Annotated in this window: 42 protein-coding genes (1 of these 42 cut by a window edge); 19 read left to right on the top strand and 23 right to left on the bottom strand. The window is 46.0% G+C overall.

Going from position 1 to position 57,671, the window contains the following annotated elements; genetic code table 11:
* Window positions 1–72: 72 nt before the first annotated feature.
* Complete coding sequence (locus BM358_RS22040) at window positions 73–3,822, top strand: alpha-L-arabinofuranosidase C-terminal domain-containing protein (RefSeq protein ID WP_028541888.1); 3,750 nt, start codon at window positions 73–75, stop codon at window positions 3,820–3,822.
* A 102-nt stretch (window positions 3,823–3,924) separates the two neighbouring features.
* Here BM358_RS22040 and BM358_RS22035 read toward each other — a convergent pair whose 3' ends face one another.
* The gene (locus BM358_RS22035) at window positions 3,925–5,322 is read right to left on the bottom strand and encodes a phytase (RefSeq protein WP_028541889.1); all 1,398 of its coding nucleotides are present in this window, start codon (window positions 5,320–5,322) and stop codon (window positions 3,925–3,927) included.
* A gap of 110 nt (window positions 5,323–5,432) precedes the next feature.
* Window positions 5,433–6,308 (bottom strand): helix-turn-helix transcriptional regulator, encoded by an 876-nt coding sequence (locus BM358_RS22030; protein ID WP_023986520.1) that lies wholly within the window; start codon window positions 6,306–6,308, stop codon window positions 5,433–5,435.
* Between the two features lie 192 nt (window positions 6,309–6,500).
* Between BM358_RS22030 and BM358_RS22025 the strand changes: the two genes are divergently transcribed.
* The 3 genes from BM358_RS22025 to BM358_RS22015 all read left to right on the top strand — a co-directional run bounded on the left by BM358_RS22025 (window position 6,501) and on the right by BM358_RS22015 (window position 11,509).
* Complete coding sequence (locus BM358_RS22025; RefSeq protein WP_028541890.1) at window positions 6,501–8,444, top strand: glycoside hydrolase family 127 protein; 1,944 nt, start codon at window positions 6,501–6,503, stop codon at window positions 8,442–8,444.
* A gap of 27 nt (window positions 8,445–8,471) precedes the next feature.
* Entirely contained in the window at window positions 8,472–9,842 is a 1,371-nt protein-coding gene (locus tag BM358_RS22020; protein ID WP_023986522.1) for a glycoside-pentoside-hexuronide (GPH):cation symporter, read from the top strand.
* Window positions 9,843–10,117: 275 nt separating this feature from the next.
* A complete protein-coding gene (locus BM358_RS22015) occupies window positions 10,118–11,509 on the top strand; it encodes an MATE family efflux transporter (RefSeq protein ID WP_028541891.1) in 1,392 nt (463 codons plus the stop codon).
* Between the two features lie 88 nt (window positions 11,510–11,597).
* Here BM358_RS22015 and BM358_RS22010 read toward each other — a convergent pair whose 3' ends face one another.
* Window positions 11,598–12,587 carry a zinc-binding dehydrogenase gene (locus BM358_RS22010; RefSeq protein WP_028541892.1) on the bottom strand — a complete coding sequence of 330 codons (990 nt, stop codon included), beginning with the start codon at window positions 12,585–12,587 and terminating at the stop codon, window positions 11,598–11,600.
* A gap of 135 nt (window positions 12,588–12,722) precedes the next feature.
* Here BM358_RS22010 and BM358_RS22005 point away from each other — a divergent pair, with 135 nt between their 5' ends.
* Window positions 12,723–13,595, top strand: coding sequence for a LysR family transcriptional regulator (locus tag BM358_RS22005; RefSeq protein ID WP_028541980.1), 873 nt, complete (start codon window positions 12,723–12,725; stop codon window positions 13,593–13,595).
* Complete coding sequence (locus BM358_RS22000; protein WP_028541893.1) at window positions 13,573–14,721, top strand: RDD family protein; 1,149 nt, start codon at window positions 13,573–13,575, stop codon at window positions 14,719–14,721. Before BM358_RS22005 ends, BM358_RS22000 begins: the two co-directional genes overlap by 23 nt.
* A 160-nt stretch (window positions 14,722–14,881) precedes the next feature.
* On the opposite strand, the gene BM358_RS21995 is transcribed toward BM358_RS22000, so the two are convergent.
* A complete protein-coding gene (locus BM358_RS21995; RefSeq protein WP_028541894.1) occupies window positions 14,882–17,140 on the bottom strand; it encodes a glycoside hydrolase family 127 protein in 2,259 nt (752 codons plus the stop codon).
* 129 nt (window positions 17,141–17,269) lie between these two features.
* On the opposite strand from BM358_RS21995, the gene BM358_RS21990 reads away from it, so the two are divergent.
* From BM358_RS21990 to BM358_RS21965, 6 genes are all read left to right on the top strand, one after another.
* Window positions 17,270–18,163 (top strand): AraC family transcriptional regulator, encoded by an 894-nt coding sequence (locus BM358_RS21990; RefSeq protein ID WP_028541895.1) that lies wholly within the window; start codon window positions 17,270–17,272, stop codon window positions 18,161–18,163.
* A gap of 112 nt (window positions 18,164–18,275) precedes the next feature.
* A complete protein-coding gene (locus tag BM358_RS21985; protein ID WP_025718799.1) occupies window positions 18,276–18,731 on the top strand; it encodes a PTS sugar transporter subunit IIA in 456 nt (151 codons plus the stop codon).
* On the top strand, window positions 18,731–19,048 hold the full coding sequence (locus BM358_RS21980; RefSeq protein WP_023986530.1) for a PTS fructose transporter subunit IIB: 318 nt from the start codon (window positions 18,731–18,733) through the stop codon (window positions 19,046–19,048). Before BM358_RS21985 ends, BM358_RS21980 begins: the two co-directional genes overlap by 1 nt.
* Before the next feature lie 99 nt (window positions 19,049–19,147).
* Window positions 19,148–20,263, top strand: coding sequence for a PTS fructose transporter subunit IIC (locus tag BM358_RS21975; protein WP_023986531.1), 1,116 nt, complete (start codon window positions 19,148–19,150; stop codon window positions 20,261–20,263).
* 44 nt (window positions 20,264–20,307) lie between these two features.
* Window positions 20,308–22,983, top strand: a complete 2,676-nt coding sequence (gene mngB, locus BM358_RS21970; RefSeq protein ID WP_028541896.1) for a mannosylglycerate hydrolase — start codon at window positions 20,308–20,310, stop codon at window positions 22,981–22,983.
* 46 nt (window positions 22,984–23,029) lie between these two features.
* A complete protein-coding gene (locus BM358_RS21965) occupies window positions 23,030–24,997 on the top strand; it encodes a BglG family transcription antiterminator (protein WP_028541897.1) in 1,968 nt (655 codons plus the stop codon).
* A 38-nt stretch (window positions 24,998–25,035) separates the two neighbouring features.
* Here the strand turns inward: BM358_RS21965 and BM358_RS21960 are convergent, their stop codons facing one another.
* The gene (locus tag BM358_RS21960; RefSeq protein ID WP_023986534.1) at window positions 25,036–25,440 is read right to left on the bottom strand and encodes a type II toxin-antitoxin system death-on-curing family toxin; all 405 of its coding nucleotides are present in this window, start codon (window positions 25,438–25,440) and stop codon (window positions 25,036–25,038) included.
* The gene (locus tag BM358_RS21955; protein ID WP_013308294.1) at window positions 25,437–25,700 is read right to left on the bottom strand and encodes an AbrB/MazE/SpoVT family DNA-binding domain-containing protein; all 264 of its coding nucleotides are present in this window, start codon (window positions 25,698–25,700) and stop codon (window positions 25,437–25,439) included. Before BM358_RS21955 ends, BM358_RS21960 begins: the two co-directional genes overlap by 4 nt.
* Window positions 25,701–25,894: 194 nt before the next feature.
* Here BM358_RS21955 and BM358_RS21950 point away from each other — a divergent pair, with 194 nt between their 5' ends.
* The 3 genes from BM358_RS21950 (at window position 25,895) to BM358_RS21940 (ending at window position 29,162) form a co-directional block, all read left to right on the top strand.
* Window positions 25,895–26,833, top strand: coding sequence for a YwqG family protein (locus BM358_RS21950; RefSeq protein WP_028541898.1), 939 nt, complete (start codon window positions 25,895–25,897; stop codon window positions 26,831–26,833).
* 210 nt (window positions 26,834–27,043) lie between these two features.
* On the top strand, window positions 27,044–27,562 hold the full coding sequence (locus BM358_RS21945) for an RNA polymerase sigma factor (protein ID WP_028541899.1): 519 nt from the start codon (window positions 27,044–27,046) through the stop codon (window positions 27,560–27,562).
* Window positions 27,546–29,162, top strand: coding sequence for an RNA polymerase sigma factor (locus tag BM358_RS21940; protein WP_028541900.1), 1,617 nt, complete (start codon window positions 27,546–27,548; stop codon window positions 29,160–29,162). The genes BM358_RS21945 and BM358_RS21940 overlap by 17 nt, the downstream gene beginning before the upstream one ends.
* 127 nt (window positions 29,163–29,289) lie before the next feature.
* Here the strand turns inward: BM358_RS21940 and BM358_RS21935 are convergent, their stop codons facing one another.
* From BM358_RS21935 to BM358_RS21900, 8 genes are all read right to left on the bottom strand, one after another.
* Window positions 29,290–32,334: a beta-galactosidase, LacZ type gene (locus tag BM358_RS21935; RefSeq protein ID WP_028541901.1), complete on the bottom strand. Its 3,045-nt coding sequence runs from the start codon at window positions 32,332–32,334 to the stop codon at window positions 29,290–29,292.
* Window positions 32,335–32,386: 52 nt separating this feature from the next.
* On the bottom strand, window positions 32,387–33,211 hold the full coding sequence (locus tag BM358_RS21930) for a carbohydrate ABC transporter permease (protein ID WP_028541902.1): 825 nt from the start codon (window positions 33,209–33,211) through the stop codon (window positions 32,387–32,389).
* Window positions 33,208–34,104, bottom strand: a complete 897-nt coding sequence (locus BM358_RS21925) for a carbohydrate ABC transporter permease (RefSeq protein WP_013308301.1) — start codon at window positions 34,102–34,104, stop codon at window positions 33,208–33,210. The genes BM358_RS21930 and BM358_RS21925 overlap by 4 nt, the downstream gene beginning before the upstream one ends.
* Before the next feature lie 101 nt (window positions 34,105–34,205).
* A complete protein-coding gene (locus BM358_RS21920) occupies window positions 34,206–35,495 on the bottom strand; it encodes an ABC transporter substrate-binding protein (protein WP_023986539.1) in 1,290 nt (429 codons plus the stop codon).
* 231 nt (window positions 35,496–35,726) lie between these two features.
* Window positions 35,727–37,547 (bottom strand): cache domain-containing sensor histidine kinase, encoded by a 1,821-nt coding sequence (locus BM358_RS21915; protein WP_028541903.1) that lies wholly within the window; start codon window positions 37,545–37,547, stop codon window positions 35,727–35,729.
* Between the two features lie 38 nt (window positions 37,548–37,585).
* Complete coding sequence (locus BM358_RS21910; protein WP_028541904.1) at window positions 37,586–39,145, bottom strand: response regulator transcription factor; 1,560 nt, start codon at window positions 39,143–39,145, stop codon at window positions 37,586–37,588.
* Between the two features lie 260 nt (window positions 39,146–39,405).
* Entirely contained in the window at window positions 39,406–40,041 is a 636-nt protein-coding gene (gene udk / locus BM358_RS21905) for a uridine kinase (protein WP_013308305.1), read from the bottom strand.
* A 75-nt stretch (window positions 40,042–40,116) separates the two neighbouring features.
* Complete coding sequence (locus BM358_RS21900) at window positions 40,117–40,638, bottom strand: ClbS/DfsB family four-helix bundle protein (RefSeq protein ID WP_028541905.1); 522 nt, start codon at window positions 40,636–40,638, stop codon at window positions 40,117–40,119.
* A 375-nt stretch (window positions 40,639–41,013) separates the two neighbouring features.
* Here BM358_RS21900 and BM358_RS21895 point away from each other — a divergent pair, with 375 nt between their 5' ends.
* The gene (locus BM358_RS21895) at window positions 41,014–43,107 is read left to right on the top strand and encodes a pectate lyase family protein (RefSeq protein WP_028541906.1); all 2,094 of its coding nucleotides are present in this window, start codon (window positions 41,014–41,016) and stop codon (window positions 43,105–43,107) included.
* A 91-nt stretch (window positions 43,108–43,198) separates the two neighbouring features.
* Here the strand turns inward: BM358_RS21895 and BM358_RS21890 are convergent, their stop codons facing one another.
* From BM358_RS21890 to BM358_RS21880, 3 genes are all read right to left on the bottom strand, one after another.
* Window positions 43,199–43,543, bottom strand: coding sequence for a hypothetical protein (locus tag BM358_RS21890; RefSeq protein WP_023986544.1), 345 nt, complete (start codon window positions 43,541–43,543; stop codon window positions 43,199–43,201).
* Window positions 43,544–43,690: 147 nt separating this feature from the next.
* On the bottom strand, window positions 43,691–46,651 hold the full coding sequence (locus BM358_RS21885; protein WP_028541907.1) for a DEAD/DEAH box helicase: 2,961 nt from the start codon (window positions 46,649–46,651) through the stop codon (window positions 43,691–43,693).
* Complete coding sequence (locus BM358_RS21880) at window positions 46,648–48,312, bottom strand: SWIM zinc finger family protein (protein WP_028541908.1); 1,665 nt, start codon at window positions 48,310–48,312, stop codon at window positions 46,648–46,650. The genes BM358_RS21885 and BM358_RS21880 overlap by 4 nt, the downstream gene beginning before the upstream one ends.
* 270 nt (window positions 48,313–48,582) lie before the next feature.
* On the opposite strand from BM358_RS21880, the gene BM358_RS21875 reads away from it, so the two are divergent.
* Window positions 48,583–49,239 carry an alpha/beta hydrolase gene (locus BM358_RS21875; RefSeq protein ID WP_028541909.1) on the top strand — a complete coding sequence of 219 codons (657 nt, stop codon included), beginning with the start codon at window positions 48,583–48,585 and terminating at the stop codon, window positions 49,237–49,239.
* 151 nt (window positions 49,240–49,390) lie between these two features.
* Here BM358_RS21875 and BM358_RS21870 read toward each other — a convergent pair whose 3' ends face one another.
* The 3 genes from BM358_RS21870 to BM358_RS21860 all read right to left on the bottom strand — a co-directional run bounded on the left by BM358_RS21870 (window position 49,391) and on the right by BM358_RS21860 (window position 51,491).
* Window positions 49,391–50,041 (bottom strand): nitroreductase family protein, encoded by a 651-nt coding sequence (locus tag BM358_RS21870; protein WP_023986548.1) that lies wholly within the window; start codon window positions 50,039–50,041, stop codon window positions 49,391–49,393.
* Between the two features lie 54 nt (window positions 50,042–50,095).
* Window positions 50,096–50,476, bottom strand: coding sequence for a nuclear transport factor 2 family protein (locus tag BM358_RS21865; protein WP_028541911.1), 381 nt, complete (start codon window positions 50,474–50,476; stop codon window positions 50,096–50,098).
* A gap of 64 nt (window positions 50,477–50,540) precedes the next feature.
* Window positions 50,541–51,491, bottom strand: a complete 951-nt coding sequence (locus BM358_RS21860; RefSeq protein WP_028541912.1) for a helix-turn-helix transcriptional regulator — start codon at window positions 51,489–51,491, stop codon at window positions 50,541–50,543.
* 373 nt (window positions 51,492–51,864) lie between these two features.
* Between BM358_RS21860 and BM358_RS21855 the strand changes: the two genes are divergently transcribed.
* The gene (locus BM358_RS21855) at window positions 51,865–52,653 is read left to right on the top strand and encodes a DNA/RNA nuclease SfsA (RefSeq protein ID WP_023986550.1); all 789 of its coding nucleotides are present in this window, start codon (window positions 51,865–51,867) and stop codon (window positions 52,651–52,653) included.
* 236 nt (window positions 52,654–52,889) lie between these two features.
* On the opposite strand, the gene pgmB is transcribed toward BM358_RS21855, so the two are convergent.
* The 3 genes from pgmB to BM358_RS21840 form a co-directional block, all read right to left on the bottom strand.
* Window positions 52,890–53,549: a beta-phosphoglucomutase gene (pgmB, locus tag BM358_RS21850; protein WP_028541913.1), complete on the bottom strand. Its 660-nt coding sequence runs from the start codon at window positions 53,547–53,549 to the stop codon at window positions 52,890–52,892.
* A gap of 24 nt (window positions 53,550–53,573) precedes the next feature.
* Entirely contained in the window at window positions 53,574–55,856 is a 2,283-nt protein-coding gene (locus tag BM358_RS21845) for a glycoside hydrolase family 65 protein (protein ID WP_028541914.1), read from the bottom strand.
* Between the two features lie 154 nt (window positions 55,857–56,010).
* Window positions 56,011–57,018 (bottom strand): LacI family DNA-binding transcriptional regulator, encoded by a 1,008-nt coding sequence (locus tag BM358_RS21840; RefSeq protein ID WP_028541915.1) that lies wholly within the window; start codon window positions 57,016–57,018, stop codon window positions 56,011–56,013.
* A gap of 242 nt (window positions 57,019–57,260) precedes the next feature.
* On the opposite strand from BM358_RS21840, the gene BM358_RS21835 reads away from it, so the two are divergent.
* Window positions 57,261–57,671 carry the 5' portion of a PTS transporter subunit IIBC gene (locus tag BM358_RS21835; protein WP_028541916.1) on the top strand. 1,254 nt of this gene lie beyond the right edge of the window, so 411 of the gene's 1,665 nt are visible here — the first part of the coding sequence; its start codon is at window positions 57,261–57,263; its stop codon lies off the right edge, out of view.

Genomic DNA, 57,671 nt, shown 5'->3' with positions numbered 1-57,671 from the left:
GCTATATAGTATGTATTTATATTAACTAATTAGTTATTACATTAATAAACTATGGGTATAGGAGCAACGAAGATGACCAAATTCCAAGATCAAATCATTGCGCGTTACAAGTTTGATGATGCAGAGAACGTCGGCAAAGATAGCTCAGGGCAAGGTAACGATGGGGTTGCTTCAGGCACAGTAACACCTACGATTTCCCATGCTACCGGTAGAGCAGCTTTGACGCTTGAGGGTGGCCCCAACGGTACATCGTATATCCAGCTTCCTTCCGATCTATTCAAAGATGTAAGCGATAACACCGGTGTGACGGTTACTGCTTGGGTCAACTTCGGCAGATTCACAGATATGTGGGAACGTGTCTTTGACTTTGGTAAAGCCCATACAGGACCCTATATGTTCATGACACGGAATCTGCGCGGAACCCTTTTCACCGAGGCGGATTTGTCCGTAGACCCGGGAAGAGGCTTTGTCAGGGATGAGTGGATGCACATAGCCCTGTCTGTGATCGGCACGGAAGGCGGCACATTAAGCAGTGCCGGTCCGGTGATATATGTCAATGGTGAAGTGGTAGCGGATGGTTCCATCAGCCAAACTTCCAGCGGTAACTATGCCAAGCTGCGTAAATGGTTCGAAACGTTTACAGACTCGTCCAACTACAGCAACAATTTTATCGGTCGCTCCCAGCATGCGGCGGATGTAGACTTTGCCGGCTCCGTTTCAGACTTTAGAATTTATAAAGCAGGCTTGTCGGCAGATGAAGTCATTGAGGTCATGTGCGATTCGTTGACAGATGAAGAGATCGTGAAGCTTGCTAGAGATAAATATTTGTCCTTTCCAACGACGATTGTGACCAAGGACTTATCTCTGCCAACCGTTCTGATGGGCGGTAGAGTAGAAGTGACCTGGAAATCCAGCCAACCTAGTATACTCTCTGACAATGGGCAGGTGCAGGCGATTACCTCCGCACAAGGGGTTACCGTCACAGCTTTATTAACGAAGGGCTTAAGCCAGATTGAAGAAAGCTTTGAAGTATCCGTTCTTCCTGAACAGCTGCCTCCGTACACGCTGACCATTCATGGAAATAAGGAAGTACTGGATGTCAGCGAAGTGATGTACGGCTTGTTCTATGAAGATATCAATAACGCGGCAGATGGCGGGATTTATGCAGAACTCGTTCAGAATCGCTCCTTTGAATCTTTCGAGTTTGATACGTATTCCCATGCTTCCGGTGAATGCGGCTGCTCTACAGGACGGAACCGCAACCCGTTGTTTGCCTGGTCTGGTGATACGGACAAGATGACTCCACAACATAGCGGTGGATTAAATGAGTTTTTAGGCGCAAAAGACAAAGAAGTGAACTCTTATTATGTGACGGTAGCGGATGGTGCAACGATTCGGAACAAGGGCTTTTCCGATTCTAACCAGAATTGTGCCATGTCCATCCAAGAGGGTGCCAAGTATGAGTTTACCATCTGGGCGAAGGCCGATTCAGCTGGCGCAATCACACTGCAACTGCAAGACTCGAATGAAAAGGCTATTAGTGATTCGGTTACGATACAGGTGGAAGGTGGCAACACGTGGAAGAAGTACGGCATCGATTCCAAACTTGTGCTGACAGGCTCAGCTACGGTTCTCGGGCAGCTGGCGCTTACATTTGAAGGGGACATTTCGGTTGATATGGTTTCTTTATTCCCACAAGATGTATGGGGCGCAGGAGAGGAAGCGCAATCCCCATCGGCACATGCTAACTTCCAGGGAAATCCTAACTACCGACTGAGAAAAGATTTGGTGAACGCACTGGTTGGCATGCATCCGAAGTTTTTGCGGTTTCCAGGTGGTTGTATTTCCGAGGGTTCGTTTATATGGGAAAACGTATACGATTGGAAGGAATCGATTGGGGATATCGAGCTGCGCAAGGAAAACTTTAATGTATGGGGCTATATGATGACCATGGGCCTTGGTTATATGGAGTATTTCCAGTTGGCAGAAGACCTGAATGCAGCTCCGCTTCCGGTTATGGCCTGTGGCGTTCTCTGCCAAGCCCGTTCCGATTACGCTCATCCGGCTGGAGGCGCATTAAGAGAATACTATATTAAGAACTTTACAGATCTGATCGACTTTGCGATCAGTGTGGATTTTGAACATAATGAATGGGCTGCTATGCGTAAAAAAATGGGCCATGAAGCTCCGTTCGATCTGCGTTATTTGGGTGTGGGTAACGAGAACTGGGGCACAGAATTCTTTGCCAACTTTGAAGTGTTCAAAACGTCGATTGATGAGTATATGGAGAAAAACTATCCGGGTTATGAGCTGCATATCATCTCCACGGTTGGCGCTCAAGCAGACGACGATGCATATCAACAGGGCTGGAAGTTCTTAAGCGGTAATATGACCGGTTCGGCTAAGGTTGCTTTTGCAGATGGTGACCAGGTGACGGAAGAAACGGTAACCTGGTATGAGAAGCAAAAGGACTATATGGATACCATTGCAGACGAGCACTACTATCGTTCTAACGAGTACCTGCTGAATAACGTGGACCGCTATAACTACTACTACAGAGCTTATAACGTGGACGGCAGTATAAATTGGAAAGCGACATCAAAGGTTTTTGTCGGAGAGTACGCCTCAACGGATAAAAATACATTAGCAGGCGCTGTAGCAGAGGCAGCGGTGATGACGGGCTTCGAAAATAATGCCGATGTCGTTCGGTTGGCTGCCTATGCACCGCTGTTTAACAAGGTGCTGACAGATGGAACCTACAGATGGACACCAGACTGCATCTGGTTCGATGACGAAACGGTGTGGTTTACGCCGAACTACTATGTACAGCAAATGTATGCTAAATATTTGGGGAATAAAGTATTGAGCACTTCTTTCTCTACTTACAAAAACGGCAAGCCAACGGATCTCATTCCTCAGGGTGGAATTGAAATCGCGACAGGCAACGCCGAAGTTATGATTAAGCGTGTGACTGTTACTTCCAACCAGGACGGCAGTGTTTTGCTGGATCAAGACTTTACCCAGGAATTGAATTCGGCCTGGCAGGTCATTCCCGGTTCCGTGGGCTCTACAGTGGAGGAAGGCAAGGGGCTTGTCCTCAAAGCTCAGGATAGCGGTTTGAATGGTCTGTACATCTTGAACGACAGCTGGAGCAATTACAAGGTAGAGGTGGTCGCTTCCCGTATTTCCGGCACGGACGGTTTTTATGTGGGTGCGGGTCTCACGGATATTTCTGCGGAGAAAAAGGACGTTGTCGAATACGCGATCGGTTATGGCGGCAAGGCTACCGGCGTGAAGGTTTACAAGCAAGGCATAGAAGGCTACACATTGGGTGACTACTCTTCCAGTACAGCGGCAGGTAACTTGAGAGCAGCTAGCTATGAAGAGTTGGCTGACAACACGGACTACACCATAACAGTGAACTACGGCGGTGAAACGGGCAGTAATCTGATTTGCTCATACACCGACGGCGAGACGACCAGCAAAGTGCTGGACTACAAGCTGGAGGCTTACAACAGAGACGTGTTCAACTCGGTAACCCAAGATGCTGAGCATGTATATGTGAAGCTGGTGAATGCCGACAACGTGGATAAGGTAACCCAGCTGAATCTACAAGATTTGAGTGTTGAGTCCATCGCTAAGCTGATTACACTAACCGGCGATTCCTCGCTTGTTCATGTACCTAACGTGAACAAGAAGAATGATGAGAAGGTAATGCCTACCGAACAACAGATTACGCTTCATACCGATTCTGTCCTCTTAGACTTACCGGCCAACTCGGTAAATGTGCTAGTGCTGGATCTTAAACCTTTTCCTGCTTAAAAGCAACAAGGGGTGTCCCAAGCAGCCGTTTTATGGCTTTTGGAACACCCCTTTTTTTCTATGAATAGAGTCGGAATGTTGAGTTGATTTCCCCGACGGGCATTACTGCGTGCTTCTGTTTACCAATTCACGCGGGTTGATGCCATCGTCTATCGTTAGCGGAGTAGGGGCTCCCGTAGCGATTCGCTCCCAAGGCACCATTTTAAAGTTCTGATTTAACTTTTTGCCGTTTTGAAGATTTTCGTCATCTTGTGCAACGAAGATACCATGAGGGAAATTATTGCCTAATCCGTAGCCAAGAACATCAATACCGTCTGTGACAGACGTACCGTCAACGGTAGGGCTCGCGCTGATCGTAAAGTTGCTTATATATGCATTGTCGCCTTGTCGTTCATAGATCGCATAGCTGCTGTTTCCTTGACTGGAGGCCATGAGATACCCCTTGCCATCTTTACCGTAATACAATGTAAGTCCTTCTATGTCATCGTGGAGTCTACGCCCATCTGCAATATCAACACGTCGCAGCGGCTCGGATGAACCGTCTGGCTCGGCACTATACTTCCAAATGGCGTAATCCTCTTCAGCGATGTAGATCGTACCATATTCATCATCAGCAACCATGCCCTCAGATTGCGTATCTAGCTTGAACTGGCGGACAAGCTTACCTGCAATTTTGCCACTTCCGTCATCAGTCAGCTCATATTGTTCAAATTCACCCTCTTTGCCCAACACGAGCGCGTAAAATTTATCTGTCTTGAGGCTATGGTATAAGCTGAATCCGTACACTTCTTTCATAGATGCTTTAATAGGTTTGCCAACCACGTTGGTCAGCTTTCCTGATGCACCGTCAATAGCAAAGATATCAATCGTGTTGTTGGTTCGATTGGTTGCCCCTGCGATATCAATTTTTTTGCCGCCCAATGTGAAACCGTAACGAAGGTCCACGTTATTCATTTTTCCGACCTTCATGTTTTGCAGTTGTTTGCCTTCCAGATCATAGACTAAAATCCCGCCGCCTTTATTGGTTGCTAAAATTCTACTTTTCTCTGGCTCGGCCGGGTTGAGCCAGATTGCAGGGTCGTCGGCTGCGTCTTCTCCATCCTCCACAGCTTCTGTTTCGGCAGAGGGGATTACTTTATAGGTGGGGACTGCATCCTTTGGATCTGCATATTTGCTGTTCTCTGCTTCAAGCGCTGTAAGAAGTTTTGTAGGAAGATATACATTTCCATTCATCATCTTAATTTCCCGGTCCGCTTTTCCGCTTAGTCCAGCTAGACGATATTGCTTCTCACCCACTGTAAAGGTCCCGACAATGCCATTTTTCAGTTTGACCAAAACAGAGTGGTCATCACTGTCCCATGTAATTGTCGCCCCCATTTTATCTGCCTGTGTTCGTAGTGATGCATACCCGGATGGCTGAATGTCTGCCGCATGGGTCAGTTCTGGTGATACCAGAACCCCCGTTAAAATGGCTAATAATGCGAGTTTAGTTGACTTCATATGTATGCCCCTTTTCTGAAGTGAAAATGATATAACCGACTCAGTATAAAGCGAGAATATCAAAAGGATACAATGAAAATGTAAAAGGAATGTAAAGGAGATGTAAGCATTCAATGGACTGGCTTCCAGTATTGTTGTCTGTAATTCTTTGGAGACATTCCGAACTTTTCTTTAAAGCATTTGGAGAAATAGCTTGCTTGGGAGAATCCTGTTTCCTCGGTAATTTGTTGGACAGACCAGTCAGTTTGCAGCAAAAGACTGCGTCCTTGATCCAGGCGATAATCCATTAAATACTCAAGTGGTGTGCGCTGGAAGGCGACCTTCATACATCTGGCGAGATAGTTCTGATGTACGTGAAAATGGGTCTCCAAATCTTTATTAGTGATTGTATTTTTGTAATTCTGTTTTAGGTATATTTCGATCTGTTCCGCCAACTTAGAGGAGCTGTCTTTATTATTCTGATCATACTCCAAACTCTGAAAAACATTCACAAACGTCTGTTGGGCCTCCCATAGTGCCAGCTTTCTAGGTTTTAAAGTAGAGGCTAGTAAATAGTCTAATTTCGAAAATAGCTCATGCGGATTCACCACTTTTTGAATTTTGGGCAAATGAATGGTCGTATGTTCTGAATGAAAATGCAGCTCGGGAATGGGGGTGCTGGGTATAATAGGATTGGGCGAGGATTGTGCGCACCACATGCTATTGGTTTGAAAATGGAACCAGTAAAAGGAGGTTTGTTCTGTACATGCCTCAATGGGAAAATGATGTTTATCCGGTTCAAGAATGAGAGCGTAATTTTCAGTTACCTTCCACACTTCGTCCTCTTCGCCAATGTGCAGCAATCCTTCTTTAATGATTATTACGTCAAAATAACCCAGATTATACCTATTCGGGTGCCAATCCCCTTTTTGATATGTAGTAAAATTCCCCTCAATGAAATAAGGCAGCGGAGGGACAAGGAATGATAGAAAGTCTGTTTTGCTCATGGAAGCCAGCTCCTTTGTGTGTGAAATCGTATAAGTTTTAGTTAAAGATCGCGATTTTTTTTATAAATTCAGGTTGATAAAATAAGGACGTAGCAAGGGGAGCTCAGGTTAGCTTGTACGATATTATCATTACTTTATCCTTATTTTTTCAAAAATGAAAGCGTTCTATTTCCAGGAAGGGATGTTTATCCAATGAAAACGGCAAAGCCAGTTAAGCATGTCATCATTGATGATTTATTTTGGAAAAAGTATAAGCAGGTTGTGGCGGAAGAGGTTATTCCTTATCAGTGGAAAGCATTAAATGATGAATTACCAGATACAGAACCCAGTCATGCGATTGAAAACTTTAGGATTGCAGCCGGGGAATCCAGTGGGGAGTATTATGGAACCGTTTTCCAGGACAGTGACATTGCCAAATGGCTGGAGACAGTTGCCTTTAGCTTAAGGGATCATCCGAATCCTGCGCTTGAAGAGCGGGCTGATGAAGTAATTGAATTGTTGGGAAGAGCTCAAGCTGAGGATGGGTATCTGAATACGTACTATCTGCTGAAGGAACCCAATAATCGCTGGACGAACCTAAGAGATAATCATGAGCTGTATTGTGCAGGGCATTTTATAGAAGCGGCTGTTGCTTATTATGAAACGACGGGAAAAACGAAGTTTCTTCACATTATGGAGAAATACGTAGACCTGATTCAGCAGATTTTTGGTACGGAAGAAGGGAAACGGAAAGGCTACCCGGGACATGAAGAAATTGAGTTGGCCTTGATCAAATTATACGACGTAACTGCAAAGGATCAATATCTCAAATTAGCGCAATATTTTATTGAACAGCGGGGACAGCATCCTATTTACTTTGCAGAGGAACAAGAAAAGAGAAAACATATTCAAACAGAGCCCACCTGGAATGATGATAACAACATTAATTTCGGCTTAGGCTTCGAATACCAGCAAGCACACCAACCTGTGCGGGAACAAAAAGAGGCAGTCGGCCATGCGGTGAGAGCGGTGTATCTGTATATTGCGATGGCGGACTTGGCCTCGAAAACAGGGGATGCTTCCCTGTTACAAGCCTGTGAAACGCTGTGGGATGATGTAACGAATCATAAAATGTACATCACCGCAGGGATCGGTTCTACTGTAAACGCGGAAGCGTTCACTTGCCATCACGATCTTCCCAATGACAGCATGTACTGTGAGACCTGCGCCTCTGTAGGGCTGGCCTTTTGGGCCAATCGTATGCTGCGCTTAGCGCCAGACCGGAAATATGCCGATGTTTTGGAGCGTGCGCTATACAACGGAACGATTAGTGGGATGGACCTGGACGGAAAACGGTTTTTCTACGTGAATCCGCTGGAGGTTAATCCTTTTCAAAAATCCAGAAAAGATCAGGAGCATGTAAAAACAGAACGGCAAAAATGGTTTTTCTGCGCCTGCTGTCCGCCCAATTTGGCACGAATGATTGCATCGGTTGAGGACAATATGTACACCCAAACGGATGATACGTTGTATACGCATCTGTATATTGCCAGTAAGGTGAACATGACTTTATCTGGTCATGAGGTTGAAATTACACAAACTCATCATTATCCATGGGATGCGGATCTAACCTTTTCGATCCACGTAACAGAGCCGACTTCCTTCAAATGGGCACTGCGGATTCCGGGTTGGTGCAAGCAGGCAGAGGTGAAGGTGAATGGGGAAGCTATGTCATTAGACCATCTGGAAAATGGCTATATCGAGATTCAGCGTACTTGGAAGGACGGAGATGTGGTAACTCTGCATTTGGCTATGCCAGTTGAGCGCATTCGGAGCAATCCACTTGTCTCCATGAACCAGCAGCAAATTGCTCTCCAACGCGGCCCAGTCGTGTTCTGTCTGGAAGAAGTGGATAATGGAGCGAATTTGGCAGGATTAAGATTGACGAAGGATAGCCTCATTACGGAAGAGTTCAGCGAAAACCTGCTGGGTGGCATTGTAAAGTTGACCATAGAGGGATACCGGGTAAAAAATTCGAACGCATTATATAGCTCGGAGCCTCCTGAATTTGTTCCTCAACAAATTACCGCCATTCCTTACTACGCCTGGTGCAATCGGGCTAAAGGGGAAATGCGTGTATGGGTTTATGAATCATAATTCATTCGCATGGGGAGAGGAAAGATCATGAGTACGAGAATTGTGAGTACGGAATCACCGGAAAAGGCAGCAAGTACCGTTCCTTTTCATCGTAAAATCAGCTATTCATTAACGGATACAGCAGGCAATCTACTATACTGTGTCATTTCCAGTTATCTATTATATTTTTATACAGATGTATTCGGTCTTTCTATCGGGATTGCCGGGACATTACTATTTATCACCCGTTTTATCGATGCCATTGATGCCCCGATTTGGGGCATCCTGATTGACCGAACCAAGTCGAAATACGGCCAGAGCAGACCCTATTTTCTATGGTTAGCTATTCCGTTCGCTGTGTTCATGGTCCTTACGTTTACGACACCCAATTGGAGTGAGTCGGGCAAAATTGCATATGCCGCCATTACGTATATCATAGCAGGTATCCTTTATACCGGAATCAGTACGCCGATTACGTCTATTCTGCCTAATCTGAGCACCAATTCTAATGAACGCGTAGTCTTGAACTCCTTCCGCATGGTCGGGGGGAATGTGGGTTTCTTCATCGCCACGACGTTTACGTTACCTTTGGTCGCTTTCTTTGGACAGGGAAATGATCAAAAAGGATTTTCCTTAACGCTCGTTTTATTTGGAATCATGGCGATTATTATGTTTTTCATAGCGTTTGCCGATTTGCGAGAAAATGCAGCAGTGAAAACGAAATCCGTTCCCATTGCTAAAAGCTTTACAGCCATCAAACGAAACTGGCCATGGATGCTCGTTGTAGCTGCCAACTTGTGCTACTGGATTGGTTTGAATATTCGTTCAGCAACGCTAATCTTTTATCTGCAATACAATCTGGACAGTAAGGACTTAGTGCCTTTAATCAATGGACTGACCTCCTTGCAGTTGATCTCGATGGTTCTGATTCCGTTTTTCGCCAGAAAATTAAGTAAAAATGCGATTATGATTATCGGATTGATATTAGCTGCGCTGGGTCAAGTCGTGATTTTAATGGGAAGTACAGACTTAACCCTCATTATTATCGGCTGGATTATTGGTGCGTTAGGATCAGGCTTTGCATGTTCTATGCCGTTTGCGATGTTGTCAGATACAGTCGATTATGGGGAATGGAAAAATGGTATTCGGGCAAGTGGTTTCCTGACCTCCATTGGAAGCGCATTCTGTATTAAAGCAGGTAGCGGAATCGGCGGATTATTGCCAGCATGGATCATGGGCAGCACCGGTTATATCGCTGGGAAAGTTCAAACCCCTACGGCGTTGTCCGGCATTCAGTTTAGCTTTATCTGGCTGCCATTTATCGTCTTCTTGATCGGAATCATTCCTATGTTTTTTTATAAAAAATTCGAAAAGAATGAAGCTTCTATTCAACAAGATTTAATTGCGAGAAGATCATAGACATTCTTTTAACAAGGGTTTAATGATATATTAAAGCATTATAATGCTGCTCCAAAACCTGTTCGCTGAGCTGAGCAGGTTTTTTTGTTTTTTTCTATTCAAATGTGAGTAAAGCCATTGACAGGATTTTCTTTTGGAGTAATACTTCTATGTAGAGAAAAGTGTACAGAATCAAGAACTAGACACATCTAGCCTTGCAACTTTATACATTTTTTCGCCATGAAGGCTCTTCTGTTGAAGGGTTTTTTTCAATTTGAGAAAAAGAATGTGATGATATGAGTCAACTGAGTGTAAGGATGAGAACACATGGCTTTCTGAATAAGCATTTTTCAGGAGAGTCTATCGATTATCGACAGATTATTGCGCTGTTTATCCCGCTTCTGATTGATCAGGCTTTTATTGTGGGTCTTAATTTGGTGAACACGGCTATGATTAGCTCGTCGGGGATGGCGGCAGTCAGTGCTGTAAATATGATCGATTCTTTGAATATTTTTCTGATTAATGTGTTTGTTGCAGTGTCTACCGGGGGAACGGTTGTCGTGGCACAGTATAAGGGGAGCGGTAACGACCTCATGGTCTCTAAAGCTGCATCCGGCACCATTTCCTCCGTTTCCTTGCTGGCCTTATGTATCAGTTTGTTTATGATCGTGTTGTACAATCCAATTTTAAGTGTTCTGTTTGGTTCGGCCTCGCCTGATGTATTAGCTAACGGTAAGGTATATCTGCTGGGAAGCTGTATGTCTTTTGTGGGGATTGCAATCGTTGAGGCAGTGTGTGGGGCGCTGAGGGGAATCGGGAAGACGAGGGCATCGCTGGCTCTTTCGCTCATCATGAACCTCTCGTACGTGCTCCTCAATGTGGTATTCATTAATGTATTGGATATGGGTGTGCTGGGCATGACGATTGCCGTCAATGTGTCCAGATATGCAGGAGCAGTGTGCGCGCTGATCTATTTGGTCAGGGTAGATGATGACTTGCGCGTTCAGCTTAGAGACATGCTTTATTTTAATCTGGCTATGCTTAAAAAGATTCTGTTTATCGGGCTTCCCTTTGCAGCGGAACAGATGTTTTTTAATGGGGGCAAAATTTTAACCCAAATTTTCATTGTGAGCCTGGGGACGAATGCGTTGGCGACGAATGCCATTTGCTCATCCCTAGCTAACGTGTTTCAAATCCCTGCGAATGCTTTGGCTCTTACGATTGTAACCGTGGTCGGTCAATGCATGGGGCGTCGAAATGTCGCGGATGCCCGGAAGTTTACCAAATCGTTTATTTGGCTGTCGTCTTGTTCATTTATTGTAATGGGATTAATCCTGATGCCTTTGTTTGAGCCGATGGTGGGGCTATTTCATCCGCCTGCCGAAATCGTAGATGACATTTTTGTTGTCATTCTGATTAATACGTTGGCCCAGATTCCGCTCTGGTCCATTGCCTTTATTACACCCTCTGCACTAAGGGCAGCAGGTGATTCAAAATTTACGTCCCTCACCTCGATGCTGTCCATGTGGTTATGTCGGGTGGTGCTTGGATATATTTTGGGAATAGTGTTCAATCTGGGGATTGTTGGTGTCTGGTTGGCTATGGATATTGAATGGGGCGTGCGAGGGATCGTTTTCCTTTGGCGCTTCCGCGGCAACAAATGGGTCCAGCATCGTTTGATCGACTGAATAGGTCCACTACCATAAAATTGACTTCTGGATGAAGGCATTTTACGGCAGTGGATTTTTTTCTATTCCTATACTTCGTTCAGGCCCCTTACTCCATCCTGATCCCTATATTGCCTAACTGCGCTCCCTGCTGCATACGGTGGAAGGCTTGCGTTGTGTCTTGTAGAGGAAATACGCTATCTATAATCGGATGGAGTGCATGGCGCTCCATAAACTGAAGCATAGCTGCGAATTCCTCGCCACTGCCCATAGAGGTGCCGATGATGCTGATTTGAGGGAAAAATATAGACCGCAGCGGAATCTCTACTCGATCTCCTGAGCTTGCGCCAAATGTAACGATCCGACCGTTCGGCTTGAGGATATCAAAATATTTATCGAATATAGCAGGACCGATACTGTCAAGAACCAGATCCACAGTGTCTCCGTTCATACTTTCTTTCCATTCGCTATGGCTGTCGAATGCATGATTAGCGCCATGGGCGAGGGCAGCCTGACTCTTGGCTTCGCTGCGTGATGTGACGGTGACCCGTGCACCTGCCGCTAAAGCCATAAGCATGGCATACGTGGCTACACCACCGCCAATACCGGGAATGAGGACGTGCTCACCCTGCTGTAACTGGCCTCTTGTGAAGAGCGCACGATAAGCGGTCAAAGCAGACAAAGGCAGTACCCCTGCTTCTTCCCATGAAAGGTATGCTGGCTTGCTGACGGCATTTTGGACGGGGATGATAACCGATTCAGCGAATGTCCCGTCCGAAGGTCCGCCCAGAATGGCTGGAACCAAGGGAACATGATGCGTATTCTCCCATCCGATACAGGGATTGATAATTACATTGGTGCCTACCAGCGAGGTTGGGACACTAGCACCCACAGCCTCAATCACACCTGCTCCATCCGATCCGAGAATGAGTGGAGCATCGTTGGCAGCCCGATCTGCCATGAGGAATAGGTCCCGATGGTTCAAGCCTGCGGCTTTGAGTTTTACTCTCACCTCATCGTGCCCTGGCTGTCTGTCCGTAACGTCTGTATACATCAGACCCTTAGGGCCATTTTTGCTGGCATGTATCACGGCTTTCATTTTAAAACCTCCCGTGGTGCGAATTTAGATGCAATTGCATGTATATTGAATTGTACAGAGCGGCAAGCATCCGGTAAAATGAACAAAATCGAACGTGAGTATCACAAATGATCATACCAAGCAGGTGACGTATACATGGAAAGCAGTGATTTGAAAATTTTTCGGGCCGTCGCTCGCGAGGGCAGTATCACGAAGGCTGCGCAAGCCTTGAACTATGTACAGTCCAATGTGACCTCGCGGATTCAGCAGCTTGAGGCACAATTGAACGTACCGCTATTTCGCCGATCTAACCGGGGAATGGCGCTAACGCCAGCAGGAGAGAATCTGCTGGAATATGCGGATACCATACTGACCTTGCTGGACGAGGCAGAAAAGTCCACTCAATATTCAGACCAGCCTGCGGGACCTTTGCGACTGGGGTCGATTGAGACGGCGGCGGTTACGCATCTGACTTCTTTATTGACGGAATATCACGCTCAATATCCTGATGTCCATCTATCGCTTATGACAGGCAGCACACATGATCTCGTACAAAAGGTATTGAATTACGAATTAGATGGAGCGTTCGTCTATGGCCCCGTCGATGATCCGCATATAGAGTATGTTGCAGCTTTTGAAGAGGAACTGGTACTCATCTCGGAACCAGGAGAAAGTGATATGAGCAATTTGCTTGCCAAGCCTATGCTGTTTTTCGACGTAGGGTGCACGCATCGTACAAGAGCGGAAAGCTTTCTGAGCGAAGCAGGTGTGGCTGCGTATCAGGTTATGGAGTTCGGAACCTTGGAAGTCATTTTGGGTGGTGTAGCCTCTGGTCTAGGGGTGTCCATGTTGCCACAATCGTCGATTGCAAAGACAGAGGAGGCGGGAAGTATTGCTTCTCATCGTTTGCCCAAAAAATATCGCAAATTAGAGGTGTGGTTTGTTCATCGGCGGGATTCGGTTTACTCCAGTGCACTGTCAGGCTTGCTTCACTGGATGAAAAAGGATGCTATACTTAACCGGGATTAAATTGACAACAGAGGTGTATCATTTGGAGGAACATGGTGTAACGAACAATCCATCTACAGTCGCTCCGGGACCATATGCGACGACTGGCGGCTATCATCGACGAGAACCGGATAAGATGGCAGTATTATCAGAAACATACGGAGCCTCTATTTTTTTCAGAAGATGGGCGGCCTGGATGGTTGACTTCATTCTTATCGTCTTTGGGTATGGAGGGCTGGTTTATTTTACAGCGAAAAAAGTATCTGAAGCGGAAACCCCAAATATGGGCATGGTAGTGATGCTTTTCCTGATTGGCTCCTTCTGCTATTATCTGTTACTGGAAGGACTTACGGGCTATACGCTGGGCAAATTTGTACTTCGTATTCAGGTCGTGAATGGAGAAGGAAGGCCGCCAGGCATGGTTAAATCCTTGATCCGCACCCTCATACAGCTGGTAGATACGAATCCGCTGTTTTTTCTGGGACTGCCCGCGGGGTTATGTGTGCTGGTGACACCTCGGAAACAACGGATTGGAGATATGGCTGCGAGTACATATGTGGTTAAGGTAAGGGATTTGGGAAAGGCCGGCAGAAAGAAAACCGGGATTTTTGCAGGAGCAATCATCCTGATGACGATCATTTCGATTGTCTTTGCTGTATCTTTAATTTCTACGCTCATTACTCAAATCGTGAAGCCTGAGGTATTTACCAGTAAGGATAGCCAGTTTGCGGTTACGGCTCCGTGGAATTGGTCACGAGATAATATGATTAATGAGGAAGCGGATGTTTCCATTAAAAATGAATTGACCGAAAGATATTTGATTGTATTATCTGAACCGAAAAGCGATTTTGACAGCAGTATGACTCTTCAAGAATATAAAGGAATCATTGAGGAACATTTGGTGTCAGGAATTACGGACCCTGAATTGGGGATTGCCTCCGACTTGGTGGTGAATGGATACCCAGCCATTGAGTTTACCCTAAAAGGAGAAGTAGACGGGACTCCGATCATGTATAACGTGACTACGATTGAAACGCCTTCACATTACCATCAGGTGCTTGCCTGGACCTACGCTTCCCGATACAGCAGGGCACAGCAAGAGCTACGCAAGATTAGAGACAGCTTCCGTGAAATGAACATGCAGTGAAGTGAACATGGAGCAATAACGATGAATCGAAGTTATAAGGCAGTAAGCAGAACAAGCAGACAGCTTATAGGAGCGTCTGCTTGTTGTTTTATAAGCTTCCTTTAAAAAACGAACATCAAAACGGAGTAGGCGAAATAGTAGATTTATATAGATAATTTGATCATACAATAGAGTGTCTAATCACTCGTAATCCAGCTACTTTCGCCACTTTACCTTGTGGATGGGCTGTGAATTGAATCGTCACTTCATTCTTCTGGCTCGTCACAGATAGAGGAAGCTCATAGGTGAACGTTTCGAATTTATTCATTTCCTCAGACTCCAGCTTGCCTTCCCCTAAAATCTGACCATCCGCAGTGATGTCAAAGTCACCATGAGGACGGCTCAAGTCCTTCAAATAAGTGACCGCCAATTGGACAGGCTCATCCGAAAGCACCTTCATGACAAAAGAGAACCAGCCCCCAGGCCAGGTATCGCGATATTTGCGGTTATAGATGGACCCCAGACCTACATGCTCGCCAGTAAAGGCATGATCCCGTTCAGGCTGCATTTCGGCAGGCTGCACAACGTCCACTGTAAGTCGTTCCAGCTCTAGCTGATACGCTAACGCGGTACGATATTCTGCCTCTGTTGCTGCCCATTCCTCCTGGGAAAAGAGATCCCAATAGACGGTATATGAACGATCATACATTTGATAAAACGGACGAAGCTGCAAGTCTCCGATATAGCCTAAGTCGGTCGTATGGAATGTATTAGGCTCATTCCCGTCAGCAATCAGCTTCGTTGTCAATGAGTCGGTCGCTCCGATCAGAACAGACGCAAGCAGACGTTCTTCGTTGGATTCCTGCTCAACAGGGCCAAGGTCTCCAGCCAGCACTAGCGGGCCATACATAAAAGCAATTCGGCGTGGATTATCCGGCATTTCCTCGACTCTCACGGTCATAGGAATGTCATACTCGATCGTATCCCCATTGTTCCATTCCCGTTCAATTACAACGTAGCTGGTAGGACAAGCCTCTGTGACGTACTCTTCCCCGTTGATTTTAATCATCATCCCTTGCTCCGCCCAATGAGGGCATCTTAGCTTGATCGCGAAGGATTTGGGCTCCTTGCTGATGACGCGCAGCGTTCCCCGTCCATTTTGCGGAAAGAGAGTGTCTTGTTTGAGCTGTACGCCCATCTCGTCCCATGTCAAGGTAGAAGGGACATATTGATTGACATAGATCGTTTCTGGCGTATGAAAATAAATCGCAGTGGCGTACATGGAGTGGCTTTCCATACCGGAACCGACACAGCATGTGAAATCCTCATATTGAGAATTAAAGGACTTGTGTCCTCCCATTTCCAGCGATACAAAATAGCACACACGTCCATCGACAGGCTGCTGTGAAGCCAGAATATGATTGAACATGGCTCGTTCATAGTAGTCAGCATAGGCTGCATAGGCGTCCCACTCGAACATATGTCTTGTTAATTTCAGCATATTGTAGGTGTTACAAGTTTCACAGGTACCTTCGCCCAAGCGGTCATTCAGCTTCCCGGGTTCACCAAAATGTTCATTATAGCTATTGCCACCAATCACGTAGGAATGCTTGTGAACAACCCGATCCCAGAAAAAGCGAGACAGGTCCGCATATTGCGGTTTTCCCGTCATTTCAAATTGCCGTGCAGCGCCAATGATTTTGGGAATTTGCGTATTGGCATGTCGCCCTGCCAGCGTATCTTGGCTATCTGCGAGATCATTGAGCACCTCTCCGTGATAAAAGCGTTCCGCAAGGCTCAAAAAGCGTTCTTCTCCCGAATGTTCCGCCAGATCCGTCAGCACCTCGTTCATACCGCCAAACTCGCAATGCAGCACCTGCTGCACCTGATCATCGTCCAGCCCTTGAAGTACATCCTCCAGCCAGTTGCCGAGTTTGATTTCTATAGACAGGGCCTTGGGATGAAGCGCCAGCAGATGTGCATCACGCAAGCCAGCAAAAAGTTTGTGCATGGTATATAGCGGCACCCAGCCGCCGTTCAGATCAAAGCCCTGGGAGCGGATATCTCCGGCTTTTACTTCCTCAAAAATCTCTTTCCCACGTGGAATGCCGGAAATGTATCCGTTTCCATGACTGTTTTGGCATATTTCCAGTTCGTCGACCACATAGTTCACGCGTTCCAACAGTCTTTCGTCGCCTGTGGAGGCAAACATCAGTGCACAGCCGGACAGGTAGTGACCGAGTGTATGTCCGCTGATGCCACGCGCTTCCCAGCCTTCATAGTGAGCCGCTTTGGGCTCCAGTCCCGCATATTCACGAAAGCGCGATAGTAAACGGTCGGGTTCCAAACTCAGCAGGTAGGCCGTATTCAGTTCCATCGCATGTAAAAGTGGGCCGGAATCAATTCTTACTTTATGCAAGTCAAAAGCTTTAGCTTTCAAAATCATCGCTCCTTAGCTAAGATGAAAGTGTATATTTCTCCACTACATTAGCATTGCAATCGCGGTATGTCAGTAGCTTAACCATACAATGGGTGGACAAATCCGAACATGACCTAAAGAGGCGATAACATGACCTATCTAAAAGTAAATGTAGATGCTCCGATTCAACTGATCTCGGCAGGCGAGTTTGTTAACGAGGTACCTTGGAAGCATATGAGTCGTTCCATTGAGAATTTTGAGCTGATCCTAGGTGTCCAAGAGACGGTATATATACGGGAGGAACGGGAAGATTTTGAAGTAGGCGAGGGAGATATTCTATTGCTTTACCCCGGTCGTACGCATAAAGGATACCAGGAGTCATTGCCAGGCGTGAAATTTTATTGGTTTCATTTCGATGTTCCCACGACCCCGAATGTATTATCTAATGAAGAAATGAAGCAGGAAACAAGTGCTATGGATGGGCTTTTGCAGCGTCACGGTGTGATGCGTGATATCTATTTACCGCAATGTGTACAGGCAGACAACGGAGATCGGATTCATATTATCGTCAATCAGATTTTGCATGTAGCCAACTCACATTACCTTACGTATCACAGTGCAAATTATTTGTTCACCTCGTTACTGATCGAGATATCTGAACTGGCGCTTAGCCGCTTGCTTTCCAATCCTGTCAGTTCACAGGGGAATGTGAGTTTTAACAAAATTATCGAGTGGACCCGTATTCATGCCGAGGAACCATTGACCGTGACGGATTTAGCCCGAAAATTCAATTACAACAAGGATTATATCTCTCGTTTGTTCAAGCAAAATACAGGCATGCGTCCCCTGGAGTTCATTCATAGTATTCGCATTAACAAAGCCAAAGAGTTGATTTCCCGTACAGATATGAGCATTAAGCAGGTTGCCGAAGAGGCAGGATATACCGATGAGAAGTATTTTATGCGTTTGTTCAAAAAAAGAGCCCACATGACTCCTTCCCAATACCGGAATGCCTATCACAAAACTTTTATGAACAATGTCTAGTGCATTTCCGCTTGGATAGGGAAATTTTATAGATAAAACATGGAGGAAGAGTCGGCTAAAATAAACTTGTAAGCGTTTCACCTATAGATAGAAGGGAGGAGAGACATCCACCATGATTACTAGAGAACAGATTTATTTGGATGAGAAGCTGGAGACCAAATCGGCTGTGTTTGAGTTTATTGCTCAAGAGGCTGAAAAGCTGGGTGTCACCGTCCATAGGGAGCAACTGGTGCAGGATTTGTGGGAGAGGGAAAAGGTATATTCGACAGGGCTTCAGGATCAGTTTGCCATACCTCATACGCAGAGCGAAGTGGTCACCAGACCAGCAGTCCTCGTGATCCGATTGGAACATAGCATTGACTGGGCCTCTCATGATGGCAAGCCTGTCCAGTATATTTTTAGTATTTTGGTGCCTAAAGGGTCCGTGGATGTATCCCATTTACAAATTATTTCCTCGCTCGCAACCCTGCTCTTAGAGGATTCCTTTAAAGAGGCAGTAGCGGGTGCCAATAGCAGCGGCGACGTGTATCATTTGCTGGAACAGTATACAGAAGGGTTGGTGTCATAATGAAAATTGTAAGCGTTACATCCTGTATCGCAGGGTTGGCTCATACTCCAATGGCGGCAAAAGCACTGGAAAAAGCAGCGGCACAGCTCGGTCACCATATTAAAGTGGAGCAGCAAGGCGCACTAGGCCAAGTGAACAAACTTACGGAGGAAGACATTGCAGCGGCGGATTTTGTACTGATTGCCTCGGATCAGACAGTGAAGGATGCAGAGCGTTTTGAAGATAAAAGAATCGTTCGCGTTAAAATCGGTCATGCGGTCAACAATGCAGAAGCGGTTCTTACCAAAGCGGTGGAGGCCATCTCTGCTCAAAAATAAGATTAGGGAGGCAACACGGACAATCAGCAGCGTAGATGATCTGAATGATATCCGATGAGCCTTTGAATAACAGTAGTATTCATGATGGGGGAGAACATGATGAAAAAATGGCTGAGTGAAGCTAAAAAGCATCTGATGACAGGCATTTCTTACCTGCTTCCGGTTATTATTGCAGGCTCCTTGATTGTTGCCGTGTGTAAAATTATCGGCCTGACAATGGGTGTCACTGACTTTGGTCCATATGCTGACAAAAGTGGATTTCTTCATATTTTATACTTAGTCGAAAATGTAGGCTGGCGCGGAATTGGACTGCTAAACATGGTTCTGGCTGGGTATATCGCCTATTCAATTGCCGACAAGCCTGCACTTGCTGCAGGGCTGATTGGCGGCGTGCTGGCACAGGAGACGAATGCGGGATTCTTGGGCGCTCTTGTTGCAGGTTTTTTCGCGGGGTATGTCACCCTCTGGGTGAAAAACAAAGTGAAAATCACAGGTCCGGCCGCAGGCTCTGTTCCGCTAATTATTTTGCCGCTCATTACGGTAGGCTTAACCGGGATTCTCATGTCCGTCATCCTAGGTGGGCCGTTGAGCGCGATTAATGAAGGACTGGTCAACTGGATTAAGCATATGAGTGAGAGCGGAACCAGCACCTTGGCGCTAGCCTTAATTTTGGGAGCCATGATTGGGTTCGATCTTGGGGGTCCCGTCAATAAAGCTGCCTGGATGGCGGGAAATGCGTTATTCCTGTCGGGTGTGTATTTACCCAATATTTTCGTAAACATTGCCATCTGTATTCCACCGCTAGGCTATGGAATTGCAACCCTAATTCTGAAACATCGCTTTTCCAAAACATATCGGGAAGCTGGAAAAGGCTCCGTGATCATGGGCATTATCGGAATTACGGAAGGGGCTATCCCGTTTACACTGCGTAACCCTGCCAAGCTGATTCCATTAAATATGATTGCCTGCGCAGCAGGTGCAGCATTGACGGCTCTGCTGGGCGCACATGTCATCATGCCTCCAATTGGCGGTTTGTATGGCGCCATCTCCGTAGGTACTCCGTTTGCATATCTGGCTGGAGGGGTTACAGGCGCATTAATCATTGTGGCAGGAACCTTGCTCGTCAATTTCCGTGAGGAAGAACAGCAGCAGGCTGAAACGAAAGAGGCCTCTGTTAAGAAAAATGGAGAAGACATTGAGCTTGTATTTGACTAAATATCACTAGATAAAGAATAGACAGCATGGAGGGAGAACGAGATATGAGCCGTACGAAAGTGCATGTCATACCACATACTCACTGGGATCGAGAATGGTATTTTACCACTTCCAGATCCAAAGTCTACTTGGTGAAGCATGTGAAAGAAGTATTGGATGCGTTGGAGAATGGGGACGGTTTTAAATACTATCTTTTGGATGCCCAAGGGTCCTTGCTTGACGATTATACCCGCTGGTGCCCGGAGGATGAAGAGCGCATTCGCCGTCTGGTAAGCGATAAACGCCTGATGACCGGGCCGTGGTATACGCAGACGGATCAATTGGTGATTTCCGGTGAATCGATGGTCCGTAATCTGTATTACGGTATGGAAACGGCGCAGAAATATGGTCATGCCATGAAGGTCGGTTATGTGCCGGATGCCTTCGGCCAGTCGGCGCAGATGCCGCAGATTTATCAGGAGTTCGGTATTCGGCATTTTCTATTCTGGCGCGGGGTAGCCGATAATACGAATCCTAAAACCGAGTTTTTGTGGAAGGGGTCGGATGGCAGTCAGGTGTTTGCGGTACAGATGCCGTTTGGCTACTACTATGGTGGGAATATTCCAGAGGAAGCGGGAGAACTTGAGGCGTATCTCGACAGCCAGATCGGTGCGCTGGAAGAAAAAGCGTCTACCCGCCATGTTTATTTTCCCAATGGCTTCGACCAAGCACCTATCCGCCTGAACTTGCCAGAATTGATTCGCACATTCAACGAGCTGGACCCGGAACGGGAATATGTGATGAATGAGCCGGAACGTTTCCTTGAAGAGATTGAAAAGGACAGCAACGACCTTCCTGTACTGGAAGGAGAGCTTATGGAAGCCAAGCATATGCGTATTCATAAGTCGATTTTTTCCACACGAGCTGACCTTAAGCAGCAAAATAACGAGATTGAACATTTAATCGTGAACACGCTGGAACCTGTACTGTCGATCAGCCATGCACTTGGGCATGAATATCCACATTATATCGTGAAGGATATATGGAAGCTGTTGTTTGAAAATGCAGCCCACGACAGCATTGGTGGATGCAATAGTGATACGACGAATCGGGATGTGGCTTTTCGTTATAAACAGGCGCGAGATATCGCGGAGAATGTATTGGAGCTGCACAAGCGACTGATCGCGTCGAAGATTAAGCAGGAGGAGACTTTTGCCTTCACCATCTTTAATACGTTGCCTTACCCGCGCAAGGGAGTGACAGAAATTGATGCTTACTTGCCGGAAGGAAGCTTTGTCATTCGGGATACGAACGGTCAGCAGCTTTTGTATACGATTACCGAGAAAGTGGAACAAACAGACTACGTGCTCGGTCAGCATATTGATCTGAATCCGAGCAAAAAGGTGTACCTGCCTGAGCGTGTATTCCGTGCCAAGCTGTTGGTGGAGCTTCAGGAAGTACCTGCTATGGGGTACACACAAATTATATTTGATTTTAGTGCAACAGGGGATGCAACAGCAGAACGTAGCAACGGAAAACATATTGAAAATGAATTTTATAGCATAGCCGTACAGGAGAACGGGGCATTAAGCATCACGGATAAAATTTCGGGACGTGTGTACTCAGATCAGATGGTGTTCGAGGAAAACGGAGATGACGGAGATTCCTACAACTATTCTCCACCGGAACGTGATCTTACAGTTTCTTCGCTTGGTGCTGATGTGGAGACGATAACATCCAAAAGTACGGTATCCGAAGAATTGTCCCTTCGGATGAAACTGAAGGTTCCGTATGATTTAAATGAGCGTTCTGCTGCTGGGACTTCAGCTGAGTTGCCACTCCAGGCATCGGTGTCCTTGCGGAAAGGTGAACGCCTGATACGCTTCTCGGTGGATGTGGACAACCGAGTGCTGAGTCACCGTCTGCGGGTGCTATTTGATACTGGGATTGCCTCTAAGCTATCTATTGCAGATCAGCCGTTCGGAGTCATTGCCCGTCCAACTACGCTGGAGGAAGTAAAGGTATGGGAACGGGAGCAGTGGACGGAAAAGCCGATCACCATTGAAGCTATGCAAAGCTATGTTGCATTAAACGATGGTTCCCATGGAGTAGCCGTGATGACTGAAGGAGTAAGGGAATATGAAATCATTGGGCATGAACATGATACAATAGCGCTGACGTTATTCCGCACTTTTGGTTATATGGGCAAGGAGAATCTGCTATACCGCCCGGGTCGTGCCTCAGGAGAAAAGATCGTAGAAACGCCAGATGCACAGCTGCTCGGTGAGCTTACATTTACGTTTGCTCTACATGTCCACGAGTCCGGGTTTGATGAGGCGGGCATTGCTCAAGCGGCCAAGGAATATTTAACACCATTGTCCAGCTACCAGTTGTCTGATTTTCTGAACGGCCGTTTAATTTTTGCCTTCCGAGACGAAGAAAGAATATTTGAGCAAAACTATAGCCTGTTATCTTTTAGCAAGGATTCCAATGTAATCTTGAGTGCATTCAAGAAAGCAGAGCATAGTGATGGTTATATCGTCCGTGTATTTAATCCTTATTTAGAGAAAAATGCGACTGCACATATCACATACAGCGAATCGGCCCATTACGAGTTGGTTTCGCTGGATGAGCGTTCGAAGGGAGAAACATTGGTTTCGTCCGATACGGAAGGTGCACAATTGCCGGAATTGCAGCATTGCAAGCTGTTAACGGTACTGGTAACCCCGGAATTGAACTAACGTGGAAGTAAAATACGGTTTATCGGAAAGGAGGTCTTATATCTACATGATTTTTCCCTACAAACGCTTGAAAAAGCTGTACCAGCTCGTCAGTGGAAATGATCAAGGCTGGTCTTGGACCACCAAAGCGCTCGCTGAGCGGCTGGAGGTAACAGAGCGGACCATCCGCGATGATCTTAAGAAGCTGGACAGTATGCTGAATGAATATGGAGCATATCTGGAATCCAAGAGGGGTAGCGGCTATACGATTAGGGTTGATGACCGTGAGAAATACCATTTTTTTGCGGATGAAAGTCAGGAAGAAACAGAAGTAAGTCAGCAGCTACCGGGGGCTCCAGAAGAGCGCATACGGTATGAGCTGTTCAAGCTGCTGAATGCGAGGGAATACGTGAAGATGGAAGATCTCGCCGATGAGCTGTATATTAGCCGGGCCACGATGAATAATGATTCTAAAATCATCCGTCGGATTCTGGAGGATTATAGTCTCACCCTGCGCACCAAGCCGGGACATGGTGTAAAGGTGATTGGGGAAGAAAAGAGTATTCGTTACTGCCTGGCTGAATATGCTGACGTCCGCGATGAAGAGGGACAACGCAGCGACATGCCCTTGGAACAACAACAGCTGTTTCAAGGATTGGATCTACCGCAGATCCGGACAATTATTCTAAAGCATTTGCGGAGCGTTGGGACCAAAATGGCTGATTTGGCGCTGAAAGATCTCATCACTCATTTGGCGGTCATGGTGCTGCGAGTGAAGGAAGGACATGGTTTAGAACGCTTTGAGGCGGTGGTGGGCAGTCCGCGGGATATTGAATTGGCTAGCGCCATGCTGAGGGAGATGGAAGAGGCCTTTGGCATCACCTGTCCTGAAGGAGAGTTCGATTATGTTCTGCTGCATATCGTCAGCAAAAAGATGGCCGAAACCGAGTGGGAGCGCCTCCAGTCCGATCGTCTCTTCTTAGCAGTGCGCGGGATGCTGACATTCGTCTACGAACGCTTTACCTATGACTTGCGTGACGATGAACGGCTGTCCAAGGATTTATTTGTACATTTGAAGCCAATGCTGACCCGGCTGGAGCATGGTATGAACATGCGTAATCCACTGCTTGGACATATTCGCAAGTATTATCCGCTTGCCTATGAAATCACAGTTGGTGCGGTAAAAGAACTACAAAAATCGTTTCCGTACGACATCAACGATAACGAAATCGGTTATTTGGCACTTCATATCGGGGCTGCATTGGAACGCAAATACAATATCCCTCATCGGCGTCGCAAAACCGTGTTGCTGGTGTGCGGATCCGGCTATGGAACCGCCCGGATTCTAGAATCCAGGCTGCGTTCGCTGTTCGCTGAGCTGGATGTATCCCGAGTGGTTTCACTTCGGGAATACGAGGAGATGTCCACCGTCGAGGAGGACCTCGTCGTTTCGACCATTCACTTGCAGCAGCGTAAGGATAAACCGTCCGCGGTGATTAGCCCGATTCCTTCGGAACGGGATATGGAGACAATGACGCGGATGGTACGGGCCAGCGATGAGGAACAGGAAACTTCACTGCTACGGTATTTTGACAAGCAATGGTTTATGACCCGATCCGATCAGCCGAGCAAAGATACACTAATTGAAGAAATGAGTGGTATTTTAAAGCAAAAAGGAGTGGTGACTGACAAGTTTTTGCCAGCAGTCAAAGAAAGAGAGAAGCTGGGCTCTACTGCATTGGATCGAGGGATGGCCATCCCCCATCCCCTGGAGCTAAGCTCTAACCGAACGGTCGTAAGCGTGTGCTTGCTGGAAAATCCAATTCCTTGGGATGCCAACCATGAGGTTCATGTGGTATTCCTGCTTTCAATCTGCAAAGAGGACTACGAGCAAGCTATGGGGATTTATGATTTGTTTGTAGAACTGATCCGCCAGGAAGAGACGCTGGAACGATTAAAGCATTGCCACTCCTTTGATGCCTTTATGCTAATCGCCCGTCAGGTGCTTGCAGTCAAGAGCAATGATTACCATTGAACCTAAAAAAGAGATCATTCGTGATCTCTTTTTTAGGTTCACACATGTAGTTTGGAAGAGTGGAGCTCGATTAATAAAGCCAGCTGATTCAACGAAAATTTATGATTAACCATATCTACAGTAAAGTCTTCGGCTGCTTTCTGATCCATTTTAAATTGAAAGCCATTGTAGCGCAAAAAAATGAGTAATGCAGTAAAAGCTGTTCGCTTGTTTGCATTGTGAAAAGGATGGTTTTGCCCTAGGGATTCGAATAATGCAGCGGCTTTGCTGAATATTGTGGGGTACGCATCTTCACTAAAAGCTGATGATTGAGGACGTAGAACAGCAGACTCAAGTAGACTGGTATCTTTGACGCCGATTTGTTCGCCTTTGCTGTATCTTTCAATCATAGCGACATTAATAGCTATAACTTCTTGAATGGTTAAGAAACGAATGCTGCTCATCTATCCTTAAGTCCTTTAAGGGTTTCGTCATATGAATCCATTACTTGAGAAAGATTTTCAAGAAAATCATCACTTAACCCTGAGGGCAGAGTTATTTTGTTCGATTTTTGTATAATGATTTGTCCGCTCTTGTGATCTACTTCAACCTGAACTGTATCTCCTTGGCCCAGTCCGAGCTGCTTAATGGCTTCTGTCATAGTAATCCCTAAGCTATTTCCGAATTTAGTAATTTTACGTTCCATTCCAATCACCTTACCCATCTCTTTATCCTCCTTATTATACTATTCAACTGTTATAACAATTATACATGGTTTCAGGGTATATAAACATATACTTTTTAATTCAACTTATATCTGCTAGAAAAATAGCTTGTCAGGCTTTTATTTGGTAATCTGAGGTAAGGGTTTAAATGGTTGCAGGCTATATTATTACTTCATGAAAAGGGGCGAGCGAGATGCTACAACCACTATTAAAGGATGAACTGACTCGAATACTGGAAGGGCATTCACTGGATGAAGATTTAAAAGAAGAGATTCATCAGGAAGCTCAAGCTGCTATACAATTTCATGTGGATCATGAGGAAAATTACGAACACATTGGAAATAGTCGGATCGCCGGCTATCCAGATCTGCCACCCACGATAGAGTGGCCGTGTGATTCAGACGGAGAATATTATACGTTCATTGCTCAAATTAATTTGGGCGAGCTACCTTTTTCACCATTTGAGGGATTGCCTCATCAGGGCATACTTTACTTTTTTCTTGGGCTGGATGAGCCCGCCTATGATATTGACCATAAAATCTTTTACTATAACGGTGACAGCAGCGCTTTGAAGAAAACCTTGCCACCGACCGGGAAGGTTGAAGTATGTGCTGAGAACAGGGGTTTCACATCTTATGCAATTTCTTTTCAGCCGATTGTTACCCTGCGGTCGGAGGGTGAACTAGGAGATGTTCTTGTAGATCAGTATGAAGAGCTGTATGAGCTTGTTTGTGAACAAAGTGACACGGTGTGGGGTCAGCATCAATCTTTTGCTGGGAACACCCTGCGGGATGCTTATCTACGCCGAAACGGGCTAGAGGGTCTTCTGTTTAACTGGCATAAGAGTGAGAGTCAGATTCATAAGGAAATCGAGCAAGCTATGCATAGGGGAAGTACGGATTATGCGGAGCATTTACGATCCGAAGTGCTGCCTCAGCTGCAAGAATATCAGACGAATCGGGAAAAGCACGATCAGGCTTCGGAAAATTGGCATGTTCTGCTCTCGGTCTCTTCTTTGGACGAGGTTGGTATGTGCTGGTGGGACGCGGGGTATTTGGAATTTTTGATCGATCAAAGAGACTTGAAGAACCTTGATTTCTCGAAGACATATGTCAATCTTGCTACGAGCTAGCCCGGTGCGGCAGACTCATGCTGATTTAGGGCAAATGATGGCGGTTAGAGCAGGGCGGTTTTTTGATTGATAAAAGCAGTGAATTGAGCATATGGCACAGTAGGTTTGTAGGTGGTCCTATACAGGGCCGCCTTTTTTCGATGTAAATGAACGATTGTACTCCGTTATTAGTCTTAATAGATGAGACCACAACAAGGGAGGTGCACGTATATGACTGATCGAGAGCTGTTTGAACTATATAAGGAGCAGATATATTATTTTTGTTATTATTTGATGCAAAATCAAGCAGATGCAGAAGATGTTTGCCAGGAAGTGTTTGTCAAAGCACTTTTGGCCGACAGGTCCAGAGTACAAGATCTCAAATCATGGATTTTGCGAATTGCTTCTAATGAGTGCAGCAATGTACTTAGAAGGCGGAAAACTGGGCTGATGAAGGAAATACGAACTTTTTTATTGTCACGCCCTCATTCATTTAATCCGGTGGAAGAGAACTTATATCATCAAGAAACTAAGACAGAGCTACAGAAGCTATATAACAAGCTTCCAGATAAAATTCGAATGGTCGTGGTCCTTCGTTATGTAAACGAATTGACTGTGCCGGAGATCTCTAGAGTTATAAATATACCCGAAGGAACAGCTAAATCTAGATTAAATCGGGGGCTTAAACTGCTAAAAAAAATGGTGATATCCCAAGTAAAGGAGATGAGTAGCAGTGAGTCGGTATTTTGAAAAAGAACAGAACATTCCTCAACCTGAATATGATGCAATGTGGGTAAATATAGAACAGGAAGCAACCAAACGAAAAGCAACTCTGCAACAGTCACAGGAAGCACCTATGCATAGAGCAAAAATTGTTCCAGCGAGTATCGTATTCTCATGTTTTCTGCTCGTCGCCATCCCTGTATTCGCTAGTGTGACTATCAATTGGGATAGAATAGGCGGACGTAGTGTAACCAATGCGCTAAATAACGATATTGGCCAGCGGTATGATCTAAAAGCATCCAGTGCAGGCATTACGATGAATTTGAATGGTGTTGTAACGGATGGCGAAAAAATGAAAATGCTTATCTCTCTGGATCCAGGAACCGATCCAACCAGTTATATTGGGTTTGCTATAGAGAAAACTATGGTAACTAGCAATTCTGATACCAAGGAACAAGCACACGGATATTTAAATTACGATCCTAAAAGCCAGAAACTCCTTGGCATTTATGAAACTATTGATACTTTAAAGGATCGTAAAAAAGATTACACACTTGAGGCACAGAATCTAATTTTTTATCGTAATCAGGATATTCCTTTAAAGACGGATCATCAAGCCGGGGATACCCTCGTTACCGGGACCAAGCAGTATCCTAACATTTATATAGAATCCGTTCGACAAACCAACAACAAGACTGTTGTCCGCTTTAGAGTTGCTGCAGCTCCATCCGATTTAGGACGTGGGAACCCGCATTTGGTAATGAAAGTGGGCGACAAAGAGATAGACGCCATCCCAACCATTCTACCTAGCGACAGCCCAGACTTGCATATTGAGCAGGTATTCAACATGACTGCACAAGATTGGAAAAAGGCAAACCTTCATTTTTGTTATATTGAGGAAGCAAAAAGAATTGAAGGTACTTGGAAGTTCGAATTTGAGGCGGATGGAAAAAAAGCAAGTGAAGCGATTTATTCCAAGAAGCTGCATAGCAGCGCTGAATTCCAAGAAAATACAGACACTACCTTAGACCAACTGATTGTTACCCCCTTGGATATTGAAATTCTAGTAACAGAGCGTGATTCACTTAAAAAAGGAATTGTTCATTATAAAACAGCTCAGCTGGTTATAGGTGATAAAAAAATTAACGGAGGGTGGAATATTAAAGGAGCTGGTCCTGAAAATTATCAACACTTATATCAATTTGAATCTCCAGAGTGGTATAAGGACTGGTCTGATGTTCCAATGAAACTTATATTGAAAGATGCTGTCATCGAGAAACGTGATACGTCTAAGAATTGGATCACTCTTCATAAACCTAAGGAAGAAAAACAGTTCGCTGAGCTTAATGCGGACGGTTATCAAATTGATTTCACATACTATACAGAGGGAAAAGACTTGATTGTCGAATCGAAATCCGGTTCCCCTGGCTTCAAAGGCGTCAACCAAACAACGATGCGAATTAACGGCAAAGAAGTAGTGCCTGAGATCATTGCGAAGGGCATGGTATCCACAGGAGTTAATGTTGACCGTTACAAAAACATTGAATTAGACGGAAAATTGGAACTAAATCCTGGCATCTACAAGTACAGCGATCCTGGACGTGATATTGAAGTTTTTTTGAAATAGATATGGCCATCGCTGCCTATTCTGCAGATACGTAAATACAAAAGCCCTTCCAGCTTTAGCTTCTCATGAGGGAAGCAGCGGAAGGGCTTTTGTTATACCTACTTGTCTATACAGTGAGCGTGCTTATTTATACTCGTTGCACGGTAAATTCGAATTCCAGCTTTTGATCGGCTGTAATTTGGTATTCTTCATGTACCGGAGCTCCCCAGCTATCGTCGCCGCCTACGCCCATTTGTTTACCGGCTATGGTGACAACGGTGTAATACACGTTTGGTAGCTCATACAGATGGTAGGCACTTTCCAGCTCAAACGCTGTAAACGGCGAAATATTGCATTCCACAGGTGCGGTGGCAGGAGCAGTAATGCGAATACCGCGTTGAGAATCGTCGGTAATATCGACACGGCGCACGCCTGTACGGTTACCGGATTCCTGCGGTACGACATACCCGGATACGTTATCCGCAGCTTCGTTACGGAATACGCCTAGTCTCGCGCCAAAGGCACGGTCGATGTAATTCTCTTCCGGTCCCATCGCGTACCAGTCCAGATGGCGGTAGTCTGCCGGAACCTTGAACGAAAGGGCAAAGATCGGCAGATTAGGCAGTCCTGAGACGCCTTCATAAGTCGATTTTACGTTCAGACTGCCATCCGCCAAGACGGTGTAGGCTACCGTTACCTGTACGTCGGCATGAATGCTTAGGGTGTAGCGGAACGTAATGGTCACACGGTCTGTCTGCTCTTCCGTGACCTCGATGCCTACACATTTACGCGTCAGGCTTGCAGCGAACCAGCCACCGGCTTCGAAGCCCAGAGCAGTTCCCCGATCATTGTCTGTGGTCGCCCGCCAGAACAATGGGGCAGGAGGCATGGCGATCATCTCACGTCCGGCGTAGCGAAGTGAAGTCAGGCTGCCTGCTCCTTTGGAGAACATCATACTGAAATCTGCACCGTGAACGCCAATGTTAACATCACCATGAACCACTCGTAAGACACCGCCCGTAGGGATCTTTAGCGGATTTGGATCTTCCACGATGAAAATATGCTGTCCGAAGGCCACTTCATGCCCAGCCTCAGCCCAGAGCGTGGATTCTTTCAAAACTAGAGCGGTGTGAATGACGTACTCACCGGGCTTTCCGTCCGTAATGGGGAACGTCAGTGGAATATAGGCTTCGGTCTGAGCCGCCACATCTACATGAATGGCATTACGTACGATTTCTTGGCCTTCATGCAGTAGACTGTATACTAGCTCATAGTCGCCCGTTCCCTCGAACAGGTTTTCATTGCGCAGGGTTACACCGCTGCGATCCGGGGTGAGCTTCAGATTTTGATACAGGAATTTGACCTCCTGCATCTTCGGCGAAACCTTCCGGTCCGCATAGACAATTCCGTCCGTACAGAAGCCATAGTCTGTGGCACGGTCGTCAAAGTCGCCGCCGATCGCGAGGTACTCGCGTCCGTAGCGATCTTTTTTCATAACAGCCTGATCAATATAATCCCATATAAAACCGCCCTGGTACAGCTCGTATTTGTTCTCCAGCTCGGTATACTTGTGCATGCCGCCTACGGAATTACCCATCGCATGCATGTATTCGCAACTGATATACGGCTTTTGCGGATTGTCGTTTAGATATTGCTCGATATCTGCGGGTTTGGCGTACATCCGGCTCTCCATATCGCTGGTATCATCGTACGTACGGTTGTGAAACACGCCTTCGTAGTGTACCAAACGGCTCGGGTCGGTGGCTCGGAAATAGTTGGCTACATTGCGCAGCACTTCACCTGCATATGACTCATTGCCGCAGGACCAAATCAGAATGGACGCATGGTTTTTGTCCCGTTCCAGCATGGAAATGGCGCGATCCATGACGATATCCTGCCACTCAGGCAGATTGGCGGGAATATTCCACGATGGCTCGACGGCGCCGAGTTTTTGCCAGGAACCGTGTGTTTCCAAGTTCATTTCATCAATTACATAGACCCCGTACTCATCGCATAGCTCATACCACAGAGTCTGATTTGGATAATGAGAGGTGCGAACAGCGTTCATATTGTTCTGCTTGAGCGTCCGGATATCCCACAGCATATCTTCACGGGAAATCGCACGTCCGGTGCGAGCGTTAAATTCATGGCGGTTCACACCTTTAAAGACGATGCGTTTGCCATTCAAATGCATGACCTTGTTGATCAGCTCAAATTTACGGAAGCCAATTTTTTGTGGAATGACTTCCACGAGCGATCCACTGGCATCATAAATTTGAATGAACAACGTGTACAAATAAGGTTTCTCGGCACTCCAACGCTGCACTTGCTCCAAGGCTGCTGACAGCGAAGCTTTGCCATCAGTAAAGTCAGCTTTCAAAGAAGCTACAACATGGCCGGCAGCATCTTTCACATCGACAGTTGCATAGGCCGTTGCCGGCTTTTCCAAGGTCAATTTCAGCTCCAGAAGACCCTGCGTGTAGGAAGCATCCAGATCCGCCTTGGCATGCAGGTCACGTACGTGAACCGTAGGGATGGTATAGAGATATACGTCTCTGAAAATACCGGAAAAACGCCAAAAGTCCTGATCCTCCAGCCACGCTCCCGTACTTCTTTGATATACCTCCACTGCCAGCTTGTTTTCGCCTGCTTGCAGGAACGGTGTCAGTTCAAAATCAGACGGTGTAAAGCTGTCCTCGCTGTAACCGACAAATTGTCCGTTCAGCCATACATAGAAAGCCGACTCGACGCCTTGGAAAGAAATGAACACAGGCTGCGCGCCCGAAGCCATATTTTCCGGCAAAACAAAGCTTTTGATATAGCTCCCGACCGGGTTGTGGTCCTCCGGAATATGGGGTGGACGAACGTCCGAATGTCCGTCCCATGGATACATCGTATTCACGTACTGCATTTGGCCAAAGCCTTGCGTCTGAATGTGACCCGGCACTTGAATATCGCTCCAGCCGCCATACTCAAAGCCGGGCGCATAGAACTCTACCGGACGGCTGGCTGGATTCGTTGCATAGTTAAACTTCCAGCTCCCATTCAGGCTATGACGCCAAGCCATATCAGCATGCTGCTCCGCTTCTTGAAGCGTAGCGTAATATTTGTGATCGGAATAGGCGGGCAGCCGATGTACAGCAAATTTGGTTACGTCGGTCAGCCAGTCCAGACTAGGGGTATGGATGGTCAAGGCGAACACTCCTTATTTTTAAAATGAAATGAAGATCGTACACAGAAGTCTGTTATTTAACCGAACCCACCATGCCCGCTACAAAGTGTTTCTGCATCAGGAAGAATACCAGTGCAGTCGGCAGTGTGGACAGGACAATGGCGATCATGATGACACCGTAATCCGGTGCATAGCTGGAGCCAAGGTTCGAGATCAACAGCGGAATCGTTTGATTCTCCGGCGTTTGCAACACAATCAGAGGCCAGAGGTAGTTGTTCCAGCTGGACATGAATGTGATGATTGCGGCAGCGGCATAGGTTGTTTTCATCGTAGGCATATACACCCGGAAGAACAGACCCAGCTCGGATAATCCATCCATACGACCTGCTTCCAGTAGATCCTTTGGAAACATCTTGGTGCTTTGACGGAAAAAGAAGATCAGGAACGCCGTAGTTACGGTCGGAATGACGACAGAAGAGAGTGTATCAATACCGATCCACGGTATGACATTAGAAATACCGCCGAACATCCGGTAGAGCGGGATCATGATCGCCGCAAACGGAATCATCATAGACATCAGCAGGATATTGAAGACAACGTCTTTCGCTTTACTTCTGTAAATTTCAAAGCCATAACCGGCCAGTGATGCGATTAGCATAGCCAGCAGCGTAGTTGAGATGGAGACTTTTGCAGAGTTACTTAGTGCGGTAACGATGTCTACTTTCTCAAGCAAATTGTGCATGTTATCCATCAGATGGGAGCCAGGCAGAAGCTTGCCTTTGGTCACATCGACCGACAGGTTCGTGGAGCTGGATAGCATCCAGAGGAACGGGAAAATCGAAACGAACGACACAAGGATCAGAAAGGCGTACGTAAATGCTCTTTTTGTTTTCATCATTTTTTCTCACCTGCCACTTTGAACTGGATAATTGACAAGATAATGATCATAATGACGATGGAATAAGATACGGTCGCCGCATAACCAAAGTCGGATGAATATTTGAAGGACAGATTGTAAATATATTGCGAAATTGAAGATGTCGCGTTCCCTGGCCCACCCTTGGTAATATTCATAATTTCATCGAAGAGTTGGAGTGTACCAATCGTTGATGTAATCGAAGTGAACAGGATAATCGGCTTAAGCAGTGGAACTGTAATGCTGAAAAACTGTCGGATAGGGGAAGCTCCGTCAATACGGGCCGCTTCGTAGATGGAACTGTCAATGTTCTGAAGACCGGATAGGTAAAAGATCATATTATAACCAGTCCAGCGCCATGTGATCGCGATAATAATCGTAACCTTGGCCCAGAAAGGATCTGTAATCCATTGGATGGGCGTGCCAATCACGTGCAGATTCAGCAATAAGGAGTTTACCAGACCGTCGGACGAGAACAAGTACTTGAAGACAACCGAATATGCTACAAGGGATGTGATACACGGCAAGAAGATAGCTGTGCGGAAAAAGCCCTTGAATTTCAGGTTTTTATCATTCAACAATACCGAAATGAACAGAGCCAGAATGACCATCAAAGGTACCTGGAAAATTAAATAGATAAACGTATTCTTCACGGCGGTTATAAACATTTTATCGGTGAAGAGTCGCTTGTAGTTATCAATGCCGTTAAAGCTCAGATTAGACCCTGTACCTGTCTTAAAGGACAAGATAAGCGCCTGAATCATCGGATAGAAATAAAAAGCGGCGATCATGATCACTGCGATGGATATGAACAACCATCCTGTCATACCTGCTTTGAGACGTGTTGTAGTTATTTTGGGCGCGGCTGTCTTCATACCATGTCAACTCCCTGTGCAGCAATAAAACCTTGAACTCGCAAGCCCAAGGTTTTAAGTGCTTATCGTTTTATTGTTTAGCCTTGGCTAGATGGACTGTCTTATTTAAGCTGTGCTTCCGCCTGTCCTTGAGCATCTTTCAGAACTGCGTCTACATCTTTTCCGTTCAGATAGTTTTGAATTTCAACGGTCATGATATCCTCAATGGCATACGTGTGCAGGCCATAATTGACTTTTGGAACTTGCTTAGTCCATTCTGCAAATTTCTTATATACTTTGTCGCCTCCGAAGTACGGATCTTCCACGTCATAAGCTTTACCGCTGGAAGCTGCGTTCAATGAACCGACAATTCCAATTTTGCTCAGCATATCTTGATACAGCTCTTGATCTGTTCCGAATGTCTCTTTCAGGAAATCAGCAGCGGTATCTTGACCGTCCGAGTTAAGGACATACCAGGAGCTGCCGCCGAGGCTGGAAGCATTCACGGATTCAGGTATATTTTTCAGCTTAGGGAAAGGAACAACGGCCCATTTACCCGATTGCGAAGCTTCTGCTTTGATCGAAGGTGTAATCCAGTTACCTGTAGGTACGGAAGCAACTGCACCGCTGTTGAATGCGGCCAGGAACTGACTCCAGTCGGCATTCATTTTAACAATGTTAGCGTCGAACAAGGATTTGTACGTCAAGAGCGCTTCTTTCAGAGCTGGATTACCAGCCAGGTTTGGTGTTTTACCGTCTTCTTTCAGGTACCATGAACCTGCAGTTTGGATCATACCACGGATCAGACCGAGGTCATTTGGATCTTGAGTCAGCATTTCTTTGCCTGTTTTTTGTTTTACGGCTTTACCAATTTCAATAAATTTGTCCCAATCAATATTAGTCAGGTCCGCTACTTTGTAGCCGGCTTGTTCCAGATAGTCCGTTCTTACATACAGTCCCATAACACCGGAGTCGAATGGAACACCATACTGTTTGCCGTTGTAGCTAGTCGGTCCGATTTTATAATCAGCGAAGTCGGTTGCTTTGATCGTGCTGCTCATATCATGGAAAGAATCGGGATAGGCTTGCAGGAAGTTCTGTGCCCGATAATCCTCGATCAGAACCACGTTCGGCAGTCCTTTGGTAGAACCGGAGTTAAGACCGGCATTCATTTTTTGTACGATATCGTTTTGAGCATATTCAACAATGTTTACGGTTACATCTGGATGTTTGGCAACGTAGCGATCTTTTGCCAGCTTCAGGGCTGCGATATTAAAGTTCGGGTCCCAAGCCCAGACGGTGATTTCTTTTTTGCCTGAATCTGTGGTAGTCGCTGCTTTCTCGGAATTGCTGGAGCATGCGGATAGCAAGATCAAGCTTGCAATCAGCAGAAGGAAAGTCATTTTTTTCATTTTGTTCAACCCCTACTCTTTTTTTATATGTTGCTTGCTAGTTCTAAACCTCTTAAATGAAAGCGGTTACCTTATTTATAAATCTAGTGTACCATCCATACTTTGTCGGTGTTAGGAATATCTTTATACGGATTGGTCTTATTATTATGATTTATCAAAAAAGGTACCGCTTACATTTGTATTTTGTTTTGGTTTAGGTACTTTTTTTAGGTTGAAGCTCAGTGTATAGATTTATTTAGTGGAGTCGTTGTCGTTTGATTTCAAAATCAATGGCAGTGTCATTCTTACTTTGGTGCCCTCGCCCTTTTTACTGGAGATGGTCACGCCGTATTCTTCTCCATATAAAAGGGTAATGCGGTTGTGCACATTCTGGATGCCGATGCCTGTGAACAGTTGGCGCTTGCTCTTGGGATTCGGAAGTCCGTCCTGCGCCGTATGCCCGTCCAAATCCATACCGTCTCCATCATCGACCACCTCACAGATCAATGTATCCTCCGTTTTGGACACCAATATATAGATGTGCCCTACGTTTTTTTCATTAAACGCATGGAAAAAAGAGTTTTCGATAAAAGGCTGAATGATGAGCTTGGGCACATGGTACTCCAGACAATCGGGTGATACAAAATAATTCACTTGTACCCGCTGCCCGTAGCGCACATGGTTAATGAACACATAATTTTGCATGTTGGCCATTTCCTGCTCAATGGTGATCGTTTCACTCACATTGCTGATTGTATTTTGCAGTAAGGAAATGAGTGCATTGATCGTCTCGGCGGCTGTTTCCTTATTTCCTTTGAGCACCAGCATTTTGATCGAAGCCAGTGTATTGTACAGAAAATGCGGATTGATCTGCCGTTGTAGTGCAGCAAGCTCTGCGTTCCGTTGACCCTTTTGCGTCTCTAAAAGCTTACGGATATAGTCATTTAGTTCATCCAGCATGTAGTTGTAAGCATGACTTAATTGTCTAACCTCATAGCTGCCCGTTACCGGGATATAATTATCAAAATTTTTCTCGCGTATGGTCGACATTTGCTTCACCAGTCGAGTCAAGGAACGAATCAGTCGACGGGATATCAGAAAAACGATCACCAAAGCAATCAGTACGATGGCAATGCAGATCCATACAACAGATTTAACGTCAATAATTTGTCCAATCGCAGCTTGTCTGTCGATCATGTTCACCAGATAAAAATCAAATGAAGGGATATAGTTGGAAAGGAGGATACTTTCCTTATTCATCACATCCGCATTAATGTAGTTAAGCCCCTGTTCATTGATTTTTGTGGCATAGCCTAGCAGCTCACTGGAGCGTTGTCCGATCAGGTCCTGGCGGTTGCTCGATACAATCAGTCCCGACTTGTCCAAAATAAGCACATCATTGCCATTGCTTGTGAAATTGTTGTAGAAACGGCGAAATTCAGGTTCCCGGATAGCGATGTAGATCATGCCGTACAGGGTGCCGCTGGTCCGCTCCATAAATGGTTTGGAGGCGATAATATAGGGTGTTGGCTTTTGCGCGGTATTATTCATTTGTTGCTGAAATAATTCAGTATCCAATTGATACATAAGCTGTGCCGGTCGTGCTACACTTCGGGCTGTAATAGCATTGCTTTTAAGCTCTTCCGCAGTTACAGGCCAATAGGACGAGTCGGAGTAAAAGCTCCGGCCGTTCAGACCTGTCACAGCGACACCGACATCATAGGCATCGACATTCGATTTAATTTGCTTCATTTGCTGTGCCATTCCGAAGTAAATCCTTGCCGAGTTAATCGAGTCAGATTGACCGCCAGTCAGATAGTTCTTGACCGTTCCATTTTCCGAAGCATGGGTTACGGCATTCACGATAGAATCATTGAAGGATTCAAAGCTGGATTGAATCTGGCTGAGTACCTTGGCATTTGTAATACTGAATGTCTCAGCAAAAAGTCGTTCAGACATCCGAATCGTCACCAAAGAGGTCAGCAAGGACACCGCAGTGATGCTGACCACCATAACAATAAAGATTTTGAAGAACAGACCTTGATATTTGATCTTATGGATGTATCTTTTCATATTCAATCTCTTTTCTGCTGGCAGATGTGGCTTACTCCCTAATGGAGATGCTCCCGGCGGTACTGACTGGGCGAGTAGCCCTTCACTTTTTTGAACACTTTGGTAAAATAGCTGGGGTCCGAATAGCCTACCGTGCTGCTAATATCCGAAATGGACATCGTCCCCGACCGTAGTAACTCCGCGGCTTTTTCGACCCGAATTTTGTTTAGATACTCGCTAAAACCCTCTGTATGGTGTGCTGTAAAATAACTGGACAAGTAGGAAGGGTTAAAATGAAAATATTGCCCAAGTGTCGTCAAATTGAGCGTTTCAGCATGATGCTCCTCAATATACTCCAGCAGTTTTTTCATGCTTGCGCTACTTCCTTGCTGCGTTTTAGCCATGATCTGTCTGTTCGCTTCCTCCAAAAAAGTCTCCAGAAGGCGCACGGCTTCATGTACATGAGGGGCATCATTAATTGTTTTGAAATAGGAATATTTCGCCGCATCCAGCTCCTTCATATCATACCCCTGATTCCCGAGCAAAATCGTAATGTTAAACACGATATTTCCGAGAAGCGATTTGAATTCAAAAGCGGTAGAGGTATAGTTGCCGGACATGGCGGCTACATAGGATCTCAAATCCTGAAAAGCTGTATCAAAATGCTCACGCTTCATCTCTTCTGTAAACTGTTTTAAGTTGAACGAGCTGTTCACCTGTATAGGCGGAGGGAGTTCGTCTTCTATTAGCAGCGCTGTTCCTGGGAAATAAAAGCGGTAACTCAGCAGTTTTGGCAGTTCATCCTGATAGACGTCACTAATCTGATTGAAGTCATCAAATAAATGGCTGACTGCCCAGCCTGTCTGTGGATCGACTCGCTTTGTCTCCTGAGCAACTTCCCTAACCGCAGCCATCCAGGAGTCTACTTCACGTGGATCAAGATTGGCTAAAAACACAGCCGCATAGACATCGGACGGCAGTTGTCGCAGTACGATGTGCTTACAGGCAGAGGACACTTGATCTGATAGCTTGGAAAATAGGTCCGAGGCAGAGATAGAGCGTCCTTTATTCTGCGGTGCTGACTGCTCCACGCCTATGAGCGCAAAACGGCTATAAGGAAATGCTTGGTTCAGCAACTCAGCGTCATAGTCCATGCTATACCCGGAGATCAGCTTTTCGATCACATGATCTATTGTAATTTGACTATTATTAGCATCTGCCTGATATTGAATGGATGGAATTTTGCGAGCGGTTCTCTGGAGCACTTGGAGTAGCTCATCCGTGTCCAGCTTGGGCTTTAAAATATAGTCAGCAACCCCTTGTTGAAAGGTGGATCGCACGTAATTAAATTCACCGTAACTGCTAAGCACGATGACTTCGATATCTGGATAGTTCTGTCTGACTATGCGCGTCAGCTCCTCGCCATCCATGATTGGCATTACGATATCTGTAATGACAATATGAGGGCGCAAGGTTTCAATCAGCTCCAATGCTTCTTTCCCGTTAGAAGCCTCACCTACAATTCGAAATCCATACTGTTCCCACGATAAATGGTGTTTAATCCCTTGCCGTACCAATATCTCATCATCGACAATCAAAATGTTGCATAGCTCATTCATGGCAGCACTCTCCGTAATTATACCTATTCGAGGATTTTGCAAAAATCCTGATTCAAAAAAGACCCCCATCACGTGGACGTCATATCATCTGAGGCACATATTTGACAACGCTTCCAACTTGGCTTAAATCTAAAGCATTTAATCTTTACATGCTAACATAAACCACACGGGGATTCCAAAATAATTTAGTCCAAATGGCATATAAAACAACAAAAAAGGCAGCCGAGAAAATCTCGACAGCCTAAACGACCAGGATTACCTTATACAGTACCCCATGTCCGATCTCCTGCCAAATATTTTTCAGTCAAAATAGACAGCAGTTGAATACCAACCTCATTGTGTCCTCCCTCAGGAAGGATCAGGTCAGCGTATTTCTTGGAAGGCTCAATAAATGCCTCATGCATCGGCTTAACCGTAGTCAAATAGTGATCGTGGATCGAATGGATGGTGCGGCCGCGTTCCTCAATATCGCGAAGAACCCGACGGAGAATGCGCACATCAGGGTCAGTATCCACAAATACTTTGATGTCAAGCAGGCTGCGGAGCTTTTCGTCTGACAGCACATGCAGACCCTCCAACATAACGATGTGATTTGGCAGAAGCTCTACCGTCTCGTCCGTGGAGCGTGCATGAACCGTAAAGTCATACACTGGCGCTTGTGTCGCTTGTCCTTTTTTCAGACATTGGAGATGCTCAATAAGCAATTCGTTGTCAAAGGCAAACGGATGATCATAATTGACCAAAGCACGTTCATCATAACTCAGATGTGAATGGTCTTTATAATAGTTATCCTGAGATATGAAAGTCACTTTATTAGATCCCAGACGCTCAACGACGGCGCGTGCTACCGTCGATTTACCGGAACCTGTACCGCCGGCAATACCAATAATAAGCATGGCGTTTCACTTACCCTTCCCTAAATGTATCCCGATACAACTCAAGTATTGTAGCACAATGCACACTTTTTTTCATCACTGTTGGACTTTGTATTTCTTCCATTTCCGTATCTTGGCTCTGAATGTTTTAAACGGTGCCACCGAGTTGATGTGAATCCATCTTGCCATGGGCCAGTTCGGGTTAGTACCCGTCCAGTTGTGAACGCCTTGAGTGAAGAGCTCTTCATGGCTAAGTGTGTCGATCCAATCCAGCCACTTTTGCTCAGTCAACTTGAACATATCACGTAATTCACGTAAAGATTGGTGGGAATAGGTCTTGTAAAATGATTGATATAGTTCGCCTAGTCTATTCCATTTATAATTGGGAGCGGGCATGATGACAGTTTTTCCTTCCCGTTCGTCCCTGTCCCATGTCATGACAAGATGAAGCCATCCGAGCTGGTAGGCGATCATTTCTGCAGGTGTTTTATCTACTTCGGGGATACGAATATCCTTTTGGCTCTCGTCGATCTCCTGGAATTCACTGTCAAATCGTAAGTAGGAGGCATGAATGGCTTCTTTTAACTCCAATTTGGAAGCGTAGTCGTAGCTGGACATCTAATCGCTCCTTTAAATGATATGGATGATACTCACTCCTTTATATGTACCATTCTCAATATGACAACTGTATGTCTTATACAAAAATAAAAAAATATCGTTTTTTGTGATTTTATGAAACAGCATTTGGCGTGTTCACGAAACAGGATGCAAAATTAATAGAAAAATTAAGACAAAAGATAAGTAATTAGACATATTTTAATATTTATTTAAAAGCCTATAATTATTGGAGTATAGCGCTTGGGGCCCCTCATTGGTGTTGGGATATTATTCCCTTCAACAGTACGTTATATACCGTTTGGACATGTCATGTCTGATGAACGGTGCAACCTTTGCTTTAGTATTCATGAATCTAATCAAGAAGGGGATTGTTATATGAAGTCGAGTTTGTTAAAAAAATGTGCAAGTGTAATGTTAAGCAGTACGTTGGTACTGTCTTTATCATTACCGTTGCTAGGTCATGCACATGCAGATGGGAATTTACAGATAAGTGACGATTTTGAGCAAGGAGAAGCTCAAGGCTGGACCGCAGGTTCGGGGAACTGGTCTGTGGTCAAGGATGGGAATGGTTCTACATACCAACAATCTAGTCAAAGCGAAAGCCATTCCGTCAAAGGTAATGCCTCATGGACGAACTATAGCGTGCAAGCAGATGTATATGTAAATGATTTTAATGGCTCTAATCGAGTCTACGTTGCAGGTAGATACACAGATTCCAACAACTTCTATGCAGCATCGTTGTACAACAAGAAAGACGGAGCTCTTGAGATTCGAAAAAAAGTCAAAGGCTCTATGAAGACACTGGCTACCAATAAAAAATACAAACTGGACACGAATACATGGTACAGAGTCAAGCTGGAACTATCCGGTTCGGAAATCAAAATGTATGTCAATGATCAACTGGAGCTGTCCGCAACAGACACCAGCCTCACTGCTGGAGCCATTGGTTTGGTAACTTCTAAAACAGCTGCCCAATTCGATAATGTGATTGTATCCGGTGCTTCTTCTGAGGGAGAACCAGGAACACCGCCTGTGAATCCGACACCAGGTACAGAGAAACCGACTCCTGGAGTGGATCATAACGCAACCTCCAAAAATAACTATAATTTGACTGGCTTTTCGTATGGTAATACAGGTGGTGGCAACATTGCGGATACAGATGCCAACTACAAAAAGGTTTACAACGCTGTAGATCTCAACGAAGCACTGAAGAAAGGCAGCAAAGTCAAAGTGATTGAGATTATGAATGATCTTGATCTCGGTTGGAATGAAATTCCTAGTGCTGCCAAAGTAATGCCTTTTAGTGCCAACAACCCTGTACAGACGCATCCTGTTCTGAAAAAGACAGGTGTGAGCAAAGTCTATATCGAAAATATGAATGGGGTTACGATTTTCTCTGCCAATGGTGCGAAAATCAAACATGCCGGCTTTGTTATCAAAAGAAGCTCCAATTTGATTTTCCGTAACCTCGAATTTGATGAACTTTGGGAGTGGGATGAAGCAACCAAAGGGAACTATGATAAGAATGACTGGGATTATGTTACCATCGAAGGTACAAGTTCCAAGGTATGGATCGACCATTGCACATTTAACAAAGCCTATGATGGTCTGGTAGATGTGAAAAAAGGTAGTAACGGAGTTACGATTTCTTGGTCTTTGTTCAAAGGAGATGACCGCAGCTCCAACAGCTGGGTAACCCAACAAGTCAACGCGATGGAAGCAGACAAGTCTTCCTATCCTATGTACGCTTATCTGAGAAGCAGTGCAGTAGGCATGAGTAAAGAAGATATCATTGATATTGCAGCAGGACAAAAGAAGGCTCATCTGATTGGTGCTACGGAAATGGCTTCCGACAATGCAGACCTGGAGGTAACGCTGCATCATAATTACTACCTGGATATTCAGGATCGTATGCCTCGTCTGCGTGCTGGTAATGCTCATGCATATAACATCGTTATGGACGATGCTGGATTGGCCAGAGCCAAAAAAAGAATCACTTCTGACATGGCTAAAGCAATTGCCGCAAAAGGATACCATTTTGACGTCGTGGGTAACGGTGCGATTTCAACAGAAAACGGTGCGGTATTGCTAGAAAAGTCTTATTTAATTGATGTGTTTTCTCCAGTGCGTAATAATCAAAAAGATCCTAAAAAAGATGACTACACAGGAAAAATCAAGGCTGAAGACGTCATCTTCTCCGACAACGGTACCGTATTCAGAGGAGGCAGCGAAGAAGCGAATAGCCCATTAGCCCCTTATCCTGCGAAGACCAAGAACTTCTCTTGGAATGGGTTCACAACGTTGCCATACAGCTATACTGCCGAAGACCCTGCTAACCTGGTTGCTCAATTGCAGGCCAAGGATGGAGCGGGTGCAGGCAAGCTGAACTGGTCGAGTGAAAGCTGGCTCAAAACGGTGTACAATACGTCCGTTACGAAAAATGCAATAGTGGAAGAAGATTCCGAATAGGTAGGCCATATAAAAAAGCAGCCAGGACAGATATGCTCTGTTTCTGGCTGCTTTTTTGGTTACCTACGTTAAGGCTGCGTTCGGTACGAACTTAACCAATAACGACAAACGAGGACACGCCAGCAGGTACGGTTCTAACCCGGAATAGCGTTCCATCGTCTCTAAAGGTACGCAGAATAAAAGCCTGGTTCGTAGGTGTACGGACTCTGCTGAATCGGGCAGTACCAAAACCATCGAAGCCTGCAGCTTGCACAAAGCTTCCATCTAGACGCCGGAGTATAGCAAAAAATCCAGTTGTGTTAAAAGGAACACCGTTTGTGTTAGCCCAGATGACCGTAAATCGGCGCAGGGTTTGTGTTGGACTCACATTGCGATATCTCGTAACAGGAACCTTCCTGCCCGTAGATTTCAATGTTTGTGGAGGACGAATGGCCACTTCAAATCAACTCCTTTGTTGTGATGAGATAGTAAATGCACACAAAGGAGTTTTGGACTGTGTTATAAACTACGACTTCTTAAAAATAGGTATATATCGAACTCAAAATGGCATTCCATGTACATTATAGTTCGATTTTGGACCTCCTTATGCCCAATCGCGTCGTAGCGTAAAGAGGTCTTTTAACGCGTCTGTAGACAGCTCAGTAATCCAGCCCTCGGTACTGGTTATGATTTGGTCGCTAAGCTGCTGCTTGCTCTCCAGCATTTCATCAATGCGTTCCTCAAGCGTGCCCAGCGAGATAAATTTGTGCACCTGTACATCCTTCGTTTGCCCCATCCGGTAGGCGCGGTCTGTGGCCTGATTTTCAACAGCTGGGTTCCACCAGCGATCAAAGTGAAAGACGTGGTTGGCGGCTGTCAGATTCAGGCCCACCCCCCCGGCTTTGAGCGATAAAATAAACACGGATGGCTGCTCGGCAGGGGGTAGCGTGTGAGATTGGAATTGATCAATCATTCGGTCACGCGCCGTTTTGGATGTGCTGCCGTTCAGATAGAGCACGGGCTCTTGCAGCTCCTGAGCGAGTACCCGTTGGAGCATTTGCCCCATACCAATATACTGTGTAAAAATAAGGCATCGCTCGCCCTCCTCCCGCAGTTCCTTGACCATAGCCAGAATGCGCTCCAGCTTGGATGAACGGCTAATGACCGCTTCAAGATCGGCCTGACTATAACCGGAAGCCGCGCTATCTGGGAGCGCCTCCTTGGTTAAGAGGGCAGGATGGTCACAAAGCTGCTTCAACTGGGTAAGGGCGGATAAAATGGCTCCTTTCCGCTCAATCCCTTCCAGCTTCTGCATCCGTTCCATCAACTCTTTGACAATCTGGTCATAGAGCGCGCCCTGCTCAGAGGTCAGATGAATGTAGGTTTTCATCTCATTCTTGTCAGGCAAATCAAGCTGTATAGCAGGGTCCTTCTTCTTGCGCCGCAGCATGAAGGGCTGAACCAGCTTTTGCAAATCTAACGTGCGCTGCTCGTTATGTTCCTTCTCAATAGCATTAATGAAGCGATTGCTAAAGGCGCGTGAGCTGCCCAGATAACCTGGATTGATAAAATCATAAATGGACCATAGCTCTGACAAGCGATTTTCAATAGGTGTCCCAGTCAACGCAATCCGATGACGTGCAGGAAAGCTGCGCACGGCTGTGGATTGCTTGGTTTGCGCATTTTTAATGTTCTGCGCTTCATCCAGGCAGACTGAATCCCAGGTCATGCTTTGTAGCAGCTCTTGATCCAGGGTTGCCGTAGCGAAGGAGGTCAGGATGACATCGGCCTGCTCGACTTCTTCGCGGAACAAGTCTCCCTGCTCCCGCTTGCTTCCATAGTGCAGCATCACCTTCAATGAAGGGGCGAAGCGGCTGAGTTCCTTCTGCCAGTTGCCCAGCACCGAAGTCGGGCAAATCAGCAGCGAACTGGAGCGGACGCCCGTCTCGGCGGCAATATCCTGTAGGTGCAGTAAATAAGTAATAAACTGCACTGTTTTACCGAGTCCCATATCATCGGCCAGACAGGCACCCAGTCCAAAACGCCGTAAAAAGGCAAGCCATGCATACCCGTCCCGCTGATACGTCCGCAGCTCGGCTTGCAGCCCGTCCGGCACGTCCAATGCAGGCCATTCCGACTGCCGTCCGAGCTGGCTGATCAGCTTCAGCAGATGGGCATTCAGCTCGACTTCCAGTCGGAAGCGTGCCGCATCCTCCGGCTGCTCGCCCGAGGCGTCGCCTTCAGGCTCGTCGGCGTTGCCGAGCAGGTGTAGCTGCAGGATGTCCTGAAAGGACAATCCCTGAGCACTGTCGATCCCGGCCATGGCCCGGCGGATCTGCGCCAGCAACGCGGGGTCGAGCGCGATCCATTGCCCGCGGAAGCGCACCAAGCGCTCGTTGCGAGCGACCAGCTCGGCGAATTCCGACTCGCTGAGATCGGCATCACCGATGGCAACACGCCAATCGAACTGGACAATCGAGTCCAGTCCGAACAGCGAGCTACCCTTCGTGCGCTCTCCCGCCCCTTCGCCCGGGCGTACCTTGGCCCGCAGCTTTGGCTTCTTGCGGGTAGCTGCCTCCCACCAAGCCGGGAGCAGCACCTGCCAACCGCCTTCCAGCAGACGCTGGCTGTCGGTCGTCAGGAATTGCCACGCCGCTTCGTCGGAGAGCGGGCGATTCAGCACGTCATCGCGGCTTCCGGCACGCTGCCCGGCGGGCAAAATCGAGGTCAAACGTTCTAGCCACCCGGCAGAGCGCTCACGGACATGTGCTGTCCAGGCATCGGGCCATGAGCCGGATGCGTACCCATCATCGGCGAGCTGTACAGACACCAGCAACGCCGGGTCTTGCTTGTCCTGCAACACAAGCTTGAGCTGCCAGGACGGCTCGTCGTCCTCCAGCTCTGGCTCTAGCAGTTGCAGAAGTGGCCGAAATGGCGCGGTATCGGCTTTCCAGCCGATGGCGATGAGCCAGGCCCGCGCGTCCAGACCCGCCGCCGGGCGATTGGGGGCGAAGAGAATCGGATATTCTCTTCGCAAATCGGCGGCTTCCGCTTCGGTGCCGTACCAGCGCTGAAATACGGCAGCCGAGAACGCCGCTATCAGCCCTTCCTGCTCGTCCTTCTCCAAGCGGTCGAGCAAAGCAAGCTCTGCCGGTTGGATGTTTTCCAGTGCTTCCGCATCCCACTTCCATTGCAGCTTCCCCGCCTGGAACGCTGTGAAGCTGGGCACATATGCTTTCGCCTCAATACAGTGAGCAAGTAAAGGGATCAGCCGGAGCCACGGGGCATTGGCCTCGTCCCAGATCCATTCAATATGCTTCAGAAGCTCGCGCTCTGCCAGAAAAGGAATCACCTGCTCCGAGGGTAGCAGGATAATATCCGTATCTTGAACATGTTGAATCTCCAGCTCGGTGCCATAAAACGAGGCCTCATGCCAAGCAAACAAACGCTGCTTCAGAATTTGGCCGGAAATGCTATAGTTCATGGAGGAATCGCCATAGATCAGCGCGTCTCCATAGGTAGTTAATTGGATATGGACGGTAATCGTTTCGGTATATTGATTCATGATAACAATTTCCCTTTCCGTAATTCCTCCTGTAGCGCCCGCAGGCGGCTATGACGGCTGGTGAAGGTCGTAAAGAACAGCTCCCAGCGTGATTCCTGCTTCATTTTCTTGTACAGCTTGAACAGTCGCTTTAACAGCTTGACTGCTGCTTTATAGCTGGCTCTGTTTTTTTCCAACACATAACGTTCTACCGCTTGATGGTAAAAGGGGAGTAGTAACTCAGGCGCGTTCTTTTCAATGGGCTGCAACACACTCACCCGAAAACTCAAAGGTTCACTGCGTATGCTTAGCTGATAGTCGATCCATGACCGCCATTTTTCGTGAGCAAGCAGCGCCTCTTCATACATTCCCCCGGCAAATGGAAGCATACCCACCAGCGTGTCCCACATGTCCTGCTCCGCTTCTGGAAGGTGCTGCAAAACCAGATCCCAATCATGTATATAATCTTGTAAATGGTCATCCCGATGACTGTGAAGCAGGGGGCCGATATGTCGCAGTCCGTCCTTGAGACGTGCCCAATCCTCGGCTTTACGCAACGCCTGTAAGAACAAAAGCAATTGACTGGAAGAAATTTTTAGTGGAAAAGCTCGTTCCGCCTCCTGAAGCAGTGCCCAGGTTTCATTATCGTGCGATTGGAAAATATGCATCCAGCTGCGAGCCAACATCCACGGAAGCCGTGCTAAAGTTGTGCCGAGCTCCTCTTCAGCCGCCTGTAAATGCTGTAATTCCTCCGTATATATGCTGGAGTCCTGCCTTTCGTGATTCACCCTGTGCACCCAGTGCAGCCAAAACTGATAATACGCGTCTGAAAAATAAGTACCGTTACGCGATTCTGTCAGCATTTTTCGGCGTAAATAGGCTAAGGTTTCTGCCATACGGGCTTCTTGCATCGGTTCATCGGTCAGCTCCAGTGGACTCTCAAAATCACGCTCGATAGCTTCTTTAAGCTCATCGGCAGCGATTTGCGTGTAATACCCCATATAGGTATGAGAGGGATAGCCCGGCATGGGAGACTGAGGTACCAGCTTTTCCAGCACACGCAGATGAGCATGCAGTCCGTATAGCTGTTGCATGCCGGGTGAAAGTGGCGGCTTCACAGCATAGATCGAGGCTAGAGCGCTTTGGACATATTGGGAATTTTGTGTGTTCACATGGTTAAGTGCGATACACTGATCGAACAGATCATGCCACTCTGAAATGGGCATGTCCGGTATTTGGCTTGCAGTTTTACTGAGAGCGTTTCTTGTTGTTTCCTTGTGATCCGGTGAAAGGTTCGACCGGGAAGGAGGTACAGTACCCGTGTCAGCTTTTGCCGCCAATCGAGTGAATCCCGCCGAATGAGCGTTCACTAAAGCATGTACAGAACGTTCTTGTTCATTCGCGTAATTCAGTAGTACGGCGATCATATGCTTGCAGTTGGTGTGGACAGGGCACGTACATCTGCTGGCAGCAAAAGCGCTTAAGTGGAGATCCACCTCGTATAGCTCGCTTCCATCCACGACAGCTGCAATATGATCGGCATCAGGCATTGCGAACTCTTTTACCTTTCCTTGCTTAAAATACTGGAAACCTCGTTTGATCGTCACGTCATTAAAATGGTCAGCCACATTTTGAATAAGCTGTTGCCACTGTATATCATCTATAAGATAGGTTGGTTTCATATGCATTAGTCTCCTAAGAGAGAATAGTTGATCGGGTAGTAGCTTAACTCTTCCATTATATCAGTTCACGAATATAAATTGAGTGGAGGGAGCAGTTGGAAAGTTTTCATACGGGTTGACATGTTTCCTTTTGAAGAGTACATTTCTATTATAAATATAAAATAAATATTACTAATATTTTAGGTTTGATGATCCTGTTTAGGAATGGTTTGTAGTGAACTGTATCCGTGGAGGTATGCAATAAACTTATTGTTAAGAGGGGGAAATAATATGTCGTCTTTATATAGCTATGATATTCACCTGCCCAGCCAGCTTGATCCCAACCGTAAGTATCCAACCATTTTTACACTGCATGGGAAAGGGTCCAATGAGCAGGATATGTTCGGAGTTGTAGGGCCGTTGTCAGAGGAATTTATTATCATCGGCATTCGTGGAGACCTTCCCATGAGTGGAGGATTCCAATATTATGAGCTGAAAAGTCTGGGTAATCCGCTGCGTGAGCAGTTTGATCGGTCTATTGAACAGCTTCAGGCGTTCGTACAGTATGCCACAGATAAATATCCGGTTGATCCTAGTAAACGGTATTTCCTCGGCTTCAGTCAGGGAGCGATTTTGTCGATGTCACTTGCGCTTACCCTTGGCAATCAGTTGAAGGGGATTGTAGCGTTGAACGGCTATGTACCTGATTTTGTGAAAACAGAATACGCGCTGCAAAGCATAGAGGACGTGTCCGTATTTATTTCCCACGGCGAATACGATTCTGTATTTCCAGTGAGCATCGGCCATGAGACGGCGGCATATTTCCAGACCAGGACTTCTCACTCCACATTCAAAACATACCCGACGGATCACGGTGTCTCACCAGATAACCAGCGAGATGTGCTTCAGTGGCTGCGTGAGGATGCGGGGATAAGCTCGAAGATGTAACCAGCCTTGGTATTCGTTTTTTTGTTGTAATAGGATATTAGGCTGGTTGCCTTCATTGTCTTCGCGCCACTAGATCACTTTTTCTCCAACCTTCTTGCAGAATGAACTAAAAAGAACCATCTTGAGACAGATGGTTCTTTGTCGCGAATACTTAAAAGGATTCATGAATAACTAATTCATTAAGGGAGAAACGTGTTGTTGGACGTGCAGGGGTTGCGGCTACACCAAGGGTGACAATCATGACAGGGATAAACCGCCCAGGAATATTCAGAGCTTCAAGCAGTCCTGCAGGATTAAATCCACCTATTGGACCACTATCGTAGCCTTTCGACTTGGCAGCTAACATGAGTTGCATAGCTGCGAGAGCTGCATTTTTGTTTGCTTCATCCCTAGCGAATTGAGGGCTTTGATAGCCTCCTTCGATTTGGGAGAACAAGATGTCTCGCACTGCTTTCGAGATGAATTCTGACTCATAAAGACGGTTATACATTTCTCTGCCAGTTCGGTTTGCCTCAAGATCACCGAGAATGACAACAACAGCAGAAGCATCTGAAATCTGTTGCTGTCCATAGGCGATCGGTTTGATTCGATCTTTTTGTTCTTGATTCTGGATAACCAGAAAGCGCCAGTGTTGAAGATTCCAGGCTGAAGGAGCTGTCGCGGCAAGTTCAAAAATTTCATTCAACGTTTCTTCTGGGATGATTACGTTTGTTTTATACTCTTTGGTAGCATGTCGTTCACGCAATATTTTCTCAATAACTTCTTCCGCGTTCTCAAAATTAGATGTATTATTTTGGTTCACAGTAGGTTCTTCCTTTCAAGTATCAAAGCTTATTATTTATATAGATCCAATGGTTTAGTGTTTGGATTGAGTTGCAGCGTAAGCAGCAAAAGGTGTTCCATCGTAGATCACTTGAACGGAGGAAATCTTGTTATCCTCTACGACGATGTATTCGGCAACCGTTGCATCCGGAACTGGAATAGTGTTGGAATGATATACGATCACAGCCTCCTTATTATCTCCAAATGCTGTAATGAGTGTTAGCTTGTTAATCATCCGGGCAAACCCTTCTGCAAAATTTTGGAATGATTCTCTACCTTCAAGGTTACCTAAGGGAGAGGTCGTAGTGACTTTGTCCGAAACCAGCGTCATCAGCTTTTCGATATCTTTATTTGCCATCGCTTCAAAATAAGCTTTTGCGATCACCAGTGCATTGTTGTTTTCATTTGTATTCATGTTGAATACCTCGCTTTCAGTTGGAATAATTACAATATACAAGCCTTCTACTGACAACAGTTTGTCAGTAGTTCTTCAACATACTTTCCACTTCTTTTTTGACACGACTTCGAAAGGATTCAGGTTTCAATACTTTAACATTAGATCCCCAGCTCAAAATCCAATGCAATAATTCCTCAGCATATCGAACACGGAAGTCTACATAATAGCCACTCGGAAGAAGCTCAGCATGTTCCATAAAATATATTTTTGATTCATCGACTTTATCTGCAACCTCGGGCTTAAATACGGTTCGAATGGTTACATGTCGATCATCTGCCGGACGATACGTATGCAAATTGAAGTCCCGAGGTAATTCGAAACTTTCGATCATTGTACTCACATCACTCATGCGAGATATTTTAAAATGTCGATGCTCTCCTCTGAGATCACACTGAGCCACAAGCAGCCACCCTCCTTGCACAAGAACTAATCCTAAAGGTGCGGCTGTTCGTATCGTTTCACGACTATTCTCCGATTCCGATATTCGCTTCGTATATTTGAAATGTATTTTCTTTCCCTCCATCATGGCAATACGAATCGTTTTTATATTGGATTTTTCCCTTTCACCTAATTCAGGGTCTTCAGATTGAAGTCGAAAACGGATACCACTGCGGATTCGATCAGTTTCATGACGAATGGGGTCAGGTAAGATCACTTCAATTTTTCCCCGAGAGGACTGAGCACTTTGACTATATTGATTATCAAATCGCTGTTCAATGAATTCGGCTCCAAGTAAAAGGGAGACCGCTTCCTCCACCGTAAAGCTAATCGGGGGTAGGAAATACCCTTCAATTAAAGAGTAGCCGTGTCCAGGTGCACCGATAATCGGAACGCCAGATTCACTAAGAGCCTGAATGTCTCGATAAATCGTACGTACACTGGTTTCTAACTTCTCCGCTAGTTCTTCTCCCTTTAGAACCTTCCTACGCTGTAGCTCCAATAAAATCGCTAATTGCCGTTCGGTTTTATTCAATTTCCATCCCTCCTGTGTTTCAGTTGTATTTATAAACCTAATTGTTTTTAATCACTATAAAAAAACACTACTGACACTTGTATGTCAGTAGTGTTCTCTCCATCAGAATTTGGTCTATAGAAAGTAATGATTCCCGGTTGTCATCCTAGATTATTATTGCCCCGCGCTTTTTAAACGGAAAGATAATTAAAACGGTATTGAACAATCAAAGGTAACAATAGTGCAGTCCTCACCGCCGGAAAATACGTCCTACCATCACCCTCCTGACACACTGTTGTCAGGAGACGAGCAGTATAGTTTTATGAGGGGTACACAGTTCCATGTGGTTTCTGTAGACGATCCAAAATCGCTGAAATGAAGGAGCTTAACTGTAATGGAGAATATAAGCAGTCATTTTCATTTTGCTTCTCCTCTTCTTGAGGGTGTAATTCGAAAAAAGAAAAATCGATTTGTTATGATGGTTGAACTGGATGGGGAGCTACACGATTGCCATTGTCCTGCTACAGGCAGTATAGGAAACATTGTCTTTCATGATATCCCATGTCTTGTTTCGCGTAGTAATGACCCTAAAAGAAAAACACAGTTCACCATTGAAGCCATTTCACTGGATCTACCATCCGTTGAATCGAAGTCATGGATTGGGATTAACCAAAATGCGGCCAATCGGTATATCGAACATTTCATCACAAGTGGTCAATTTAAAGATATGATTGGCGATTTCCAGACAGTCATCCGGGAAACGAAGCTTGGTAATTCAAAACTGGATTTTCTGGTGGATCAAACTTATGTAGAGGTCAAAACGCCATTAACCACTTTACATGTCGAGATGGGCGATCATATTGTAATCAAAAAAAACGCTGAATTTAATTCTTTTGAACGTTTTATCAAGCACATGGGTGAACTCAGTGGAAGTTTATCTATAAATGAACGTGCGATTTTGATTGTTTGTTTAGTTTATGAAAACAATGGATTCAAAGTTGGGAATTCTGGGAAACACAGCGGTTATGTTATGCAAACTGTTCAAAATTCCATCAAAAATGGAGTTGAAATCTGGCAAGTTGATTTACAAATTAATCCCGATGCAGTTAGCCTGACGGGCTATTACAACATTACCAATCAATTTTTAACAGGCGATATTATTTCTGAAGAAATATACAAATAGCTACTGACACACTTTTGTCAATTAAACTCCAATATAGTGATGCTACTGAAGAAAATGATATTTGCTATTCACTTCACCAAGCAACCATTAATTGTTTGTTAAAAAGAGTATACCTTTATTAGACAGAAAATAGACGGTGACCTAGCGGCGGATCTCATCTGGTTTTTGGAGCAGACAAAAAAGACCGATTCATTAAGAGTCGGTCTTTATGATCCTTATAATCTTTTTTTGCTTTTTCATCCTCTGATAAAATGTGACTCCAACATGCTCAGAGAAAGCTCGGCAGTAGTGGCTACCACGATATCTGCACCTTGCATTTGCGAAGGTGTTCCTACACCGACCGCAAACATCCCGGCACCCTTGATCGCCTGTATGCCAGCCTGTGCGTCCTCTATACCGATACATTCGGCAGGCTGAACGCCTAGATTTGCGGCTCCGGTGAGGAAAATTTCCGGGTCAGGCTTGCCATGCCGAATGGCGGTAACATCCACCACACTGTCAAAATAGTAGGCTAGCTCCAGTCGCTCCAGGATAAACGTTGCATTTTTGCTTGCAGAGGCCAGCGCGATGCCGATTCGGGCTTCACGAAGTTCTGTCAGTAGCGCTTTAATGCCTGGAAGAATGTCCGAGGGCGTTACAGCTGAAATGAGCCGCTGATACTCCGTATTTTTCCGTGTGGCCAGTTCTTGCTTGCCTTCTTCTGAAAACTTATCGGACAGGTTACCGCGCGCCAGTATTTTGTCGAGCGATTCCGTACGGCTGATTCCTTTTAACTGTTCATTAAATTCCCGATCAAAAGGGATGCTCAGCGCTGCCGCCAAGCTGCCCCATGCCTGAAAATGATATTCAGCTGTATCTGTAATGACTCCGTCCAGATCAAAAATGACTGCTTTCATTTGGTTTCCCCCTGTCTGCCCGATTTATGAAACGCTGTTCGTCATTAACGACTGCCCACTGTTAATGTGCGTTGGCTCTCCATACAGCTCCAGCGTCAGCGGTTCTCCGTCCAACAGGGTAATGATCACTTCATTTTCCTGTACGAGAATACTTAACAAGCGACCGCGATAGTTGATTTTAAACGTATATTTGTTCCAGCCCTGTGGCAGGAAGGGGGAGAAGCTTAATGTTTCACGATACGTTCTCATCCCGGCAAAACCCTGTACAATCGCCAGCCAGCTTCCTGTCATGGAAGTGATATGAAGTCCGTCTTCGGTATCGTTATTGTAGTTATCCAGATCCAGACGGGCCGTCCGCTTATACATCTCGACTGCCTTTTCCTCCATTTTGAGTTCGGCAGCCAGCACGGCGTGAATGGACGGGGACAGACTGGATTCATGAACAGTCATTGGCTCGTAAAATGCAAAATTGCGCGCTTTTTCTTCCAGTGTGAACTGGTCTCCAAAGAAATACAGCCCTTGTAGCACATCTGCCTGCTTAATGAAGCAGGAACGAAGGATTTTATCCCATGACCATTTCTGATTTAGTGGAAGGTTGCTGGGATCAAGGGAGGATACAGGCTGCAAATCCTTATCCATAAAGGTATCGTGCTGTACGAAGACTTCCCGCTCCTCATCATAGGGATAATACATGTGAGTGATGATATCCTGCCAATGTGCAAGCTCATCAGCCGTAACTGCTAGATGCTCCGATTTTTCTGCTGAAATTTGAGGTAAGACCGATAATGTATATTTCAGAACCCATGCAGCCAGCGTGTTGGTATACCAGTTGTTATTGACGTTATTTTCGTATTCGTTCGGCCCGGTAACCCCGTGGATCATATACTGCTGCTGGCTTTTGGAAAAGTGAACCCGGTCGGCCCAGAAGCGGCTAATTTCGACCAGTACATCTATTCCATATTCCCGTAAATAGCTCAGGTCGCCCGTATAGTTGGTGTAGTTGTAAATGGCATGCGCGATGGCTCCATTACGGTGAATCTCCTCGAAGGTAATCTCCCATTCGTTATGGCACTCCACACCTGTAAAAGTGACCATAGGGTATAGTGCACCCCGTAGCCCTTGCTGGGCTGCGTTATGCTTGGCACCCTCAAGTTGTTGGTAGCGGTACAGCAGCAGATTTCGGGTTACATCCGGGTCTGCGAGCGCCAGGTACATAGGTACGGCATATGCTTCTGTATCCCAATAGGTGGCACCACCATATTTTTCACCTGTAAAGCCTTTGGGACCAATGTTCAGACGGGCATCTTCGCCGTAGTACGTAGAGAACAGCTGAAAAATGTTAAAGCGTATTCCCTGCTGGGCCTCTGTATCTCCCTCGATTTCTACATCGGCTTTGTCCCAACGTCTGGCCCAAGCTGCGACATGCTCCTGCTTGAGCGAAGTGTAGCCTTTGTTCACAGCCTCCACGGCGATGCGTTCAGCTTGTGGAATCAGTGCATCCTTTTCCATATCCCGTGAGGTGGTAACAGCCACAATCTTTTGCAGCTGGATAGTGTCGCCCGGAGCGACACTGTATTGATAGTGGCGTGCAGCGTACAAAAAGCTCTCTTCCGTCGTCTGCTGCTCCTGTCCCTCGGTCACAATACCCATGGTAGCGTTTACGGTAAAGCGCGGAATACCGAAGGGATTATCTATAGTTGTTGTGGACAGGCTGATGAATTGTTCTTGAACCTCTCGGGCCTCCTCCAACCAAAAAACCTCATCATAGTTCGTGTCTTCATTCTTCGTATTGCCGTCCAAATAGGGGACAAGCTCTATGGTTAGAGGCTGCTCGCTTATATTCGTTGCTTGGTAATCAATCAGGCATAGCTCACGAGTGGTGAGGCTCAGAAAACGCTCCGTAGTGATACGAACCTGGTCGTTCACGGTGCAGGTGCGTCGCAGGATACCCTGCTTCATGTCCAATTCCTGCACAAAATCGCTGATGTGTGCCGTAAATAAGTCTACTTCCTCTTGGTTTACGATCAGACGGATGCCGATGAAGTTCATGGCATTGATGACCTTGCCAAAATATTCAGGATAGCCGTTTTTCCACCAGCCGACCTTTGTTTTGTCGGGGAACCATACACCGGAGATATAAGTTCCCTGATGATGATCACCTGAATAAGCTTCTTCAAAATTGCCGCGCATGCCCATATAACCGTTGCCTATGGACGTTATGCTTTCCTGTAATCGCATGTGTGTGCTATGTAGAGTGTGTGTTGTCAGCTTCCAGCTATCTACGTCAAATAATCGGTTGTAAACCATGATTGTGTACCCCTCTCGGAAAATGAGATCGTTGTTTTAACGAAACCAGTATATGAGCGAGTTCAGTATATAGTGCAACCGTTTGCCCTGTCAACGCAAAAAAACTGATTTTATGGGTTTCCACAAAATCAGTTCTTGTTCATTCCTCAGAGAATCATAGTACCTGGCTGGACTCGCGTTCCACAATTCGGTGGGGAACAATGATGTGTTTGGTCAACTCTTTGGGGTCTTCGATTTTTTCAATCAGGCTTTTGGCTGCCTGATAACCTAGAGTGAAGATATCAATATCCACGGAAGTGAGAGGGGGATTCATCAGCTCAGCCAGCATTAGATTATTGAAGCTCACCATGGATAACTGCTCTGGCATGGACACGCCGAGCTGAGAGAGCATTTTCTGTACTGCCATGGCTACAAGGTCGTCGCTAACGATCATCGCGGTAGGCGGCGGGGTAGCCTGCAATAATGTGCGCATGTCCTCTAGATTAAATGGCTCCCTGACCACGTATTCCTTGGGTAGAGGCAAGCCCGCCTCTCGCAGCGCATCCTGGTAGCCTCGGAGTCTTTCAATATTCACGATCTGTTCATGATCACCGCCAACATAAGCAATGCGCTGATGATTCAGCCCAGTCAAATAAGTGACCACATCCTTAGCAGCCTGGTAGTTATCGTTGTCTACATGGGTAGTTTCACTGACAAATTGCTGAGGCTTACCGATTACGGTGTAAGGTATTTTTTCTTGATGAAGATACTCCACGATGCTATCTTTTTGCTTGGAGTACAGAACAATATAGCCGTCAACACGTCCGGTCCGGCTCATCAGCCTCACGCGGGATAGCAATTCATCACTCGTTTTTCCTGTGACAATGGACAGTGTATAGTTGTGCTCATTCACCCATTCGCTGATCCCGCGAAGGCTTTCCGGAAAGAAGGGATTTTGAAAGATTGCCACATCCGATTCAGGCATAATAATGCCAATCGACTGTGTGACACGGTTAGCTAGACTCTGAGCTGAATAGTTGGGTTCATAGCCAAGCGCCTTCATTTCTTTACGGACACGTGCCTTGGTGGCTTCGCTGATTTTGGGGCTGTCTTGAATGACACGGGATACGGTGGAAGTAGCAACATTAGCACGTTTTGCGACATCTTTGATGGTTACTGCCATCGTCTTCGTCTCCTTTTGCTATCTCAAGCAGGAAATATTATGTTCTATCATACGATATTGCTCGAAAATCAACAAATTCGCGGCTTTTTCGAGTTTTTACATCATCATTAACCAAGATATTTACAATTAGGGTATTGCCAATAGAAAGCGATATCATTATAATAATTGTGCAACCGATTGCATAATGTTTATAGGGTACGAACAACGCTGTACATACTATAAGGGATGGAGATTGAAGGAGCATGAAAAAACTTCTATCATTTGATTTTTGGCAAAAGCTCGGGAAAGCACTGCTAGTGGTTGTTGCTGTCATGCCGGCAGCAGGGATTATGATTTCGCTCGGTAAAGTAGTGGCGATGTTGGCTGGCGATATCCATTTCTGGTTGACTGTCGGCGGGGTCATGGAGAATTTGGGTTGGGGTATTATCAATAATTTACACATTCTATTTGCAGTGGCGATTGGTGGTTCCTGGGCTAAGGAACGAGCGGGCGGGGCTTTTGCTGCCTTAATTGCCTTTATTCTCATTAATATTTCAACAGGAACGATTTTGGGTGTGTCCTCGAAAATGCTAACCCAGGAGGGTGCCACCACCCACACTCTTTTTGGTGCATCCATTCCGGTTAGTGGCTATTTTACCTCTATCTTAGGGGCG

The sequence above is a fragment of the Paenibacillus sp. cl130 genome (genome assembly GCF_900116035.1).
Lineage (GTDB): Bacteria > Bacillota > Bacilli > Paenibacillales > Paenibacillaceae > Paenibacillus > Paenibacillus polymyxa_B.
The sequence above is the reverse complement of the archived record's forward strand: the minus strand, read 5'-3'. Positions and strand labels throughout refer to the sequence as shown.

Coding starts and splice junctions, on each gene's coding strand:
- BM358_RS22040 (WP_028541888.1), top strand. CDS start 73: ATGACCAAATTCCAAGATCAAATCATTGCGCGTTACAAGTTTGATGAT.
- BM358_RS22035 (WP_028541889.1), bottom strand. CDS start 5,322: ATGAAGTCAACTAAACTCGCATTATTAGCCATTTTAACGGGGGTTCTG.
- BM358_RS22030 (WP_023986520.1), bottom strand. CDS start 6,308: ATGAGCAAAACAGACTTTCTATCATTCCTTGTCCCTCCGCTGCCTTAT.
- BM358_RS22025 (WP_028541890.1), top strand. CDS start 6,501: ATGAAAACGGCAAAGCCAGTTAAGCATGTCATCATTGATGATTTATTT.
- BM358_RS22020 (WP_023986522.1), top strand. CDS start 8,472: ATGAGTACGAGAATTGTGAGTACGGAATCACCGGAAAAGGCAGCAAGT.
- BM358_RS22015 (WP_028541891.1), top strand. CDS start 10,118: ATGAGTCAACTGAGTGTAAGGATGAGAACACATGGCTTTCTGAATAAG.
- BM358_RS22010 (WP_028541892.1), bottom strand. CDS start 12,587: ATGAAAGCCGTGATACATGCCAGCAAAAATGGCCCTAAGGGTCTGATG.
- BM358_RS22005 (WP_028541980.1), top strand. CDS start 12,723: ATGGAAAGCAGTGATTTGAAAATTTTTCGGGCCGTCGCTCGCGAGGGC.
- BM358_RS22000 (WP_028541893.1), top strand. CDS start 13,573: ATGCTATACTTAACCGGGATTAAATTGACAACAGAGGTGTATCATTTG.
- BM358_RS21990 (WP_028541895.1), top strand. CDS start 17,270: ATGACCTATCTAAAAGTAAATGTAGATGCTCCGATTCAACTGATCTCG.
- BM358_RS21985 (WP_025718799.1), top strand. CDS start 18,276: ATGATTACTAGAGAACAGATTTATTTGGATGAGAAGCTGGAGACCAAA.
- BM358_RS21980 (WP_023986530.1), top strand. CDS start 18,731: ATGAAAATTGTAAGCGTTACATCCTGTATCGCAGGGTTGGCTCATACT.
- BM358_RS21975 (WP_023986531.1), top strand. CDS start 19,148: ATGAAAAAATGGCTGAGTGAAGCTAAAAAGCATCTGATGACAGGCATT.
- mngB (WP_028541896.1), top strand. CDS start 20,308: ATGAGCCGTACGAAAGTGCATGTCATACCACATACTCACTGGGATCGA.
- BM358_RS21965 (WP_028541897.1), top strand. CDS start 23,030: ATGATTTTTCCCTACAAACGCTTGAAAAAGCTGTACCAGCTCGTCAGT.
- BM358_RS21960 (WP_023986534.1), bottom strand. CDS start 25,440: ATGAGCAGCATTCGTTTCTTAACCATTCAAGAAGTTATAGCTATTAAT.
- BM358_RS21955 (WP_013308294.1), bottom strand. CDS start 25,700: ATGGGTAAGGTGATTGGAATGGAACGTAAAATTACTAAATTCGGAAAT.
- BM358_RS21950 (WP_028541898.1), top strand. CDS start 25,895: ATGCTACAACCACTATTAAAGGATGAACTGACTCGAATACTGGAAGGG.
- BM358_RS21945 (WP_028541899.1), top strand. CDS start 27,044: ATGACTGATCGAGAGCTGTTTGAACTATATAAGGAGCAGATATATTAT.
- BM358_RS21930 (WP_028541902.1), bottom strand. CDS start 33,211: ATGATGAAAACAAAAAGAGCATTTACGTACGCCTTTCTGATCCTTGTG.
- BM358_RS21925 (WP_013308301.1), bottom strand. CDS start 34,104: ATGAAGACAGCCGCGCCCAAAATAACTACAACACGTCTCAAAGCAGGT.
- BM358_RS21920 (WP_023986539.1), bottom strand. CDS start 35,495: ATGAAAAAAATGACTTTCCTTCTGCTGATTGCAAGCTTGATCTTGCTA.
- BM358_RS21915 (WP_028541903.1), bottom strand. CDS start 37,547: ATGAAAAGATACATCCATAAGATCAAATATCAAGGTCTGTTCTTCAAA.
- BM358_RS21910 (WP_028541904.1), bottom strand. CDS start 39,145: ATGAATGAGCTATGCAACATTTTGATTGTCGATGATGAGATATTGGTA.
- udk (WP_013308305.1), bottom strand. CDS start 40,041: ATGCTTATTATTGGTATTGCCGGCGGTACAGGTTCCGGTAAATCGACG.
- BM358_RS21900 (WP_028541905.1), bottom strand. CDS start 40,638: ATGTCCAGCTACGACTACGCTTCCAAATTGGAGTTAAAAGAAGCCATT.
- BM358_RS21895 (WP_028541906.1), top strand. CDS start 41,014: ATGAAGTCGAGTTTGTTAAAAAAATGTGCAAGTGTAATGTTAAGCAGT.
- BM358_RS21885 (WP_028541907.1), bottom strand. CDS start 46,651: ATGAATCAATATACCGAAACGATTACCGTCCATATCCAATTAACTACC.
- BM358_RS21880 (WP_028541908.1), bottom strand. CDS start 48,312: ATGAAACCAACCTATCTTATAGATGATATACAGTGGCAACAGCTTATT.
- BM358_RS21875 (WP_028541909.1), top strand. CDS start 48,583: ATGTCGTCTTTATATAGCTATGATATTCACCTGCCCAGCCAGCTTGAT.
- BM358_RS21865 (WP_028541911.1), bottom strand. CDS start 50,476: ATGAATACAAATGAAAACAACAATGCACTGGTGATCGCAAAAGCTTAT.
- BM358_RS21855 (WP_023986550.1), top strand. CDS start 51,865: ATGGAGAATATAAGCAGTCATTTTCATTTTGCTTCTCCTCTTCTTGAG.
- pgmB (WP_028541913.1), bottom strand. CDS start 53,549: ATGAAAGCAGTCATTTTTGATCTGGACGGAGTCATTACAGATACAGCT.
- BM358_RS21845 (WP_028541914.1), bottom strand. CDS start 55,856: ATGGTTTACAACCGATTATTTGACGTAGATAGCTGGAAGCTGACAACA.
- BM358_RS21840 (WP_028541915.1), bottom strand. CDS start 57,018: ATGGCAGTAACCATCAAAGATGTCGCAAAACGTGCTAATGTTGCTACT.